Source organism: Salinivibrio sp. PR6 (assembly GCF_001995955.1).
Taxonomy (GTDB): Bacteria; Pseudomonadota; Gammaproteobacteria; order Enterobacterales; family Vibrionaceae; genus Salinivibrio; species Salinivibrio siamensis.
In genome coordinates this window covers 57,672-115,342 of the sequence record NZ_MUFA01000009.1, presented here as the reverse complement: position 1 = coordinate 115,342, position 57,671 = coordinate 57,672, and the positions used below count along the sequence as shown (strand labels likewise).

Annotated in this window: 55 protein-coding genes (1 of these 55 only partly in view); 19 read left to right on the top strand and 36 right to left on the bottom strand. The window is 50.3% G+C overall.

Annotated features, from left to right (window positions below; genetic code table 11):
- On the top strand, positions 1-431 hold the 3' portion of the coding sequence (locus tag BZG72_RS09870) for an RES family NAD+ phosphorylase (RefSeq protein WP_241832539.1). 292 nt of this gene lie to the left of the window's left edge; 431 of the gene's 723 nt are visible here — the last part of the coding sequence; its start codon lies off the left edge, out of view; the stop codon is at positions 429-431.
- 436 nt (positions 432-867) lie between these two features.
- Here BZG72_RS09870 and BZG72_RS09865 read toward each other — a convergent pair whose 3' ends face one another.
- Together BZG72_RS09865 and BZG72_RS09860 are read right to left on the bottom strand one after the other, a co-directional pair.
- Positions 868-1,407 carry an RES family NAD+ phosphorylase gene (locus tag BZG72_RS09865; RefSeq protein ID WP_077666678.1) on the bottom strand — a complete coding sequence of 180 codons (540 nt, stop codon included), beginning with the start codon at positions 1,405-1,407 and terminating at the stop codon, positions 868-870.
- Positions 1,400-1,762, bottom strand: a complete 363-nt coding sequence (locus tag BZG72_RS09860) for a hypothetical protein (RefSeq protein ID WP_077458299.1) — start codon at positions 1,760-1,762, stop codon at positions 1,400-1,402. The genes BZG72_RS09865 and BZG72_RS09860 overlap by 8 nt, the downstream gene beginning before the upstream one ends.
- Positions 1,763-1,994: 232 nt before the next feature.
- Between BZG72_RS09860 and BZG72_RS09855 the strand changes: the two genes are divergently transcribed.
- On the top strand, positions 1,995-2,885 hold the full coding sequence (locus tag BZG72_RS09855; RefSeq protein WP_077666677.1) for a TPR end-of-group domain-containing protein: 891 nt from the start codon (positions 1,995-1,997) through the stop codon (positions 2,883-2,885).
- 69 nt (positions 2,886-2,954) lie between these two features.
- Here BZG72_RS09855 and yciH read toward each other — a convergent pair whose 3' ends face one another.
- Both yciH and BZG72_RS09845 read right to left on the bottom strand, forming a co-directional pair.
- Entirely contained in the window at positions 2,955-3,278 is a 324-nt protein-coding gene (gene yciH / locus BZG72_RS09850) for a stress response translation initiation inhibitor YciH (protein ID WP_046075840.1), read from the bottom strand.
- Positions 3,279-3,372: 94 nt separating this feature from the next.
- Positions 3,373-3,741, bottom strand: coding sequence for a DUF3319 domain-containing protein (locus BZG72_RS09845; RefSeq protein WP_077666676.1), 369 nt, complete (start codon positions 3,739-3,741; stop codon positions 3,373-3,375).
- Positions 3,742-3,954: 213 nt separating this feature from the next.
- Between BZG72_RS09845 and BZG72_RS09840 the strand changes: the two genes are divergently transcribed.
- Entirely contained in the window at positions 3,955-4,908 is a 954-nt protein-coding gene (locus tag BZG72_RS09840) for a tyrosine-type recombinase/integrase (protein ID WP_077666675.1), read from the top strand.
- Here the strand turns inward: BZG72_RS09840 and BZG72_RS09835 are convergent, their stop codons facing one another.
- Together BZG72_RS09835 and BZG72_RS09830 are read right to left on the bottom strand one after the other, a co-directional pair.
- Positions 4,909-5,913, bottom strand: a complete 1,005-nt coding sequence (locus BZG72_RS09835; protein ID WP_077606604.1) for a D-alanine--D-alanine ligase — start codon at positions 5,911-5,913, stop codon at positions 4,909-4,911. It lies immediately after the preceding gene.
- 229 nt (positions 5,914-6,142) lie between these two features.
- A complete protein-coding gene (locus BZG72_RS09830; protein WP_198930062.1) occupies positions 6,143-6,628 on the bottom strand; it encodes an SPOR domain-containing protein in 486 nt (161 codons plus the stop codon).
- Between the two features lie 283 nt (positions 6,629-6,911).
- Here BZG72_RS09830 and BZG72_RS09825 point away from each other — a divergent pair, with 283 nt between their 5' ends.
- Positions 6,912-9,617 (top strand): bifunctional acetate--CoA ligase family protein/GNAT family N-acetyltransferase, encoded by a 2,706-nt coding sequence (locus BZG72_RS09825; protein WP_077666674.1) that lies wholly within the window; start codon positions 6,912-6,914, stop codon positions 9,615-9,617.
- A gap of 83 nt (positions 9,618-9,700) precedes the next feature.
- Here the strand turns inward: BZG72_RS09825 and BZG72_RS09820 are convergent, their stop codons facing one another.
- Entirely contained in the window at positions 9,701-10,621 is a 921-nt protein-coding gene (locus tag BZG72_RS09820; protein WP_046075835.1) for a LysR family transcriptional regulator, read from the bottom strand.
- Between the two features lie 200 nt (positions 10,622-10,821).
- Here BZG72_RS09820 and BZG72_RS09815 point away from each other — a divergent pair, with 200 nt between their 5' ends.
- The gene (locus tag BZG72_RS09815) at positions 10,822-12,453 is read left to right on the top strand and encodes a DUF2813 domain-containing protein (protein ID WP_077606602.1); all 1,632 of its coding nucleotides are present in this window, start codon (positions 10,822-10,824) and stop codon (positions 12,451-12,453) included.
- Between the two features lie 26 nt (positions 12,454-12,479).
- Here the strand turns inward: BZG72_RS09815 and BZG72_RS09810 are convergent, their stop codons facing one another.
- From BZG72_RS09810 to BZG72_RS09760, 11 genes are read right to left on the bottom strand one after another with little or no spacing between them, the layout of a single operon-like run.
- Complete coding sequence (locus BZG72_RS09810; RefSeq protein ID WP_108743044.1) at positions 12,480-13,028, bottom strand: DUF3833 domain-containing protein; 549 nt, start codon at positions 13,026-13,028, stop codon at positions 12,480-12,482.
- The gene (locus BZG72_RS09805; RefSeq protein ID WP_077579131.1) at positions 13,025-13,558 is read right to left on the bottom strand and encodes a hypothetical protein; all 534 of its coding nucleotides are present in this window, start codon (positions 13,556-13,558) and stop codon (positions 13,025-13,027) included. Before BZG72_RS09805 ends, BZG72_RS09810 begins: the two co-directional genes overlap by 4 nt.
- The gene (locus tag BZG72_RS09800) at positions 13,555-14,073 is read right to left on the bottom strand and encodes a DUF2878 family protein (protein WP_046075833.1); all 519 of its coding nucleotides are present in this window, start codon (positions 14,071-14,073) and stop codon (positions 13,555-13,557) included. The genes BZG72_RS09805 and BZG72_RS09800 overlap by 4 nt, the downstream gene beginning before the upstream one ends.
- A 3-nt stretch (positions 14,074-14,076) precedes the next feature.
- Entirely contained in the window at positions 14,077-15,318 is a 1,242-nt protein-coding gene (locus BZG72_RS09795) for an SAM-dependent methyltransferase (protein ID WP_077666673.1), read from the bottom strand.
- A gap of 2 nt (positions 15,319-15,320) precedes the next feature.
- On the bottom strand, positions 15,321-16,067 hold the full coding sequence (locus BZG72_RS09790; RefSeq protein WP_046075831.1) for a DUF1365 domain-containing protein: 747 nt from the start codon (positions 16,065-16,067) through the stop codon (positions 15,321-15,323).
- Entirely contained in the window at positions 16,064-17,323 is a 1,260-nt protein-coding gene (locus BZG72_RS09785) for an NAD(P)/FAD-dependent oxidoreductase (protein WP_077666672.1), read from the bottom strand. The genes BZG72_RS09790 and BZG72_RS09785 overlap by 4 nt, the downstream gene beginning before the upstream one ends.
- A gap of 3 nt (positions 17,324-17,326) precedes the next feature.
- Entirely contained in the window at positions 17,327-18,052 is a 726-nt protein-coding gene (locus BZG72_RS09780) for an SDR family NAD(P)-dependent oxidoreductase (RefSeq protein WP_077666671.1), read from the bottom strand.
- A complete protein-coding gene (locus tag BZG72_RS09775; RefSeq protein WP_077666670.1) occupies positions 18,049-18,489 on the bottom strand; it encodes a nuclear transport factor 2 family protein in 441 nt (146 codons plus the stop codon). Before BZG72_RS09775 ends, BZG72_RS09780 begins: the two co-directional genes overlap by 4 nt.
- Positions 18,486-19,928 carry a deoxyribodipyrimidine photo-lyase gene (phrB, locus tag BZG72_RS09770; protein ID WP_077666669.1) on the bottom strand — a complete coding sequence of 481 codons (1,443 nt, stop codon included), beginning with the start codon at positions 19,926-19,928 and terminating at the stop codon, positions 18,486-18,488. Before phrB ends, BZG72_RS09775 begins: the two co-directional genes overlap by 4 nt.
- Complete coding sequence (locus BZG72_RS09765; protein ID WP_077606598.1) at positions 19,919-20,749, bottom strand: MerR family transcriptional regulator; 831 nt, start codon at positions 20,747-20,749, stop codon at positions 19,919-19,921. Before BZG72_RS09765 ends, phrB begins: the two co-directional genes overlap by 10 nt.
- The gene (locus tag BZG72_RS09760) at positions 20,739-21,692 is read right to left on the bottom strand and encodes a YbgA family protein (protein WP_077666668.1); all 954 of its coding nucleotides are present in this window, start codon (positions 21,690-21,692) and stop codon (positions 20,739-20,741) included. Before BZG72_RS09760 ends, BZG72_RS09765 begins: the two co-directional genes overlap by 11 nt.
- 278 nt (positions 21,693-21,970) lie before the next feature.
- On the opposite strand from BZG72_RS09760, the gene BZG72_RS09755 reads away from it, so the two are divergent.
- Positions 21,971-24,214 carry a putative bifunctional diguanylate cyclase/phosphodiesterase gene (locus BZG72_RS09755; protein WP_077666667.1) on the top strand — a complete coding sequence of 748 codons (2,244 nt, stop codon included), beginning with the start codon at positions 21,971-21,973 and terminating at the stop codon, positions 24,212-24,214.
- Here BZG72_RS09755 and BZG72_RS09750 read toward each other — a convergent pair.
- Complete coding sequence (locus tag BZG72_RS09750) at positions 24,211-24,489, bottom strand: GIY-YIG nuclease family protein (protein WP_077579121.1); 279 nt, start codon at positions 24,487-24,489, stop codon at positions 24,211-24,213. The genes BZG72_RS09755 and BZG72_RS09750 overlap by 4 nt on opposite strands.
- Before the next feature lie 5 nt (positions 24,490-24,494).
- Positions 24,495-25,133: a YceH family protein gene (locus tag BZG72_RS09745; RefSeq protein ID WP_077579120.1), complete on the bottom strand. Its 639-nt coding sequence runs from the start codon at positions 25,131-25,133 to the stop codon at positions 24,495-24,497.
- Between the two features lie 219 nt (positions 25,134-25,352).
- On the opposite strand from BZG72_RS09745, the gene BZG72_RS09740 reads away from it, so the two are divergent.
- On the top strand, positions 25,353-25,793 hold the full coding sequence (locus BZG72_RS09740; protein WP_046075823.1) for a bactofilin family protein: 441 nt from the start codon (positions 25,353-25,355) through the stop codon (positions 25,791-25,793).
- Positions 25,794-25,805: 12 nt separating this feature from the next.
- Entirely contained in the window at positions 25,806-26,231 is a 426-nt protein-coding gene (locus BZG72_RS09735; protein WP_046075822.1) for a DUF3069 domain-containing protein, read from the top strand.
- A gap of 77 nt (positions 26,232-26,308) precedes the next feature.
- Here BZG72_RS09735 and aroG read toward each other — a convergent pair whose 3' ends face one another.
- A complete protein-coding gene (aroG, locus tag BZG72_RS09730; RefSeq protein WP_077666666.1) occupies positions 26,309-27,391 on the bottom strand; it encodes a 3-deoxy-7-phosphoheptulonate synthase AroG in 1,083 nt (360 codons plus the stop codon).
- 276 nt (positions 27,392-27,667) lie between these two features.
- Between aroG and BZG72_RS09725 the strand changes: the two genes are divergently transcribed.
- Positions 27,668-28,207 carry a hypothetical protein gene (locus tag BZG72_RS09725; protein WP_231637467.1) on the top strand — a complete coding sequence of 180 codons (540 nt, stop codon included), beginning with the start codon at positions 27,668-27,670 and terminating at the stop codon, positions 28,205-28,207.
- A 200-nt stretch (positions 28,208-28,407) separates the two neighbouring features.
- Positions 28,408-28,605: a hypothetical protein gene (locus BZG72_RS09720; protein WP_131828031.1), complete on the top strand. Its 198-nt coding sequence runs from the start codon at positions 28,408-28,410 to the stop codon at positions 28,603-28,605.
- 663 nt (positions 28,606-29,268) lie between these two features.
- On the opposite strand, the gene BZG72_RS09715 is transcribed toward BZG72_RS09720, so the two are convergent.
- Positions 29,269-30,588, bottom strand: a complete 1,320-nt coding sequence (locus tag BZG72_RS09715; RefSeq protein ID WP_077666690.1) for a DEAD/DEAH box helicase — start codon at positions 30,586-30,588, stop codon at positions 29,269-29,271.
- Between the two features lie 133 nt (positions 30,589-30,721).
- On the opposite strand from BZG72_RS09715, the gene BZG72_RS09710 reads away from it, so the two are divergent.
- Together BZG72_RS09710 and BZG72_RS09705 are read left to right on the top strand one after the other, a co-directional pair.
- Complete coding sequence (locus tag BZG72_RS09710; protein WP_158075463.1) at positions 30,722-31,252, top strand: NUDIX hydrolase; 531 nt, start codon at positions 30,722-30,724, stop codon at positions 31,250-31,252.
- 106 nt (positions 31,253-31,358) lie between these two features.
- The gene (locus tag BZG72_RS09705) at positions 31,359-31,841 is read left to right on the top strand and encodes a PaaI family thioesterase (RefSeq protein ID WP_077666662.1); all 483 of its coding nucleotides are present in this window, start codon (positions 31,359-31,361) and stop codon (positions 31,839-31,841) included.
- 310 nt (positions 31,842-32,151) lie between these two features.
- Here BZG72_RS09705 and BZG72_RS09700 read toward each other — a convergent pair whose 3' ends face one another.
- The 5 genes from BZG72_RS09700 to BZG72_RS09680 form a co-directional block, all read right to left on the bottom strand.
- Positions 32,152-35,217, bottom strand: a complete 3,066-nt coding sequence (locus tag BZG72_RS09700) for an efflux RND transporter permease subunit (RefSeq protein ID WP_077666661.1) — start codon at positions 35,215-35,217, stop codon at positions 32,152-32,154.
- Complete coding sequence (locus BZG72_RS09695) at positions 35,214-36,308, bottom strand: efflux RND transporter periplasmic adaptor subunit (RefSeq protein ID WP_077666660.1); 1,095 nt, start codon at positions 36,306-36,308, stop codon at positions 35,214-35,216. Before BZG72_RS09695 ends, BZG72_RS09700 begins: the two co-directional genes overlap by 4 nt.
- Entirely contained in the window at positions 36,305-37,342 is a 1,038-nt protein-coding gene (locus tag BZG72_RS09690) for an efflux RND transporter periplasmic adaptor subunit (protein WP_108743043.1), read from the bottom strand. The genes BZG72_RS09695 and BZG72_RS09690 overlap by 4 nt, the downstream gene beginning before the upstream one ends.
- A 123-nt stretch (positions 37,343-37,465) precedes the next feature.
- Positions 37,466-40,960 carry a hybrid sensor histidine kinase/response regulator gene (locus BZG72_RS09685; RefSeq protein WP_077666659.1) on the bottom strand — a complete coding sequence of 1,165 codons (3,495 nt, stop codon included), beginning with the start codon at positions 40,958-40,960 and terminating at the stop codon, positions 37,466-37,468.
- Positions 40,961-40,962: 2 nt separating this feature from the next.
- Positions 40,963-42,171, bottom strand: a complete 1,209-nt coding sequence (locus BZG72_RS09680; protein ID WP_077666658.1) for an EAL and HDOD domain-containing protein — start codon at positions 42,169-42,171, stop codon at positions 40,963-40,965.
- A 182-nt stretch (positions 42,172-42,353) separates the two neighbouring features.
- Between BZG72_RS09680 and BZG72_RS09675 the strand changes: the two genes are divergently transcribed.
- Positions 42,354-42,542 (top strand): ATPase, encoded by a 189-nt coding sequence (locus tag BZG72_RS09675; RefSeq protein WP_046075812.1) that lies wholly within the window; start codon positions 42,354-42,356, stop codon positions 42,540-42,542.
- A gap of 178 nt (positions 42,543-42,720) precedes the next feature.
- On the opposite strand, the gene BZG72_RS09670 is transcribed toward BZG72_RS09675, so the two are convergent.
- On the bottom strand, positions 42,721-43,062 hold the full coding sequence (locus BZG72_RS09670) for a 4a-hydroxytetrahydrobiopterin dehydratase (protein WP_046075811.1): 342 nt from the start codon (positions 43,060-43,062) through the stop codon (positions 42,721-42,723).
- Positions 43,055-43,927: a phenylalanine 4-monooxygenase gene (phhA, locus tag BZG72_RS09665; RefSeq protein ID WP_077579115.1), complete on the bottom strand. Its 873-nt coding sequence runs from the start codon at positions 43,925-43,927 to the stop codon at positions 43,055-43,057. The genes BZG72_RS09670 and phhA overlap by 8 nt, the downstream gene beginning before the upstream one ends.
- A 221-nt stretch (positions 43,928-44,148) precedes the next feature.
- On the opposite strand from phhA, the gene BZG72_RS09660 reads away from it, so the two are divergent.
- Positions 44,149-44,454: a DUF6482 family protein gene (locus tag BZG72_RS09660; RefSeq protein WP_077666657.1), complete on the top strand. Its 306-nt coding sequence runs from the start codon at positions 44,149-44,151 to the stop codon at positions 44,452-44,454.
- Positions 44,455-44,472: 18 nt separating this feature from the next.
- On the opposite strand, the gene BZG72_RS09655 is transcribed toward BZG72_RS09660, so the two are convergent.
- From BZG72_RS09655 to BZG72_RS09640, 4 genes are all read right to left on the bottom strand, one after another.
- Positions 44,473-45,207, bottom strand: coding sequence for an SDR family NAD(P)-dependent oxidoreductase (locus tag BZG72_RS09655; protein ID WP_077666656.1), 735 nt, complete (start codon positions 45,205-45,207; stop codon positions 44,473-44,475).
- Positions 45,208-45,294: 87 nt separating this feature from the next.
- On the bottom strand, positions 45,295-47,262 hold the full coding sequence (gene fhuB / locus BZG72_RS09650; protein WP_077666655.1) for a Fe(3+)-hydroxamate ABC transporter permease FhuB: 1,968 nt from the start codon (positions 47,260-47,262) through the stop codon (positions 45,295-45,297).
- Entirely contained in the window at positions 47,259-48,122 is an 864-nt protein-coding gene (locus BZG72_RS09645) for an iron-siderophore ABC transporter substrate-binding protein (protein WP_077666654.1), read from the bottom strand. The genes fhuB and BZG72_RS09645 overlap by 4 nt, the downstream gene beginning before the upstream one ends.
- Positions 48,119-48,898 (bottom strand): ABC transporter ATP-binding protein, encoded by a 780-nt coding sequence (locus BZG72_RS09640; protein ID WP_077666653.1) that lies wholly within the window; start codon positions 48,896-48,898, stop codon positions 48,119-48,121. The genes BZG72_RS09645 and BZG72_RS09640 overlap by 4 nt, the downstream gene beginning before the upstream one ends.
- Before the next feature lie 239 nt (positions 48,899-49,137).
- Between BZG72_RS09640 and BZG72_RS09635 the strand changes: the two genes are divergently transcribed.
- Both BZG72_RS09635 and BZG72_RS09630 read left to right on the top strand, forming a co-directional pair.
- Positions 49,138-50,712: an FAD-binding domain-containing protein gene (locus BZG72_RS09635; protein WP_077666652.1), complete on the top strand. Its 1,575-nt coding sequence runs from the start codon at positions 49,138-49,140 to the stop codon at positions 50,710-50,712.
- Positions 50,702-50,863, top strand: a complete 162-nt coding sequence (locus tag BZG72_RS09630; protein WP_074214700.1) for a DUF2256 domain-containing protein — start codon at positions 50,702-50,704, stop codon at positions 50,861-50,863. The genes BZG72_RS09635 and BZG72_RS09630 overlap by 11 nt, the downstream gene beginning before the upstream one ends.
- Here the strand turns inward: BZG72_RS09630 and BZG72_RS09625 are convergent.
- Positions 50,799-51,731 (bottom strand): LysR family transcriptional regulator, encoded by a 933-nt coding sequence (locus tag BZG72_RS09625; RefSeq protein WP_046075806.1) that lies wholly within the window; start codon positions 51,729-51,731, stop codon positions 50,799-50,801. The two genes, BZG72_RS09630 and BZG72_RS09625, sit on opposite strands and share 65 nt — an antisense overlap.
- Positions 51,732-51,830: 99 nt before the next feature.
- Here BZG72_RS09625 and BZG72_RS09620 point away from each other — a divergent pair, with 99 nt between their 5' ends.
- From BZG72_RS09620 to BZG72_RS09610, 3 genes are read left to right on the top strand one after another with little or no spacing between them, the layout of a single operon-like run.
- The gene (locus BZG72_RS09620; protein WP_077666651.1) at positions 51,831-53,198 is read left to right on the top strand and encodes an NADH-quinone oxidoreductase subunit L; all 1,368 of its coding nucleotides are present in this window, start codon (positions 51,831-51,833) and stop codon (positions 53,196-53,198) included.
- On the top strand, positions 53,198-55,645 hold the full coding sequence (locus tag BZG72_RS09615) for a DUF2309 domain-containing protein (RefSeq protein ID WP_077666650.1): 2,448 nt from the start codon (positions 53,198-53,200) through the stop codon (positions 55,643-55,645). The genes BZG72_RS09620 and BZG72_RS09615 overlap by 1 nt, the downstream gene beginning before the upstream one ends.
- Before the next feature lie 8 nt (positions 55,646-55,653).
- Positions 55,654-56,625, top strand: a complete 972-nt coding sequence (locus tag BZG72_RS09610; RefSeq protein ID WP_077666649.1) for an L-threonylcarbamoyladenylate synthase — start codon at positions 55,654-55,656, stop codon at positions 56,623-56,625.
- 10 nt (positions 56,626-56,635) lie between these two features.
- On the opposite strand, the gene BZG72_RS09605 is transcribed toward BZG72_RS09610, so the two are convergent.
- On the bottom strand, positions 56,636-57,046 hold the full coding sequence (locus BZG72_RS09605; protein WP_077666648.1) for a PaaI family thioesterase: 411 nt from the start codon (positions 57,044-57,046) through the stop codon (positions 56,636-56,638).
- Positions 57,039-57,551: a NifB/NifX family molybdenum-iron cluster-binding protein gene (locus BZG72_RS09600; RefSeq protein ID WP_158075462.1), complete on the bottom strand. Its 513-nt coding sequence runs from the start codon at positions 57,549-57,551 to the stop codon at positions 57,039-57,041. Before BZG72_RS09600 ends, BZG72_RS09605 begins: the two co-directional genes overlap by 8 nt.
- Positions 57,552-57,671 lie beyond the last annotated feature (120 nt).

The window sequence follows — 57,671 nt, the reverse complement described above, 5'->3', positions numbered from 1 at the left end:
CACGTTTCGCTGATGGCAGCTTTGGAATGCTGTATATCGGCGACACCGAACAAACCGCTTTAAAGGAAGTCATGTATCACCAGCGCAATTATTGGACTGATGTTAATGGGCTTCATTATGATCGCTTGGTGTTTAGGGCGCTTCGTTTCACATTTGATGACGATAAAGTGATTGATGTGCGCGATAAGCCAATGACCGATCCAATCTACGACCTTATTGATTACTCCGCGGCACAGGCGCTTGGTCGTCAGGTTCGGCAAGATGATACGTTAACAGGGATCCGCTACAACTCAGTACGAAATGAAAAAGGGAGCTGTTGGGCGATGTCTACGCCACAAGTCGTTAGCGACGTCATACAATGCTTCCATGCAGAAATGATTTGGAACGGAAAAGAAATCAGTCAGGTCGAGAAGATTTACTCAATGGCGTAATCGACACAATTGCATGTTAACAAATCAACCTTTAGTGCGCATTATGTATGTTATGTTAAATAAAGTATTTAACAGGTGAATATTGGCATTGATAAGACAAGCGCCTTGACTCCTCACCTCCATTTTTCTCCCTCTTGAGTATTCTGACGCGACGATTCAACATAAGTGCCCATTTACCATAAAATAGCTAATCACCACTTTCTTTAATCAACTCAGCTCAAATGCTCCGCTTGATCTGAGATGCTTCAAGCGCGCGGTGATGAGCCAAAAAGATCTGCGTTATCTTATACTTTTACCGCATTGAAGCGTCAGCTCGTCAAAGTCACGGCAATTGCTGTCGTGACCAGCCTATTCCCCGTATTTTAGGTAGTCATCTGTCACACATCGTACTTCCGTATCAGTGCTCTAGGCTTGTGGGATGTCTTGGCGGGCGGCGCTAGTAAGGTGATGGCGGTAGCCGTTCAAAGTCATCGATCACTTTAATCATGTTGGGTGGCGTATCACTCCATCGCCAAAATACGATGTTTTTCATCCCTCGGGGGGCGCCACGCGCAAAACTGGGCACAATAATGGCGTTGACCTTTGCACTGATAAGCTGTTTCGATAAGTGCCAACTATCGGGAGTTTGGCTCTGGGTCACTTGATCTAACCAAGCACAGCTTAGCGTCGAGGGCTTGATGCCACAGTTTAGCAGCACTGTCTCATCGGTCAGGTCGAGTACATTGTCACAGTCGACATCATACTGACATATTGTCAAAGGCTGAGCTTTAAAACGAAACCCCTGCTGAGCCTCTACCCATGCACCCGATTGAGACAATGAGGTGTACAGAGTGGCAACGCCTTTGGGGTTAAAGCGTCCACCATTGCGTCTTGCTCCTTCCCCACTGTTAGGCGCGTATGACCAGCGAGGGTTATGGCCACGAAATACCGCACCTTCAAAGCGAAATAGGTATTCCTGTAGCTTTTCTTTACGCATAACCGCCTTCGCTCGTATGGTTAAGGTAGGCTCTCAGCGCGTCCATTCGATCGTGTTTAACCAGTTGCTCGGCGGTTAATCCGCCAAACTCTGGTAGCCCTTCGCTCCGATACCATGCGTAGGCATGAAATTCATTTCCCGTCCACGGAAGGATTCGGTTGATCACTTCTGTGCAGTTACGCAGTTGTTGCTGTGCCTTGATCGTTGAGTATCGCTCTGTGCGGCTTAACGTGGAATAAGGTAATCCAGACAACGACGCAATTTCTTTCAAGTTGGTATGAAAGAACGCGGCCATTTTGCTTGGTTCAACGATACCTTCTGCGTTCATGACTGCATCTAAAATAGATCGGTTCATTGCGCTCACCATGTCAACAATATTTGACTTATATACATCCAATATGATTGTCGTTATAGTGATTGTCAAGGCGTTCGCTCACGGTGCCCGACGCTCCAATCACGGATCGTATCGGGCGTTAGGTATTGAAAAGTCATCTTATCAGCGAATTCCATCTGTTAACCTTTTTAGTCTGCAGAAGGTTTGCTAAAGTCTCGCTAGTTCTCAACTGATTCGTTACATAAGGATAACCATGAAAGCGCACATTTGGGCTTGTTTGCTCGTGGCGTTAGCAAGCTTCAGTGCTAGTGCTGAAGATGAAAACGATGTCAAGCATATCAAAGCGGCGAAAGAGCCGACCTCGTATGCAGAGCAAAGTATTTACGATAAACCCCTGATGGAAAGGTACGTTTTGGATGAAATCCGAAACTTAAGAACCGATTTCCAAGCGCTAGAAAAGCGAATGGTGACCGAGATTACCGATCGTGAGCTGGACGTAGCGGATAAATCACTGAACTATGCCAATGTAACAGTGACCTACTTCTTTTATCTGATTGCCGGTGCGGCATCATTGATTGCGTTGGTGGGTTGGCAGTCTTTGCGCGATATAAAAACCAATACCAAAGAGTTGGCCGATCAACAGCTGTCAGAGATTGCAGAGCAATATGAACGCAAGTTCCAAGCCTTGGAGCGGGACTTGAAGCGTAAAACACGCATTATTGCAGAAAACAATAAAGAGATTGAGCGTATCAACGAGATCCATAACTTATGGCTACGCGCTCAACACTCGCAGACGCCTGAGCAGCGGATGGAAATTTACAATGAAATCCTCAAAATTCGCCCAGGTGACCTCGAGGCGCTCACCCATAAGGCGGATGCGGCAATGGAAATGGGCGAATACCATTGGGCGCTGAGCATCAGTAACCGCGTACTGGAAGTGGATGAACGTAATGCCAACGCCCTCTTCCAGCGTGCGTGCGCCTATGCGCGATTGGGGGCTGAAGATCAGGCAGTGTCTGACTTAGAACTGGCGGTTGCAGAAAGTGCGTCGCTGCGCGAAGCCGCCCGTGAAGAAGCGGACTTTGAATCATTGCATGGTAATGAGCGCTTTGATGCCTTGATTGATGCTGAAGGCCAAGTTTAAATAAGGCGGAATACAAAAAGGCAGCGTGGGCTGCCTTTTTTACTGCTATTAGGATGTTGTTTTTAACACCTAGCCACCTGCCAGTTTCACCGTATGGCCTTTCTTTTCTAGGTGCGCCTTGAGGGTGTCTCGTTTATCCCCTTGGATTTCAATGACGCCCTCTTTGACTGCGCCACCACACCCGCACACTTTTTTGAGCTCGGCGGCCAGCAGTTTCAGCGCGCCATCATCAAGATCCAACCCGGTTACCAGGCTGACGCCTTTGCCTTTGCGCCCTTTTGTTTGTCGCTGAATACGAACGATGCCATCACCTTTAGGTCGGCTCGGTTTTTCTGGCTCGGCTTTAATTCTGCCCGTTTCGGTCGAGTAAACTAAATGATTATTGTCAGACATAACTCTGTCTCGTTGAAGCGTTTGACCTCACTATATCAAAGCTGAATCAACTTAGCAGCCAGTGACAGAATGAGCAACTCGGTGACTATCCGTGTTAAGCACGGAGTTGCTCTGCATTTTTATCAATAAAGTGTTTGAGTGCGGGCAGCGAGCCTTTCATCAAGTTACCGCGCACAATCATGTACCAGCCCTTTTCGTCTTTTTCTGGGTCGTCGTTCATGATACGAAAACCTTTATATTCTTCTACCTGCTTTTTGGACGATACGTGATCCTCTTCATCATCAAAATCAGCGGGCTCCACGAATGTGTTTGTGTCAGCCCACCACTCGATTGACTTTTTTATATTCTGCAAACTGCCAGAGATCGATTTACCTGCGACTCTAGCCCGGTAAACCTCCGTGGTATCTTGACCACCTTCTGTCTTTTCAATCGTATAACCGCGATGAAAAAGGCGTCGAGTCATGGCTCTCTCCTTTCGCGAACAATAATCCGATACCTAGGTATGCAATGGATTACGAACATTCTTCATTTTTAGACTATTATCACGTGTTGTTCGAGCAATTTCATCAAGCCTAAGCCGCTGATAGACGAGTAATAGGCAAATTGAGATATATTTCAAACAATTTGCACTGATGTCTGATATATTAGCGCTAGCAATAAAAAGTTATAGTGCATTATGAAGAAGTTATTACCATTAGACCCAAGTGACATTGAAACAAGTCAAACTCGCTTTAACACCGGTGCATTAAGCATTGAAGAATGGTCGTCCATCACACAAAACGCCTACAGCAAAAACTCGCTATTGAGTTATCGCAACGACTGGCGCGTTTTCGTTGCTTTCTGTCAAGAACAAAACGTGACGCCCCTTCCTTGTGCCGTCACCACACTGCGCCGTTTTGCTGAAATAACGGCGAACCAGCGCAAGATTTCTGCAGTGCGGCGAATGGTTATCACCGTCGGTTTGGTGCACAAGCTTCACCAATTAAAAGACCCGAGCAAGCATCGAGAAGTGAAGTACGCAATGGCTCGCCTTCTGCAAGAGAAATTACCGGAAAGCCGCGAAGCCACACCTTTTCAAGCCTATCACTTAGCTAGCTTAAATCAGCAGCTTGCAAACTCTAAGCGCCTAAAGGATATTCGAGACCGCTTGGTTTGGTCGCTTTGTTATGAAGGATTATTAAAGCGAAGTGAATTAGCCGCCCTGTCGGTGGAGGACCTTGTCACCGCTGAAGGCCAAGCATTCATTTTGGTGAAAGAGCAACGCGTGCCGCTGTCTGAATCAGTCGCAACGCTGCTCATGGACTGGCTCGAAAAAACAGGGATCAGCCAAGGTCCCCTACTGCGTCGAATCAACAAACATGGTCACTTAGGAGAAGCGCCTCTCGACCCTTCCTCTATCTATCGCGTGTTCCGCCGAGCCAGTACACTTTTAGACGAGTCGGTCACTTTCTCTGGCCAGTCACCGCGTGTGGGAGCGAGCCGATCGCTGGCGAAACAGGGAATGTCCATTAAACAAATTCAGTATATGGGACGTTGGAAAAGCCCAGCCATGCCAGCGCAATATGTCGGTAACACGGTAGCTAGTGAGCAAGCCAAGTCGCGTTACCGACGCAAAAAGCTCACCGATTAATCAATTAACCCGCCGCCCCGTGGCCGTGCTAATACAGGATGCCAAATATTCATGGAATGCCAAGCCATGGTGCTCCACCAGTTTGGGGAACATAGAAATAGGTGTCATGCCAGGAAACGTATTGATTTCATTAACTAAGATTTCGTTGTCTTCCGTTAAGAAGAAATCGATACGCGACATATCTTTTAAACGTAGTTGCTTGAATGCTTGATGTGCGTATGAACGAATTGCCTCGACCTGGTCTTCGGTCAGATCTTCTGCCTCAATGTAGGTATTACTGTGGCTACCCTCGCTATACTTTTCTTCGTAAGTGTAAAAGCTCCCTTCAGGGCAACGGATTTCCCCAGGGCGCGTCACTATGATCTCATCGCCGACTTGAAACGCCGCCACTTCTAATTCACGCGGCTTGATGGCTTTTTCGATCAATACTTGGTCCGAGAAGGTGAATGCATCGGCAATCCGCGCTTGTAGCTGCGCTGCATCCGTTACGTGGTAACAACCGACACTGGAGCCTTGGCTCGCCGCTTTCACAAACACCGCCTGATGGTCGGCTAAAAACGCGGAGGCACGTGCTTGACTCTGCTCGCCTTGGTCGGTGATAAACACATAGGGAGTATTGGGGATGCCCAGTGCATCAAACCATAGCTTTGACGTTATTTTATTAAAACAGATCTGGCTGCCTTCCGCGTCACACCCTAAATAAGGAAGGCCAGTGATCGTCAGTAATGACTGAATATCGCCTGTTTCGCCCGGGAAGCCATGAAGGCAAGGCACGACATAGTGAATTTGCGTGTGTTCTACTTTACTGCACAGGTTGCCATCTGTATCGAGGTGACAGCGCATGCCATCATCAAGGCGCCACCCGTCTTGGGTCATTTCAACTTTGTGCACCTTAATGCGCGGTAATTTAGCCAATTGTGATTCAATATACTGAGCAGACACGAGGGAAATATCATGTTCTGCCCCGCCGCCGCCGCATAACAAAAGCAGGTTGAGTTTGGTCATTTTCTTCTCTCATCACGCGTCGAAACGCGCTATTCGGACATTAACGCCATAGTAGACAAATGCCGTTTCGCTTTCATCTATCAGAGACGTTTTATTGGTTGATTAGAGCCCATTTGCTGCAGGTTTGTTCAATCTGTGCTGCCAATGCGTCTCCACAATACAGGGATAAACGCCACGCAACAAAAAAGCTGGCATTCGCCAGCTCTTTTCAACCACACCAATTTGCGAATTAATTTATACGGATCATCTCAGGTGTTGAAGACCGTTTTATTTTACCAATATCGCGTACAAAAGGACCATATTGCTGAATCGTTTGTGGCAGCGCTTTAATCGCACGCTTGGCCGCATCACGGTTTGGGTACTCACCATACAACAAGGTGTACCAAGGCAAACCATCTACCATTTTTTTGTTGCTCCACAATGGCTGGTCGCTCGGAAGCCGTTTGGCATAATCACTGAACCCTCTATCATGGCTAAGGGCAACGACTTGGATGGTATACCCAGCGCCTTGCGTCGCTGATTTCACCGTTTGCTTTTTCGGTGCCGGCTTCGGCTCAGGCTTGGCCGTGTTCATCATTGGCTCGGCGTCTGCCGTTTGCGCGGTATCGCGCTTGTCAGTTGATTCAATTGTCTGACTGTAGATTTCAGTGGTAACGCCACCGCTACTGCACCCAGTTAGCAGTATCGCGATGGCCAGTAAGCCCAATTTTTTCATTGTGATTCTGTCAGTTATCCAAGTTTGTTTCATTGTGCCCCCGACCCAGTAGCCATTCAACCAAAAGTTATCCTCTTGCACGAGGTTTCCGGCTACAGCTCACAGATAGTCATGTTAAACGTCGTTTTTTAGTCTATCTCACGGTTCACTTTCTGCCATGCCGAGATCACATTGCGTTAAAAAAAACCGTTGAATTCAAGCGCGAACCGATAAACTGGCTTGTGAACACGCTTGCGCCATTGCGCACCACAAGCAAGCACTCGTCAAACCAACGGAGGGCATCATGGCCGGTATCGATCAACTCCTCAAGCCAAAGTCCATCGCGGTGGTGGGCGCCTCTGATCACAGTGGTCGTGCAGGCTACGTTGTTACACGCAATTTGCAATCCGGCGGCTTCCAAGGCCCTATCATGCCCGTGACACCCAAGTACCAAGCGGTCGCCGGTATCTTGGCCTACAAAACAGTGGCAGATCTCCCCTTGGTGCCTGATTTGGCCATCCTCTGTACGCGTGGCGAGATCACGCCTCCTCTTATTGAGCAGCTTGGCGAGCGCGGAGTAAAGCTCGTGATTGTGCTAGCAGCGGGAATGCGGGGGCAATTAAATGCTGAGGGGGTAAGTCAGTATGACGCTATGCAACAGATTGCGGCGAAATATACCATGCGGGTGCTCGGTCCCAATAGCCTTGGCATGATCTTACCTTGGCTCAATCTCAATGCGTCTTTTGCGCCAGTACCCGCCAATAAAGGCAATATTGCCTTTGTGTCTCAATCAGCCGCCGTTTGTACCACCATCTTAGATTGGGCGCGGAACAAACGCATCGGCTTTTCCACCTTTATCTCGCTCGGTGAAGCGAGCGATATCGACTTCCCAGAGTTACTCGATTTTCTTTGTCGCGACAGTAAAACCGACGCCATTTTGCTGTATGTCGACTCTATACGCGACGCGCGCCGATTTATATCAGCTGCTCGTGCCGCAGCCCGTAATCGACGAATTCTCGTGCTTAAAAGTGGCCGCACACGAGGTGGCTCTGTTGCACTCGAGCAGCTCAGTCATACCAACATTGGCTTAGATGCCGCTTATGATGCGGCTATTCGCCGCTCTGGGATGCTACGTGTCAACAATACCCACGAGCTTTTTGCCGCTGTTGAAACGCTTTCTCACTCGGTACCACTTCGCGGAGAACGCCTTGCGATTATTACCAATGGGGGTGGGCCGGCGGTGATGGCCGTCGATACGCTCATGGATGCCGGTGGCAAACTGGCCACGCTCAGCGAGCAGACGCTCGACGCATTGCACCAGGTCCTTCCCAAAAGTTGGTCGCAAACTAACCCCATTGACATTGTTGGTGACGCCGACATGCAAAGATATCAAGCGGTGATTGATATCGTACTAAACAGTGACGATGCCGATGCCGTACTCATCATGCACTCTCCTTCTGTCACGGCACCAGGACTAGCGACCGCTAAGGCCATAATCCATTCACTCAAAGAAAACCCGCGCGCGCGTCGATTCAATATTCTGACCAACTGGCAAGGCGAAGGCGATGATGCCACGGTCGCGCGTCTCGCTTTTACCCACGCCGGGTTCCCGACCTATCGCACACCCGAAAGCGCCGTCACCGCCTACATGCACCTTGTAGAATACAGACGCAATCAAAAGCAATTAATGGAAACGCCCACCTCAACCGGGAGTATGGACTACGACTTGCCCGCCGCTCGCGCCTTTATCGATCAAGCAGAAGATATCGAGCATTTGACCTTAACCACCCATGAAGTCCGTCCCTTGCTCGAAGCCTATGGCATGCAAGTGATATCGACATGGCTCGCCACCGATTCCGTCGAGGCGGCACAAATTGCCGAGCAAGTCGGCTATCCCGTGGCGGTAAAACTCCGCTCCCCAGATATTCGCCATAAATCCGATGTACAAGGCGTGATGCTCAATCTACGCACCGGCGCCGAAGTCGCAAATGCCGCCCAAGCAATTGTTGATCGCGTCGCGGTCACATTTCCAGAGGCTCGAATTCAAGGCTTACTTGTTCAATCCATGGCTTCCCGTGCTGGCGCGCAAGAATTGCGGGTCACCATCAGCAACGATCCCGTATTTGGTACCATTATTCTGCTGGGTGAGGGAGGCTCGGATTGGGATGTGACCAAAGATGCCGCCGTTGCGATCCCGCCATTAAACATGGCATTGGCACGTTATCTGGTCATTGGCGCGATAAAGAGCGGCAAAATCAAACAACGTGGTTTTCCGATCTCCATTGATATTGCCAGTTTGTGTCGCTTTTTAGTGACCCTGTCACAGATGATCATTGATTGCCCCGAAATTGATGAACTCGATATTCATCCTTTATTGGTGTCTGGCAATGAGCTGACTATTTTGGATGCATCCCTACGATTGCGCGATTACGCAGGTAGTCAACAAAAGCGGTTAGCGATACGCCCCTACCCGAAAGAGCTTGAGCAGTCTATCCAGCTCAAAAACGGGCAGACCATTCTGCTGCGCCCCATCCTCCCCGAAGACGAGCCGACGCACAAAGCCTTCGTAGAAAAAGTGTCCGAAGAAGATTTGTATCGTCGATTTTTTTCTGACGTCGGCGAGCTCAACCATGAAGCGCTCGCTAATTTAACCCAAATTGATTATGACCGTGAAATGGCACTCGTGGCTACTTGTCATCTTGCGTCTGGCGAAGAAGAGATTTGGGGGGTAGCACGCTTGCTGGCTGACCCACAAAACACCGACGCTGAGTTTGCCGTGCTCGTGCGCTCCGACCTAAAAGGAGTGGGGTTAGGTCGCGTGCTCATGCAAGCCATCATCGATTATGGTCGTCAAGCGGGGTTGTCGCGGATCACCGGGATGACCATGCCCAATAACCGTGGGATGATCGCATTGGCACAAAAGTGTGGTTTTAGTATTGATGTGCAAATGGAAGATGGCATTGTCGATATGCAACTGTCTTTGCACCCAAACCCGCCGATTAACGATTAAGAGCGTCTCGGCGGTCTTCGACTGTGTTCGTACGCCGTGCGATCGGACTCACTGATCGCGGCTAAAGACGAGCGAGCGTCCCCCTATTTCATCGACTTGTCAGCAATAGGCATATCCCCAGCTTGTAAGTAGGGTTCAAGTAGCTTGGGAAGCTGGCGTACTAACCATGACTTAGCATTGCCCATTCGGTTGCGTTTCCACGCCAGCCCGAGCGTTAACTCGAATGGCTCTCCGCCTTTTAAACGTTTCAAACGACCCGTATTAAGGTCATCTTGTATCCAGAACCAAGGTAAGGTACCGATCCCTTGTCCGTTTAAGATGGCTGCGTACTTATCGTGCATTGAGCTGACAGTAAGCCGTGGTTGGTCTTCTAACACATTGAAGGTTTTAGGTTGCATACCTCGCGCGGTATCCGCCACCGCCACCCCGCGATATTTGGCTCGTACATCAGGCTCTACGGGACGCGCTTCTTTGTGAATAGGATGGTCGGGCGCTGCCACCCAGTAGGCACTCATATCGCCCAAAGGCTGAACTTTGATGCCCTGCGGCACTGTGTCGGGAATGGGTGCCACCAACACATCGGTGCGGTCTTGAGCCAGCGCTTCCCAACATCCTGCTAATATTTGTTCCGACAGCTTAAGGCGTGTATTACTTTTTTTCGCCAAGCGCTCAATCAAGGGAAAGAAGAAATGGCTTTTAAATAACCCGTCATACGCTAAGCAAATTTCTAATTCCCAACCATGCGCCAGAGAAGCGGCGTCGGCCACCATTTCATCTGCTGCGTTCAACAGCATGCGCCCGCGTTCAACTAATAAATACCCGGCATCGGTGAAGGTTGCACGATGCCCTGAACGGTCAAAGATGACTAAACCGAGCTCGTCTTCCAACTTCTGAACCTGATAGCTCAGCGATGATGGCGCACGATTCAATGATTCAGCTGCCGCGGCAAAACTTCCTTTTCTCTCAATGGCATCAAGCACTTGCAAAGCTTCAAATGATAGCATGACGGTCTCTTAGTCGTTGCCCATTCGGGGCGAGATAACTCATGTTAAACACTATATCAGGGTTTGGCTCACCGCCATATCGCAAATCTGGCGCTAACATGCGCTCGCTTAAATGCAATAAATCAGGCATATAGCACAAAACCATCACGGGTTTGGTTTCCTTTTTAGTGAAGGTGTCATACTGTAAAACAGAGGTGACGATGAGACTAGACCGAATTGAAATAGCAGGCTTTCGTGGTATCAATCGCCTGTCACTGCAAGTAGATGAGCTGACCGTTTTAATCGGTGAAAACGCATGGGGAAAATCGTCTCTGCTTGATGCGCTAGAAATTGCATTGCACCCAAGTGGCGATAAACCCCAGTTTAAACGGTCGGACTTTCACGTTGACCATGTCTTAGGTGTCTTGCCTGAACAACAGTTTCAAATCATCCTTCGCTGGCAAGAGAGCTTTCCCGGTGAGCATAAAGCGCGCCGCTATCGTCGTTTTAAACCCGTTTGGAATGGGAGCAACGCGGGGTGTCGAACCCTTGATTATTGCTTAAGCGCCACCATCCAAGAAAGTAAAGTCGCGGTACGGAGAGAGTTTTTATCCTCACAAGGCGATATTATTGAGCAAGCAGACAGCGACGCGCTCGCCAGCCACCTAATGCAAATTCACCCAGTCGTTCGTGTGCGTGATGCCAGACGCATGCGCGTGCCAGGGCAAGCAGTGACAAAAGATAACACCCGCCTTGAGCAGCGGTTAGACAACACCTATCGCCGCCTGTTGATGATGCCCGGCCATGTGAATAAAGGCGAGATAAAAAGTGGCCTGCATGCCATGCGTCAATTACTCGATCACTATTTTGCCGCCTACGAGCATGACCGCGATCCTTATCCCATTCATGCCCCGGGCGCATTAGCCATCACTCATAACCAAATGCACCCGCTCGAAGCGGTGGCCGCCAATACCTCTAATCAAAGTCGGCTCGTGCTCATGGGCTTATTGAGTGCATTTGTCCGGGCGCGCGGGCCAAAACAGCTCAAACGGAATGCGCGGCCAGTGATGTTATTTGAAGATCCAGAAGGGCGACTTCATCCAACCTTACTGAATCAAGCGTGGCGCTTGATTCAGTTGATGCCGATGCAAAAGTTGCTCACCACAAACAGCGGTGACTTGCTCGCAGGCGTACAACTGGATCATATTCGCCGACTGGTGCGACACCCCACTGAAACGCATAGCCACCAAGTACCGCCTCACCTTCTTAGCAAAGACGAGCGCCGCCGCGTGACCTTCCATGTCCGTTTTCACCGACCCAGTGCACTATTTGCACGCTGCTGGTTGCTAGTGGAAGGAGAAACGGAGATATGGCTGTTTAACGAGCTAGCGCGATTGCAAGGTTATGACTTAGCTGCAGAGGGTGTACACCTTATCGAGTTTGCCCAAAGTGGATTACGCCCGCTTATCAAGGCTGCAAAAGCATTAGGTATTGAATGGCATTTGGTGGCGGATGGTGATATGGCTGGTAAAAAGTACGCTGCGACGGCGCGCGGGCAAATAGAGCATCAACCAGAGGGCGCGCGTTTAACCGTGCTGCCTGATAGAGATATTGAGCACTACTTGTACAACAACGGTTATGAGCCTTTGTTTCGCGACATGGCCGGCGTCACCAGTCAACAGCCCCACATGAATGACAAACGTATTATCGCCAAAGCCTTAAAACGCTATGCCAAGCCTGACGCCGCGTTGGCGATCATCGCCTATACCGAGAATGAGTTAAAAGCACCCATTCCCAAGCTGCTGCGCTGGATTATTCAACGCGCAATCGGTTTGGCCAGAGGTGTTGGTTAACGCCTCTGACTCGTCCTATTCGCGAACTATTGCTCCACCCGCTCAAAAAACAGCGTGACTTTGCCTACTTCAATCCCCCACTTGCGCATTGAGGTAACGTTAAAAAGGCGATCTTGGTCTTGCCGAAACATCCAGTCATCAAAGTGAAGCTGATATTCGCTATCGCCGACGGGAACCACTAAATCATAACGCCAATTAAGCGCATTGCCCGCCACAACACCTGTTGCTGTCCCGACGATATCGCCCGCCGTCCCCGTGTAAGTCCCATCAGAGTGACGTTTAATCGTCCAAACCCGGGTTTGCGTTTCGCCATCAGCATACACAAAGGATTCATCCAGTGTCAGTGTGTCGCCTTCTACCACACCGTCGATATCGACAACGAAGCGTCGGGTTTGCTCGCCGGTAAAATCTTGTACCATGCCCCACGCTTTTGTTTGTCCCTCAAAGTACTCAAACAAGTTAAAGTCTGGCTTGCGCCCTTGGTAGTCTTCAATGTCGGCAGAGCACGCCGCCAATAGCACAGCACTCACCAATACCGTCAGAATTTTGCCTATCGTCTGCGTCACTTTTCTCATGGCGTTTCTCCTAATAATGCTCGACGATGATCTGGATAGTCAGTGTCTTCTGATAACCAGATTGCGAGAAAGGCATCTGCCAACTCGATGTCCTTGACCGTCAAGGTCTCTTCCCAGTCTTTCCCTTTTGGCTGAGCGTAAAAAACGCCCTTTTGCGCGTGGCGAACAAACGCAAGACGATCGCCCTCTGTTATCTCTCCCCATGCGTTGTCCAGCGCTTGTTGCCAACGCGTTCGTTGTGCTTCCGAAAAGCCCAAGTGCTCCCATTGATCGTTTGTTGCTTTCATCAGTCGTTGGTCACTGATATCGCGCGCGTAGGTAATCACTAAAGCATGAGGCGTTTGCGCTTGATAACGCCCGGTCGGTGAGCGCAGTGATGACTGATATATCGTCCACCAGCCCCAAGTTAGCGTCGCTTCGCCAACTTGTGGCCAGCTTTGCCATGTCATTGAAGACGAGGTCGCCCCCATGGTGGCGTAAGGCGTTGCGAGCGCGAGCATTAATACAAGGTGTTTCACCCACTTATTCATGGCTCTCTCCTTGTCGCGGCAGAACGGACATCTAACTGGTGTTGCAGCCATTGCATCAGATTAATCAGGATGATGCTGTAGACTAACCAAGTGCCAATCAGCACCGCGCCAGTGACCCATATGGACTCTGGGAAGCTTAAAACCCCTAAACGCTCTCCTGCCCAGTAACTGCTTGCGCCACCCAAACTGCCCAGCGCCGCCATAAACCAAAATGCGCGTGCGAGGATAAGCTCACGCATTAACCACGCAAAGCTGCAAAACCCTAGCCAGAGTAATAGTAGCCACAGCGGCATCACAACGTACTCGGCCTCAACAGCCAACCACTGTGTGTGGAGTAATAAGCTATCTCCAATCAACCCAACAGGCGTAAGCACGGCAATGGCCCACATCACGCTGCGGTCATAAAAGATCGCGCCCAGTAGCATCGCGACCATTAACCACTGAAAGCTCGGCGGGCCAAGCGCCGCCGAAAACCAGTAAACATTGAACAATAAAGAGATAACGACAAAGCGCACAGATTATGCCTCTCGCCAAGCAGGACGGCTTAGGAGTAGCTGGACCGCACTGATCGTACGTTCCTTAAAGCCGCCCTCACAATAACAAAAGTAATAGCGCCACAAACGTGCAAAACGATCGTCATAGCCGTAATCGCGCAGTACCTCCGTCTGCTGATTGAAGCGTGTGTGCCAATCAGCCAAGGTTTGTGCGTAATCCAAGCCGATGTCTTTTAGATCTCTGATCACAAAATCGGTTTGAGCGGTGAGGTGAGACAACAATACGCTCACTGAGGGTAAAAACCCTCCGGGGAAAATATGCTTTTGAATAAAGTCGACGTTACGGCTGTAATGCTCGTAGCGCTGATCAGCAATGGTGATCGCTTGGATGGCCATTAAACCACTGGGCTTAAGCAATGACTGGCATTGACGGACAAAGGTATCTAGATACTCTTTCCCCACCGCTTCAATCATTTCAATCGAAACCAGTTTATCGTATTCACCGGTCAGATCACGGTAGTCTTTTTGTAGCAGCGTGATCTTATCTTCCAGCCCTTCTCGCTCGACACAGGCTTTTGCCCAAGCATATTGCTCTTGTGAAATCGTGGTGGTGGTCACGCGGCAGCCGTAATGCTTAGCCGCGTAGACCGCCATTCCTCCCCAGCCAGTGCCAATCTCGAGCAAATGATCGTTAGAGGTCAGCGCCAGCTGTCGGCAGAGCCGGTCCATCTTTTCCACTTGGGCCTGCTCTAGGGTCATTTCTTTGTCAGTGTAAATAGCACTGGAATACAGCATTTGCTCATCAAGAAAATGACGGTACAAGTCGTTGCCGAGGTCATAATGTGCTGCGATATTGCGGCGCGCGGTCTCTTTTTCATTGCGATTGCGCCAGTGAGCCAGCTTGTTCCCTAGTCCCACCAGCCAGCCAGTGTGCTTTTCAATTCTGTCGATAGCAGGAAGGTTGCGAGCAAATACGCGAATAACGTCGGTCAAGTTCGGTGATTCCCACCAACCATCGATGTAAGCCTCGGCCGCCGCAATGCTACCGCCGGTTAAAATCCGGGTGTAAAAACGTGGGTCGTGTACCAGCACGGATGCATGTAATTGTGCCTGAGGATCACCACACTGTAAGGTTTGGCCCTGCTCATCAACCAGCGAAACACACGCTTCATCAACATGTGCTAGCAGGGTATAAACCAACTGTTTAGCGTAGTGCTCTTTACGTGTCAGTGTGCGTTGACTCTGAGGTACGTCCGTTGCAGACATAATTACTCCTTCTTCGCACTCGGGTGCGGATAAAACGGTGCGCCCTTTATCCAAAGTTTGAGCGCTTGCCAATAAATACCAATGACAACTTTTACTGTTTCCATCGGCGTCCGGATCAATAACTTACTCAGTGTTTTTGATGTAAATGGACGTCGCTGCAGTCCAAGTGTGGCGTCGAATTCTTTCTGTTGTCGGTGAGCCTCGAGGTGCAAGTGAACCCGCGTACCTAAAGGGCGAAGACGCCAGTGATAACGTTGCTTAATGGGATTAAACGGAGAGACATGAAACGCTTTGTCATGCTCATACCGCTGACCCGCAGGCACGGCATAATAATGCCGCTCTCCCCACGGGGTATTACTCACTTCGGCTAATAAATAACGCCAGTTATGGGCTTGGTCATAGAGGTAATAAAAGTTGGCCGGACTGAAATACACGCCCAAATAACGTAGCTGGCACAACGCATACACTTTCCCCTCAATGCGCTCGCCCGTCAGTTCCTGAACCTTATCGATGCATGCCGCTTTGGTGTCGGCTTGTCCATTCAAATAATCGCGGTGATCAAAGGCGGCTAACCCCCACTTACCCAAGCGAAACCCTTTGACCTGCGATGCCAGCAAACTAAGCTCATCAAGATCAATCACAGGCATAAACACCGAGTAATTGAACGTGTGTTTTATCGGGCTAAAACGCCGATGCCGCACTTGCCCGACATACAAACCGCTATTTAGTGCTGAAACCGACTCACTCACGAATTGATCCCCTCCACGACATCAAGCGCACTCCGCACACCATCCTCGTGAAAGCCGTTATACCAATAGGCGCCACAGAACCAGCTGCGTTGCTGGCCATTAACTCGATGGCGCTGCTGCTGTGCGGCAACACTGTCGGTATTAAACACGGGGTGAGCATAGACAAATTGCTTAAGAATTTTACTCGGCTCGATCCTGTCGGTTTGATTTAACGTCACGCAAAATGTCTCAGGCGCCTGAATTGACTGCAATATATTCATATTGTAGGTCAAAGCTGCTGGTTCTGTGTCTATTTTGTCTGACAAAGGTAAATGATAATTCCAACTCGCCCACGCGCCTTGACGCTTAGGCAACAGCGACGTATCAGTGTGAAGCACAACCTCATTGTCTTGATAGGGAATCGCCCCAAGCACCTGTTGTTCCGCTTCACTGGGATCAGCCAGCATGGCCAAGGCTTGGTCACTGTGACACGCAAAAATCACCTGCTCAAACGCCTGCTCACCGGCTTCTGTCATCACCCACACCGCATCAGGGGTGCGGCGGACCTTTGTCACGGGTGAATTCAGATGGATCTTATCCTCAAAGGCAGGCGTGAGCTTTTTAACGTACTCGCGTGAGCCTCCGGGGATCACATACCATTGCGGCCGATTCGCGATATCCAACAAGCCGTGGTTTTGGAAAAAACGCAAAAAGAACGCCAAGGGGAAGCCACGCATATCCGACAAGGTAGATGACCAGATAGCCGCGCCCATGGGGAGAATATAATTTTGACAAAAATAATCACTGAACCCATGTTGATTGAGAAAATCGCCTAGGGTATTGAGTGTGCCTTGCCGCTCCGCTTCACCCGTCTCATGTGCGTCGCGCGCGAGGCGATTGAATCGCATGATCTCCGCCAAAAAGCGGTAGAAGCGTACATTGATGACATTACGCTTCTGCGCAAATAACGAGGACAGGCTATGCCCGTTATACTCCAGTCCATTCGCATCATTGCGAACACTAAAGCTCATCTGAGAAGGTTGGCGACCCACACCAATTTCATTGAGTAAACGTTCATAATTTGGGTATGTGCGATCGTTAAAAACGATAAACCCGGTATCAATCGCGTACTGTCCACTGGCGACGTCGACATCGACCGTGGCCGTGTGCCCCCCCAAATAATCATTCGCTTCAAACAAGGTGATGTCATGCTGTTTATTAAGATAATGAGCACACGTCAAACCGGCAATGCCTGAGCCGATGATGGCAATTTTCATGATTTAGTTCCTTGTCATACGTCGTGCGAGAGCTCGCTGCCAGGACATAGGCAATAGCGCGAGAAACTTGAGAATAAAGGTAAATTTTCGCGGAAAATGTATTTCCGTTTTTCCTTTTGCTAATCCTTGTTGAATCGCCGCCGATGCTTGCTCCACCGTGATGCGCATTGGCATCGCAAAGTCGTTTTGGTCTGTCAGTGGTGTCTTTACAAACCCTGGCGAAATAAGTGACACCGTCACTCCTTGTTGCGCCAGATCTGCCGATAAGGTGTTGGCTATGTAGCTAATCGCCGCCTTCGATCCGCCGTATGCCTCCGCACGTGGCAGCGGCATGTAACTGGCCGACGAGCCGACAATGGCAAGATGCGTACTGTGGGTGAACCGACTCTGTAGCGCTTCAATACAGTGGAGGACGCCGAAGACATTGATCTCAAAAACGCGTTTAAACAGCGCCACATCGACTTTGCCATGGTCGATATATTCACACGTCCCAGCATTTAGAATAATTAAATCGGGAAAGACGCTTAGGTTACTCAGCGCTTGATGCGTTTGTTCGCCATCCGTGGCATCAAACGCCAATGCGTCTAATGATGCGTGATCGCGAGCCATGGTGTTGAGCTTGTCTTGGTTTCGCCCACAGGCCGTTACCTGCCAACCTTGACGTGCATAGTCTCTTGCCAATTGCTCACCAATTCCCGACGTGGCGCCGGTGATCAATACGTGTTTCATTGTCCTAGCCTCGTTTTGATATGTTTGAGCAGGCGACCTATCACAGGCAGCGCCTCGTACAGCATTTCACCTAAGTCGAAGTAATCACGATGGCGAATGATTTTGCCGTCATAAAAACGTAAGTGAGAGCAGCCCTGAACTTGTCGCGTTTTCCCCCTATGCAACTTGGGATGCGATAACATCATGGTCCAGGTCACAAAGGCATCGTCTCCGTCTACCGCGGTCGTGTGTATATGAAATTGACAATCGGTCACGTTTTCGTACAGCAGAGAAAAATACTGGATAAACGCTTCTAAGCCGGTTATCTCATGCGCTGGGTCGACAAACACAATCTTGGGGTGATAAATCGTCGCCAGTGATGACAAGTTATCTTTATTAAGCGCTTGATAGGTCGTCACAAATTGCGACACACCGACATGGGTTGGGGAGCGAGTCATGGTGTTTGCTCCTGAGGCTGATTCTTCGCCGCTTCAAAAATAGCCAGCGCCTTTTTGCGCTGAGTGGCGTGATCCACCACCGGACGCGGATAATCTAGCGTCTGGGCGTAGTGATCTGCCCATTGCCAAGGCTGGTGAATATGCTTGCCCGGCACCTGTTTAAGCGCCGGTAGCCAGCGACGAATAAAGCGCCCATCGCTATCAAAGCGCTCTCCCTGTGTGGTTGGATTAAAGATCCGAAAGTAAGGTTGAGCATCGGTCCCTACCGACGCAGACCATTGCCAGCCCCCGTTGTTGGAGGCAAAATCGCCATCAATCAGCTTGGACATGAAGTAGTCTTCTCCCCAGCGCCAATCGATAAGCAGATCTTTGGTCAAAAAGCTGGCCACAATCATTCTCAATCGGTTGTGCATCCAGCCCGTTTGATTAAGCTGGTGCATGGCCGCATCAACAATGGGAAAGCCCGTTTTGCCCGCCTTCCACGCCTCAAACAAGGTAAGGTCGTTATCCCATACCACTGACTCGCCCCAAACTAAAAAGCTATACTTTTTGCTGATTGCCGGATTTTGCGCACTCACTTCCTGATAGAAATCACGCCAAATAAGTTCCGAAAGCCAGGTGGCTGCCCCTGTATCGGGCTCGCGCCAATCGGCATGCTCTTCTTGTAAACGTGCCAAGCATTGACGTGGGGATAACGCGCCAATGGCTAAATAAGGAGAAAGTTGACTGGTGGCATCAACAGCGGGAAAGTCACGCTGTCTTTTATAATCAGCCACTTGCTCGCGGCAGTAACGACGCATGTGCGCGAGGATCCCTTTCTCATCAGACGCCCAGTCGGAGACATCCTCTGTCGGATAATCAAAGTGAATCGGTTTAAGCTGTGAAAAGATCGCGTCGACGGCCGAATTTATCTCGCGTTTAGGTGGCTTTTGGCGCGGTGAGGCATCCATGCCGTCTAAGGCACGTAAGCAAGCCTTTTTAAAGGGAGTAAACACCTTATACGGTTCACCTTTTCCCGATTTTATGGTGTCCGGTGCAAACAAATTGCGGTCATCATAGGCATACCATGCGATGCCTTTGTCCGCTAACGCCGCGCGCGCCTGTTCATCACGCTTGCTTTCATTGAGCTCGTACTCCTTGTTGGCAAATACCGCTGCTGCACCAATGCGGTGGGCATAGTCAGCCACTTTTTCCGCCGATTGAGAAAAATCAGCCGCACGTTCAACCACCAACGGAATGTTTTGCGCGCGAAGCTCTTCACGTAACGCCTCTAGCCGTGCTTTGATAAGGCCCGCTTGTTTGGGGGCAAGATGGTGCGATGCCCACTGTTCCGGTGTCTCAATAAATATCCCGACCACGGGAACGGACGCTTCGCTGGCTGCGCTCAACGCACGGTTATCCAGCCCACGTAAATCGCGCCGAAACCAGACTAGATGCATAACGTTTTGTTCTCCTTAAGTTCTTCGAGCTCGTCACCGTGTACGGAGCAGATAAAAGCTTGGCTCACAACGTCAATGTCATTTTGAGCAAGACAAAGGCGTACTTGATTGATTTGGGCGCGATCGAGACGACGATTAGCCATTAAGGCCAATGTTGTCACCCCCTGCTCGCGCATCACCTCAACGACCAAATTCAATTGTTGATGCGGAGTGGATAATATTGTGACGCTGTAACCCTTCTCGTTGAGTGCCATCGCCATAAGCACGCGTTGGTATTCGCTGGTTACCGTTAATGAGACAAGCCAGCATCGAGACTGGGCATGTCGCTTGGCATTCGCCGCCAGCGCCGTTCTGCATCGGTCAATCACGGCGCTTTGCCACAGATCGCGCTGCAATACACGAACCGCTTCATCCTCGTCACCTAACCATTGGTCGACCGGTGTAAAGGCATGTTCAACTAACCAATAAAAGGGGTACTCTTTTAAAATCATATCCAGGGCTTTCCCAAGCCGTTTGACTGAGAATGTATGAATACAGTCAATCAGCTCTTGTGCCACGCTGTCGTCTTCGGCGTCGGCCGACGTGGGACTGTGAGCCAGCAGAGGTTTGACCTTGCTAATCGGCACGCCTTTGTCTAACCACTGGAGAATATGAGCGATAGTCTCTACATCTTCTTGGCGATAAAGCCGATGCCCCTTAGCCGTTCGCTCAGGCGCAAGCAATCCATAACGTCTCTGCCAAGCACGCAATGTCACGGGATTAACCCCTGTTTGATCCGCTACCTGACTGATAGTTAGAGTGTGAGGCGTCTTATAGGCCATAGCGAAGCCTCAGCGCATCAGGATAAGGCTTGAGATAAGCTTGGTTAGCTAAGTACGCATCAGGGTGATTATGAAGATGATGCGAAATCAACGTCAGCGGTGCCAATAAGGGCATCGTGCCCTGACGATACGCATGGATAAGATTCGCTAACTCAGCTTTCTGGCGTTTATCGAGGTTGTTTTTAAAATAGCCTTGCAGGTGCATTAACACGTTGGTGTGTTTTTTACGCGTCGCACGAATGGCAATGGCTTGCATAAACGCGGTGCGGTACTGTTCGAAAAAACGATCAAGGTCATAATGGCCGATGTTGGCCATAAATCGCCCCAGTTCACGGTATTTTTCGGGCGAATGCGCCATCAGTACCAACTTATAGCGCGAGTGGAAATCAACGAGGGCTTTCTTGGTCACCCCTTGCTCGACACTCTTGTAAAGATCATCAAGCGCAAATAGCCGAAAAACAAAGTTCTCTTTGAGAATAGGATCGTTAAGCCGGCCGTCTTCTTCAACAGGCAACCAAGGCATGCGCGCCATCAGTGCCTGAGTGTAAAGCCCTACCCCGGAAATATCTGAGGCGTAACCATTCTCGCGGTAGACTTTCACCCGCTCCATGCCACAGGTCGGTGACTTGGCACAGACAATGTAGCCACGCAGTGCTTTGTGAGCGAGCTCTTCCGCTTTCTGTTCACTGAACGCTGTCATTTTCTCGGTGTAGTCTTTTTGCTGATCTTTGGTTTCCACCAACCTCACTGATAGATCGCCTTTGTCGACTAACCGAATAGCGGGGCGCGGCACGGGGAGTCCAATCCCGACTTCAGGGCACACTGGCACGAATTCGACATACGGTGCCAACTCTTTGGTGACAAATGGGCTACGCTTATGACCACTGTCAAATCGTACTTTTTCGCCAATAACACAGGCGCTAACACCTACAGGGAATGACATGTCTCACCTCTACACTGACCGCGCAGCATTGGCTGCGGAGTTGTACATTTATAATATGTTGTACAACTAAGAGTAGAAGATAGATCAAAATTGTACAAAAAAAATTATTTGTACAAGTAAGTGCCCTGTCGCATCCACGTCAGTTACTGGGTTAACCCCGATATTTTGTTGGCAGCAAGCGGCCGATCACTGTCTCAGTATTGATACGCGCAATCCCCCATTCTTAGCACTACACTGTAACTATCTGGTTGTCACCATAAGCCTTACGCGCAGGCCCTATGCCTTTATCAACATTCAATGATCACAACGAGGATCCACTCACACTTGCCAGGCGGTCGGCACAGCCTCGTGGCCGTGCTATCATTTTCATCGCGCTCGTCTGTTTTGGTGTGCTCGTCGCGACGTTTTTGTTGTATCAGGCTGCCCAGTCACAACAAGCGCAACGCACTGAAAAGCTTCTCAATGTGGAAGTTCAAGCCTTGTCCAGCGCCGTCGAACGCAGCATTAATACCCAACTCACACGGCTTAGTTCATTAGCCAGTAACATCGAGTTGGATGTGCCCTCGACCTTCTCGACATGGCAAGCTTTGGTGCAACAAACCCAACAAGACAGTGCCTATATTTCATCATTGTTTTGGGCGGACAGCCGAAAGGAAATAAGTTGGCAAACACACGCAGATACCAGCCATAATAAACCGCGTTTTTCATTTGACGTAGTGGGCGAGCCAGAGGGTCAGCTTGAAACGGATCAGCCCGATCTCACCCGTTGGCGAATTGCTTACCCGATTTACAGTCATAGCCGCGCCGCGCCAAGTTACTATCTTGGCGCAGTCGTTAATCTTGACGCGCTTGTTGGCGAGGTTGCGTCCGACTATCTCAACAAACATCAACACCTCACCATGACCCGCTGGGCAAACGACACCGTGTTGTTTGGTGACACCATCTCGCCGTTTGCCGCGGTTGGGTCGGCACCTTTAACCTTAGCAGGCACGCAACCCGCTATGCAGCTCGCGCTTTGGCAAGAGCCAGGCGCCAGTCAATTTATCTCATTACCCATTCTGATTTATATCGCCGGCATGCTTGTGGCTCTTTTATTGGGCGTCGCGTTGTATTTGGCTGAGGTGAATTTGATGTCTCGCCGGGCGGCGCAGACCACGATTGACTATTTAAAAAATGAAATTGAGCAACGCAAAGACGTCGAGCAGCAGCTACATTTTATCGCGAATCACGACGCCTTGACGTACCTGCCCAACCGTCATGCCCTCACTCGCTATATTCAGCAGCGTGTACATGAATCTAACGCGCACCCCCACGATCTGGCGTTAATCTGTGTGGACATTGATAATTTGAAAGAGATCAATGATTTGTACGGGCAAGCGGTGCATGACCAGCTTTTAGTTGAATTGGCACAACGTCTACAACGCGTGAGGCAAACCGATGACTATATTGCCAAAATCAGCGACGACCAATTCGCGATTGTCGGCAGCGAGCTTTCACCGCTAAAAGCGGAGATTTACGCGAAACAGATCCGAAAAGCCATTGAGCAGCCCTTCTTCCACGACGCAGAGGAGATTATTGTGACCTGTGCCGTCGGCATTAGTTATCGCTACGATGCCTCCATGCCCGCTCAGGAACTGTTGCGTCACGCAGACACCGCGGCGCATCGCGCTCGTCAACTCTCTCATCATAGAGTCGTGGTGTTCCAAATGGCAATGCGAGACCACCTGCATCAGAAAAAGGATACCGAGTACGCCATCCGCAAAGCGATTCAAGGTAACGAGTTGAGCTTACATTTTCAGCCGCAAATCGATCTAAAAGATCACAGCATTGCGGGGATTGAAGCCCTGGTACGCTGGCAAGATACAGAGGGCGCGGTGATTTCGCCTGATACCATCGTCCGCACCGCAGAAGACACTGGGCTTATGCGGCAATTAGGCACTTGGGTGGTCAATGAGGCATTAGAGACCTATGCAACCTTGCTGGCGCAGCACTGTGCCCCCCCATTTATCGCGATAAATATCTCTGGGCATGAATTTCAAGACAGCTTCCTTGCTGATACCATTCTGCGCGCCATTGAACGCCATCAAGTCCCGCCCGAACGTGTGCAAATTGAACTGACAGAACAAGTTTTCATTGAGAACCTTAGCCAAAACCAACATACCTTACACACACTCGCGGCAGCAGGTGTTTCTTTGGCGATTGACGATTTTGGCACCGGATACTCATCTCTGGCCTATCTTAAGCATTTCCCGGTGGACACCGTCAAAATCGATCGCAGTTTTGTCGCCGATCTGCCTCACTGCAAAGACGACATCGTGATTTGCCAAGCCGTCATTAACATGGCGCAATTGCTGAAATTAAAAGTGGTCGCAGAAGGTGTGGAACGTGAAGATCAACGTGACTTTTTGTTTGACCTGGGGTGCCGCTATGCGCAGGGGCACCTTTATTACCCCTCAATGAATATCCATCAGTTGACTGCGCTCCTCACGCAATCACAACCCATCACTCGTTTATTTAATTAATCAACACCATTGTCACGCACACAACAAAAGCGTGCACATAGCGCTTCCTTACGCTGCTTCGGCCATTGCTTTATTTGCCATTCGCGCTGCATCGCCGTTCGCTTTTCCATCGGTTGCGATTGCCACGCCAGTGACAGCGGTCCTTTCCCTCGTAGCGCACGTGCACCTTTACCTTGGCGATGTTGTATCAACCGGCGGCTAACATCCGTTGTTACGCCACAGTAAAGCTGCCCTTGGCGCGTTCGAATCAAATAAACAAACCAAGGCGTATCCATAGGTGTTATCGCTCCAAAACAGCCTCTAACATCTGACGTAATTCCGCCACTTCTTGCTCCAACGCACTCACTCGCGTCACCAAAGAGGCATCGGTGGTCGGTTCTGGTTCCGCTTGCGGTGCTGAGTTCGTCGGCATATTAACGCCGTCAGTAAATAGGTGTTGATAGCGCGACTCGCGCTTCCCAGCCTCACGCGGCAATTTTTTTACCCAGTTTGACGTAATCATGTCAGCCAATGTGCGCTCGACATCTTCGACACGATTAAAGGCATAGAGGCGCTGTGTACGGGTTCTCAACTCCCCGGGCGTCTGAGCGCCTCGCAATAACATGACACAAAGGATCGCTTTCTGTGGCTCACTGAGGGTTAGGTCGCCAAATTGTGTATTACAGAAACGATGTTGATACTTGGCAACACGCCCACCGCTGCCCTCTTGCGGGCTAACCAGACGCATCTCAATCAAGGTCTCTACGATATCTAATACCTCTGAATCGGCCATCTCATAGACAGGATCACGGTTGCTTTTTTGATTCACGGCGGTGGTCAGCGCATTGAGTGTGAGCGGGTAATGATCCGGGGTGGTGACTTCTTTCTCAAGTAAACAACCGATGACACGTTGCTGATACGGTGAGAGTGTCCTTGACATAGCGATGATCCCATTTAGTCGATTTCATCGAGTTATATCAACTGAATGTCGTGCAAGCAATCACTGCGCCGATAACCGCGCAATAATCCACCCGAGGCGACGATCACCAATACTGGTAGCAGGATCACATCTTACGCATCGGGTTGTACACCAGAGCGCCACCATCTGTGCACAGCTAATGATATACTTGACCAAAATGATGTATGTGGAGTGCACGACATGGGTCTGTTTAGTTCAAAGTCTACCCCGAATCATGGCTTATCGATCGTCGCCAGAAACTGTAAAGTGGTCGGTGATATTGATCTTGAGGGTGATATTCAAATTGATGGATTTGGGGAAGGCAATATAACCCAGGCTAACGCCGTTGTTATCTCAGCATCTGGCCACTTTCGCGGTACCATCAACGCTAAGCATATCACCATCAATGGCTTGGTAGAGGGGCAATGTGATGCAGACGCTATCGATATTCTCTCGCAGGGAAAGATGAAAGGCGTGCTGAATACTGAGCAACTGACCATTGAAAAAGGTGGGCTTCTTGCTGGTGAGAACCGTGCCACTCTATCAACAGACACAGTGGTACCCTTAGCGGAACAAGCAAGATCAGACGATAAAGCAAGCAAAGACAAAAAAGCTCATCCACCCTCCTCGAAACAGTCGTAAGGAAGCCTGTGAATGTCCGACTCTAATCAATCCCCCGTCAGCTTTGATAGCTTTTCTCCTGAGCTACAATGCGTGATTCGTTATGAACAAGCCCCTGAAGCCATGTACACGATGATCGCCTCGGTACATGATGCGTCCAGTGCCAGTGTCAAAGAAGCGTGGGAAAAACTGCCTGCCAGTGCGCAAAACATTCTCGACAACTATGATCAATTTCACGCACTCGTCGCCATAAGTCAAAGCTATGCGGGTATCGATGCGCTGAGCGAGCTCGAAAAGGTTGACTTAAGTGATATGTCTGATGAAGGGCGCGACAACTACAAAGCGCAAATTCTTGATGATGTGCTCAGCTCTTGTGTCAAAGATTTATCGAAGCAACTGAAACAAGCACGTTTAAAGCCTGGATTAAAACGCGAGTTTCAAGCTATTTTCCAAAAATAAGAAAGGCCAGTGCCATGCACTGACCCCTGTGATTCGCCCCCACCGGTTGGGGGCTTCTTGTGACTAAACAGACGCAATTAAGCGGATTCACTGAGCGGCGTCGTCTTTTCACGACGTGCACGCACAGAGGCGGCCAATTGATGGAGCACTCTCTCAGTATCTTCCCAACCAATACAACCATCCGTAATGCTTTGACCATAGGTAAGCGACTGACCGTCCGTTAAATCTTGGCGACCTTCGACGAGATGACTTTCGATCATCACACCAAAGATGGCTTTGTTGCCTGCTGCAATTTGCCCCGCCACATCTTCGCTGACGTCTTTCTGCTTTTGATATTGTTTGCTGCTATTGGCATGGCTCAAATCAATCATCAATTTTTGCCGTAACCCAGCATCAGCCAGCGCCCCACAGATCTGATCGACATCACCCGCGTAATAATTAGGCGTTTTGCCTCCACGTAGAATCAGATGACAATCCTCATTACCTGCGGTTGCGACGATCGCAGAGTGTCCATACTTGGTCACTGATAAAAACTGGTGCGGTGAACTCGCTGAGCGAATGGCATCCGTGGCAATTTTGATATTCCCATCTGTGCCATTTTTAAATCCAACAGGACACGATAGCCCAGAGGCAAGTTCGCGATGCACCTGAGACTCTGTAGTCCGTGCCCCAATCGCGCCCCAACTAATTAAATCGGCCATATACTGTGGCGTGATCATGTCAAGAAATTCACCCGCCGCAGGCAAACCAGAATCCGCAATATCTAGCAGTAAGTTACGCCCTAGTCGCAGCCCATCATTAATTTTGAAACTGTTGTCTAAATACGGGTCATTAATTAGGCCTTTCCAACCAACCGTCGTGCGCGGCTTTTCAAAATAAACCCGCATCACCACTTCCAAATCGGCACTTAATGTCTCACGCAGCTGTTTAAGTTTTTTGGCGTAGTCGCGCGCAGCATTAGGGTCGTGAATAGAACAAGGCCCTACAACGACAACCAAACGGTCGTCTTGGTCGTTTAAGATCTGATGGATCGCCTGACGTGCATTAAATACGGTGTGTTCCGCCGCGTCGGTCGCTGGAAACTTTTCCAGTACAGCGATAGGTGGAAGGAGTTCTTTTATTTGGTCAATTCTAACGTCATCGGTTGGGTGTACACTCATGGGCTAATCCTGTGTTTGCGTGTCGCTGACTCACGTAGCTGATTGCCACGTTTTCGTTATTCGACTCCTACGCTAACCTGCCACATTCTTTTGTGCAAATATTTTTTTACGCAATAGTAAAACCCTAAATCAAACAAAACATTGACACATCAATCCTCGTGAATTAGCGACGCAATGTGCGCTGTGGTTTAAATATGGGCGCAAGATCGGCTAAGTTATTGCACTGACTACGTTGAAGCTATTACACTGATGTTAAATACAAATGGAGTAAATGCTGTGATCACACGCCTCAGTAAAGCGGCACTATTGGCCATGACCCTGTCCGTACCCGCTGCACATGCGACCAATTTTGATTACAACCATATTCAGGTCAACGTCCTTGCAAATCCTAGTGGAATTGGCGGGTTGGGACGTTTTGCATTTACGGAAGGCGCACACTTCGTCGCTAAAGGGGATACGCAATTCGAAGGTGACTGGTATACCTCGGGCGGTGTTGGCTTTCATGCCCCAATTAACCAGTTTGTCGATGTGTATGGCGAGCTGGAAGGTGCATGGTTTCGGCGGCCAGACGACGACAAGCACGATACCGGTGATTTTGCCACTGTGATTGGTGCCGGATTGCGCGGCTGGGTAGCCCCACCGATTGAGGCCAATTTGTATGTCGGTTCTATCATTTTTGATCAAGACGACACCACCAGCTTAGTGGAAATTGGCGGGCGCTTTCACTCCACTGAAACCTTGTCGTTAGGCGCAACGTGGCGTGCCAATGGCTTGGAACAAAATCGCTTGATTTTTTCTGTCAGATACCTGTATTAATAGCAAACGGTAACCATCTCACTCCCTTGTGTTGCCGTCCAGTGTGACCTCTCTCACTGGTTATATTGTCAATCTAAACTAAGTTTAAGGTATGGACGTAATCGCTGTTACAAGGCGGGCGTCTTAGTGCGTGGTGCAACTCCCACAGCGATGCTCGTTGTGATTGTGCGTGGGAACTGTCGGAGGGTATAACGATGGTGATGACTCAACGTATTGATGAATTTGAAAGAAAAATCCAAGAGGCCTATCAAGAAGGCAACATTGAAACCGCTCATCGCTTGGAAGAGCAAGTAACGATGTTACGGCGACGTCAACTCAGGCCTGCTGCTGACTTCCAAGCCGCCAGCCAAGTAGAAGACTTTCATGAAGTGTCAGACGGCGACTATTACGACAACTGACGCCCGAGCATCGAAACACGTAAGCATAAAAAAGCCTTCTCCATGGAGAAGGCTTTTCATTTTTGCTGAATAAAACGAGTGTGTATAAAAGGGCTCAATCAGCAGATTATTGTGCAGCACGTTCACGGCGAACAATCCACGCCGCAGCAGTGATAAAAGCAACGACCAGTGCAGTTTCCACAGCAATTTTCCCAGTTTAAAAATGATAGACAGAGTGATACGCGTTTCCAGCAGCTCAAGCTGTTCAAAGGATGAGCGCTTTCCAACAGATGGACGTAGTTTACGGATAAATCACTGTAAAATCAGCCGTAGAATCGATCTCACGCAAAGAAAAGTGAGTTTTTTGGCCAACTAGACAGTTGAACGCATAAAGTTTCATCACTTAACACCTTGTGGTGCGACAAAGCGCAGCTTTCACTGTTAGCGATACATCACATTTAACCAATGACGCCTTTAGTTAGGGAAGTTGCCACGATATTGAGGCAAAGGCAGAGATAAATCGTGGAGAGAGGTTTGATACTCGGCCTATGTCTTAAAAGTAACAGTAAAGTGGCAGAGCAATCGTTATATTGTGTAGTCGAGAGGTTCCGCTACACCATTTGGTATAGCGGAAACGTCAGTGTTTAATGGTCAGCGCCAACACGCTCAGCCATTACAGCTCGATTAAGACTCAGGTTTGGACTTCTTTTTTACCAAAGGCGCATCACCAACCGGCACGTTGGTATAAAAGCTTCTATCTCGCTTTTTTGGCGCCTTTTTCTTGTTCTTAACGGGGGCTTTTTTGGGTTTAGCTGATCTTGAAGGTTTTGCTTTTTCAGCTTTTTTCTCTTTAAAGCCTTTGAACTTTCCTTCAAAGCCTTCAATCTTAGTAAAGTCGAGTTTTTGCTGTAAAAAACCTTCGATATTTTTAAAACTACGCCAATCTTTAGGCCCTACCAGTGAGTAAGCCAATCCTTGCTGCCCAGCACGACCGGTACGCCCTACTCGATGAATGTATTCTTCCGCATGCTTTGGCATATCAAAGTTGATCACCAAAGACACATTCATTAAATCCAAACCTCGCGATGCCACGTCCGTGGTCACCAAAACCTTATGAAATCCACGCTCAAACTCGTTCATGATCCGGCTGCGTGTGGCTTGGTTCAATTCACCACTGAGTGCAATCGCTTGGTAGCCAGCCTGAGAAAAACGTTCAGCTAAACGCTCTGTGTCAGCGCGTGTCGCGGTAAAAATCATGACTTGCTTATGCGCATTAGCTTTTACCAGTTCCTCAAGCAGCGCATGTTTATGGTCGAGGTGATCACTCAGCACAAAGTGTTGCTCAATATCGCTATGTAGCGCTTCAATTTCCCCTACGGCAATACGTTTAGGAGACTTGAGCATCCCCGCGGCGATGTCTGTCACTTGCTGATGATCCAAAGTGGCAGAAAACATCAGTGTCTGCCTTAAACGGTGATCCGCATGTTGGTTAACCGCGTCGAGCTGCGCTTTAAAGCCCAAGTCAAGCATACGATCCGCTTCGTCCAAAATCAGCATTTCCAATCCCGACAAAGACAAGTGGCGTTGTTCAAGATGATCAGCTAATCGACCTGGCGTCGCGACCACAAAGGTTGGCGACTGGCGAAACACCTTCGCTTGCTCGTTAAAATTCTCGCCACCGAGTACCAAGGCCGGTTTGTGGCTGGTGCCGCTGGTCAACATACGCAGCTGACCATACACCTGTTTTGCTAGCTCACGGGTCGGCGCCAAGATCAAGACACGCGGATCGCGACGACTGAGGGGCTTAGAACGCAACACACGCTGCATAGCTGGCAACAAAAACGCCAGCGTTTTCCCCGATCCTGTTTTTGAAGAGGCCAGTAAGTCTTTGCCTGCCATTACAACGGGGATGGCTTGACGTTGAATGTCTGTTGGCTGTTCAAATCCACGGTGGGCAATAAGCGATAGTAAGCGTCTATCGAGTCCCAGATCGTCAAATTGCAAGGTATCACTCCAAAGGTCAATCAAAAGCAAAAGGCGTGCACACGCCAATTAAGGCGGCGAATGCTATCATACTTTAGCAAAAAACACCGCACCAAAAATATTGATTACGCCACGAATGGAGAGCCACGCTAACATGAATGACACACTACGCTACCAGTGGAAAAAGCTCAGCTTGGTGGAAACCCATACACAGACACCTGATGGTCTGCACCACGTACACCACGTCATACGCCACCCTGGTGCCGCCGTGATATTACCTCTGTCAGAAGATGGCAATATACTGCTGCTCAAGCAATTTCGTCCTGCCATCAATCAATGGATTATCGAAGCGCCTGCGGGCACACTGGAAGCGAAGGAGCCACCGCTAGAAGCCGCCAAAAGAGAGTTAGAAGAAGAGGCCGGTTATGTGGCGACTCGCTGGCATTTTCTCGGCATCGCTCACCCTGTGCCCGGGTTTTGCGATGAAGTGCAGTATTTTTATATTGCCCAAGCGCTCACTCCCAGCCAAACGCAATTAGATGACGATGAGTTTATTGCGCCTTATTGGGTGAGCCCTTCCCAGTTACAGGCGCTCGTTGCAAATGGACAAATCACAGACACCAAAACTTGCGCCATTATTCTCCGTGCCCTATTTGATGGGTTGATCCCGACAATGGGCGTCTAACCTCTGAAAAATAAAGCACTAGGCCACAACTTTGTTAACAAGATGTTGACGGCAAATTGAGCACCAAGGTAGCGTAACAGGTACGACCAGATAACAAGGAGTGTCTATGTTCTCGTCTCCGTTAGCACGCGCTAATCAACATTTGTCGTTGTTTGGCTTTTTAAAAGTACCCATGATCGGTTGGTGTCGGCCCAAGATCCTCTCCATCGACGATAAGCATGTCACGATGCGAATCCCGCTGGGGCGACGTACCAAAAACCACCTCAACAGTATGTATTTCGGCGCGTTGGCAGTTGGCGCTGATGTCGCGGGTGGCTTTCTTGCCATGGCCATGGCCGAGCAACGCGGGGTTAAAATTAGCTTAGCGTTTAAATCCGTCAACGCTGATTTTCATAAACGACCAGAGGATGACGTGGTGTTTACGTGTCTTGATGGAGACAAGATTAACCAGTTGATCAGTGAATCAATCGAAACGGGTCATCGCGTTAATCAGCCTGTCACCATTGTGGCCACATGCCCAAGCTTACACGGGGATGAGCCTATGGCGACCTTTGAATTGACGCTATCGGTCAAAAAAATCGGCGAATAATCCCCCATCACCGCACTTGTCTCTTTTTATTGTTTGTCACGCCTTCAGCCAGTCTGTCTCGTCAATAGACTGGCTTGGTTATCACTACACTATAATCAACCAGTTACATAATACCTAGCATCATTGTGACTTTGGTTCTGAATTCTCCGTTATATTATTGACTTTACACAACGCCGATAAAATCGCGAGATTGCGGTGAAATTCACCGAGTTATCAACCGTTTTTGTGGATGAAATTCAAGTTATACACAGGCGCTTTTGTCTTAAGATTGAAACAAAAAAGCACCGTCAAAACGGTGCTTAAGGTGGGATTATTCAGGGTGATAGCGAATTTGGTAGAAGATACGATATAGCACAGGCACCACAATCAACGTCAGCACGGTGGCAAACCCGAGCCCAAACATAATCGTCACCGCCATCGGCCGGAAGAAAACATCCGGCAATAAAGGAAGCATCCCTAAAATAGTGGTAATGGCCGTCATGCACACTGGGCGTACCCGGCTCACCGCCGCATCGACGACGGCTTGATAGCGCTGCTTACCACTGGCCACTTCGATATTGATCTGATCGATCAATACAATACCGTTTTTGAGCAGCATCCCACTCAAGCTTAAAAAGCCCAAGAGCGCCATAAAACCAAACGGGGTATCCAACAACAGCAATCCTGTGGTGACCCCAACCACCGCTAAGGGAACCGTCAGCCAAATGATCAATGACTCTTTCACCGAATTAAACAACAATATGGTGACCAGGAACATAAACAAATAACCAAGCGGCATAATGCTAAATAAGCCTTCTTTTGCCTCTTGGGAAGATTCATGCTCCCCACCCCACTCGATACTGTAACCTTCAGGCAGAGGAATCGACTCAATATCCGCACGCACTCGGCTTAGCAAAGTCGCCGCGGTGGTTTCCCGTAACGGATCGGGGTCGGCCAACACGGTGAGCATTCTTTTGCGGTTTTTGCGCATGATAATCGGATCTTCCCAACGCATGTCGTAATCGAGAATGACTTGCTGTAAAGGAATGTAGTCTTTCAATACCGGGCTCCATATTTTCATCCCTTCTAAGGTATTGATATTCACGCGCTCCTCATCGGGCAATCGAGCAACAATCGGCATAAGGTTGGTCCCATCCCGATAAACACCAATTCGTTTGCCGCTGAATGTCATTGTCAGCAACTCGTCGACATCTTTTTTGGTGATGCCATAGCGCCGTGCCTGACTTTCATTAAACGCAGGCTCAAGAACTTTGGTGCGATTACGCCAATCATGGCGGATATTCACCGCATCAGGATCCTGATGCAATCGCGCTTCTACTTGTTTAGCAATTGCGCGTAACTTAGTGGGATCTGAACCAAAAATACGCGCCTCAATTTTCGAGCCGGTAGCAGGGCCTAAGGAAATAGGCTTCAGTTTAAGCTGCGCATCTGGGTACTGGCTACGAACATGCTCTCGCACCATGCCCATAGTGGGTTTAACATGATCGTATTGATCAACGCGGACGATCAGCTCGCCATAAGCGGCGTATGTTTTCTCCGGTGAATAGGTCAACATAAAACGTTGCGAACCTTGTCCGGCACTGGTAGAGACATAGTTGACGCCTTGTTGTTTACTCAGCCAGCTCGACACCTCATCCAGTGTACTTTGTGTGGCACGAATATCGGTGCCCTCTGGCAACCAAACGTCGACCATAAACATGGGCGTGGTGGAGTCAGGGAAAAACGACTGCTTGAGGTGACCAAAGCCATAAATACTGGCCCCCAGTGCCACTACCATCACCAACAAGGTGATATAGGCGTGATGCATGCAGGCGGTAAGAAAACGTTTATACACCACAAACAGGATCCCGTTGTAGGGATCACTGCCCTCATCCCCTTCTTCAAGCGGTGTTTCTTTGAAGAACACGCTGGCAAAGAAAGGCGTTAACGTGATAGCGGTAAACCAACTTAACAGTAAGGAGATTAATAACACTGTAAATAAGGTGCCGCAGTATTCGCCCGTTGCATCCTCTGACAAGCCAATCGGGGCAAAAGCCGTTACCGCGATCACCGTCGCTCCAAGCAAAGGCCACTTGGTTTGCGTCACTATGTCGTGAGCCGCCTGTAGACGGGTTCGTCCTCGCTTTAAGCCCACGAGTATCCCTTCGACGACCACGATGGCATTATCCACCAACATCCCTAGGGCAATGACTAACGCCCCGAGAGAGACGCGTTGCAGGTTAATCTCGAAGTAGTACATGAATACAAACGTACCCAGTACCGTCAGCAATAACACCAAACCAATGAGTAGTCCTGAGCGCAGGCCCATAAAGAAGAGCAGCACGATAATCACAATCGCCACCGCTTGGCCTAAACTGGAGACAAATCCGCTGACTGAGCTATCGACCTCATTGGGTTGGTTATAGACATGATGAACATTGATTCCCACGGGCTGATCACTGTTCAACGCCGCGAGACGCTTATCCACACTGTCGCCGACCTCTACCACATTCACACCATCAGCAAACGATATTCCTACCTGTAGCGCTTGTTTGCCGTTGTACGAAATGATCTGCCGCGGTACCTCTTGATATCCACGTTTTACCTCGGCAACGTCACGTAAGTAAATCAGCCCCTGTGACCCAGCTTCGGTCAGGATCAAGTTGCCCAACTCATCCACGGAGGAAAACTCCCCAGTTGGGTGAATGCGAATGTATTCATCGCCCACACGCAATGCCCCTGCGTTGCTCACGAGGTTTTGCGTCGCCAATAGATTAAACAAGGTGTCCGGTGAGATCCCTAGGCTACTTAACCGTTGAATCGAGACCTCAATGAAGACTTGCTCTTGCTGCGTGCCACTGACTTGTACCTTGCCTACGCCATCAACAAGCTCAAGCTCGCGGCGCAAAAAGTCAACATAGTCTTTTAGTTCGCTGTAGCCGTACCCTTCGCCAGTGACGGCTAGCATGATCCCAAACACATCACCAAAATCATCTTTCACCTGTGGCGGATTGACACCGGGAGGAAGCGACCCACGCGCATCATGGACTTTTCGTCGCAACTCATCCCAAATTTGTGGCAAATCATCGGCGCGGTATTTGGGTTTCATTTTGACCGTGATTTGGGACAGGCCACGACTGGAGATCGAACGCACTTCATCCACATAGGTCAGCTGCTGAACCGCTTTCTCCAGCGGATAAGTGACTTCTTCTTCCACCTGTTGGGGGGTGGCACCTGGATAACTGGTCACCACCATCGCATCTTTGATGGTGAAAGCAGGGTCTTCCAACCGCCCTAACTCCAAAAATGCAAGGGTGCCACCAATCAGGAAAATCAACGTGATCATCCAGCTAATCACTTTATTTTGAATAAAATATCCCGCTACACCCTGCTTCATGATGCATTTTCCTCTTTCGATGCCAGCGTCACTTTTTGCCCCTCAGACAGGTGATTGGTTCCTCCCACCACGATACGATCCCCTTTAGACACACCCTGGGTTATTTCTAGCCGCTGACCATGAATGCGCCCCATCGTTACCCGCTGTTTCGCCACGGTTTGTGTGGTGCTGTCGTAAATCCATACATAACTGTGGTCTCGATCCAGTGGATCCCCGTCTTGGTTAAACACCGCTTCGATGGGCACGGAAAGTCCGGTGCGTGTCAGTTGTAACCCTTCCCTCGCAATACTGACCTGTACGGGCATGCCATCTAAAATAAACTGCTCCTTTGGCATGGGCATCGTTAGCGTCACCACAAAAGCACCACTGCTCGGATCCGGCTCTGCCGTGTATTCATCAATCGTGGCTGGGTAAGACTGCCCTTGCTGAGTTAAGACTTTCGGTTGTAGCCGATCTTGCACTTCTTCTGCACTCGCGCCCGTATTTTGGGTGAATAACACATCCGGCACTTGCACACGAATATCAGCACGCGAGGCGTCATGAATGTTCATGATCCCTTGTCCTGGCGCTATGGTTTCAAATGGCTCAACATTCAGCTTAGATATCACCCCGTCAGCTGGCGCTCTGAGCGCAACATAAGATAAACGAAGCTTGGCCAGTGCCAATTCCGCTTGCGCTATTTCGCGCTGCGCTTTTAACTCATCAAATTGCGACTGGGCAAGCATGCCTTTCTCTACCAAGGGGGCTGAACGCCGATACTGCGCATCGGCCACGTCAAAACGTGCACTGGCATTCTCTACCGCTAAGCGGTAATCCGTAGGCTCCAAACGTGCCAATACCTGTCCCTGCGTCACGCGATCGCCCGCTTTGACATTAATGGCTTGGATCTCACCTGGCACGCGAAAAGCAAGTGTCGCTTTATCAGCCGCTGCTGCCACCGCGGGAAAAGAGATTCGTTCATTCAGTTGCTGTTGGCTCACCGTAAATGTGGTTACCACAGGCAAAGGCACCGGTTGAGCATCGGTTGCGGGCTCACATCCAAACAGCGCATTAACTGCGAGCAGACCGAACATGGCTTTTATCGCTCTCATAATCCTCTCTCCTTCACCCACGCTTTCACACGGTCACCTTCTTTAAGCGCACTGACGCCAGTTGCGACAATGACATCGCCATTTTCAAGGCCTGAAAAAACCTTTCCTTCACGCAAGGCTACTGGGGTCAACTTAACGGTTCCTTGTCGACTGACACGCCACACGGCTTTCTCACCATTTGCGTCGAGCAAAGCAGAGTCCGGTATTTGCGTTTGTGACTCGGTAGGAATGGTGGCATGCACTTTTGCTGCCATGCCTGGCAATACATTGATGGCATCAGGCCGATTTAAACTCACCGTGACATGGTAAGAGGCGGTTTTGGGATCCGCCTCTGTGTCGATTTCTTTAAACTGTGCAGGAAACTGTCGCGATGGATGGGTATCAAATGACACCTTCGGCACGAGTGTGTCAACATGCTGAGCAAAATAGTGAAAGTAGCGCTCTGGTAATTGGAAACTGACATTAATAATATCTTTAGATTGAATGTGTAACACTGGCGCTTGCGCTTGAGCGAATTCATTACGCTCTTTCATTCGGAGTGAGACAGTTCCCGCATACGGCGCTTTTAGTTGCGTATAATTCACATTAGTCTGCGCTTGCTCTAGGCCAGCCGCCGCTTCACTGAGTGCCGAGCGGGCTTCATCAAACCTTTGTTCGGAAATCACTTTATCGTTATGCAGGCGTTCGGCACGATTAAATTGTACCTGAGCAAGCTGATATTGCGCACGCGCCTTATCTAATTGCAGCTGATACTGCTGGCTGTCTAACGCCGCCAGCACTTGCCCTTTCGCGACATCCATACCTGCTTTGATCGGCATTGACTCAATCACCCCTGACACTCGGAATGAGAGCAAAGCTTTATCATCCGCTTCAACTTGAGCTGGAAATTGGCGGGCAAGCCCATCTTCATTGGTGACTACGGTCAGTAACTTGGCGGGTCGAGGCGGTGTTTCAGACGGTGCTGACACCTGGGGTTCACCACAGCCAGCTAGGGCGAGAGCGAGGGAACCGCTCAATACAAAACGCTTTATCATCAGCTTTTCCTTACAATAAAACCCAGGATCCGACAGCGTTTGTCAGGCCCTAGGTCTTTGATGGGTCATTGTTTTTATCTTATTCCGCGCTAACCGCTATGCTAACCAGTGCCGAATAATGTATCAAGATGTTTCAGATAGATGCTCTGCCTGTTGAATCACGCGTGTTGTCTGATCCTCTATCGGCTGGAGGTAGGGGTGTAGCGCCTCCAACTCATCATGAGGTGATTTCTCCAACTCAAGACATGTTTGTGATAGCTCTTTGGCTCCAATCATTGCCGCTGCCCCCTTCATTTTGTGGGCAAGCTTTTTGATCTTGCCGATATCTTGCTCTGCAAACGCGGCCTTCAACGCCTCTAAATCATTCGTTTGGTTTTTTACATACTTATCAAGCAGCATTTTTACCAAGTCCATGCTATCACCGATCTGGTCTTTGACATGCTGGATATCAATTGGGGGTGAGGTATCGCTCATTGTGCTCCCTCCGGATGACTGCTCTGGTTCTGGTTCTGGTTCTGGTTCTGGTTCTGGTTCTGGTTCTGGTTCTGGTTCTGGTTCTGGTTCTGGTTCTGGTTCTGGTTCTGGTTCTGGTTCTGGTTCTGGTTCTGGTTCTGGTAAGGAGTTTGTATCTATGGATGCATCTGTAAAGTGCTCACTGGCCAAATCATCCAACCTTGTTTCCTCTTCGTCAGTATTCTTATCACCATAACTGACCGCATCTGGATTCGCATATAGGAGCAACAATTCAATGAGTTGATCTTTACTGAATGGCTTAGCGAGATGCCCATTCATTCCCGCCTCCACACAACGCTCTGCATCGCCTGAGAGCGCGTTAGCTGTCACAGCCAAAATGGGCGTGGTTTTGTCGAATTTTCGGATCTCTCGTGTCGCCTCAAAACCATCCATTTCTGGCATCTGACAATCCATTAAAATGATGTCGAATGGCGAAGACTTGTGAAGTTCTAACGCTTCTTTACCATTGACGGCAAGCGCGCGCTGACAGCCCAGTTTGGACAAAATAATGTCAATCAATTCTTGGTTAACCAAGTGATCTTCGGCCACTAGAACGTTGAGATTGAATTGAATATCATCATACTGCCCAGCCACGGGTCCAGGCTCTGTCAATGCATTCTCATCCTCGTTCAATACACGATACAATTCAACGTGATAAATCGGACAGGTCAGCGTCGCCATGCCAGTGTCATGATGGCCATCATGGCTGATAGCAATCGATTTATGTGCTTGACCGATCAAACGCTGACAGCTTTGCATTTTGTCCTGATCGATCATCAACACTGATTGGCTCGAGTTATCAAAAGCTATCTCACTGCCATCCGAATAGTTGATTAAATCTAACTTTAGACGCTCTAAATAGGTCGATAGTATTTCTATCAAAATGGCGTCTTCAGACACGAGGTAAACCTTGCTATCTGTCATGCTCTCGTCAGGCTCGTAGCTTGACATCAATGTCGAGTCAGTATTCGCCACCGTCACGGGTACTTCTGCAGTGAAAGTCGTGCCTTGGTTTTCTCGACTGCGGATAGAGATATCACCATCCATTAGGCGTAAAAGCTTACGACAGACAGGCAAGCCTAGTCCTGTGCCTTGATAAGAACGTGAATACGAATTATCGACTTGCGTAAAGTTCTCAAAAATAGCTTCGTGGCGGTCTTCCGGGATCCCAATCCCTGTATCTTCTACTTCCATGACCAATGTGACCGAACCATCGCCTGCTTGCCGTTGGAATAAGCGCACGGCAATGTGCCCCTGCTTTGTAAACTTAACGGCGTTGCCGACCAAGTTTATGATCACCTGCTTATAGCGCATGGCATCTAATTCAATGTCACAGGGCATATCAGGATCGATATAACAATGTAAGCGCAACTGTTTTTCCGCCGCTTTTGCGGTAAAAATACTTAAGGATTCGTGAACAAGCTCCGCCAGATCTAATGACTGTTTGGTGAGCGTCATCTTGCCGGCTTCAATCTTGGTTAAGTCGAGTACATCGTTAATGATATTCAACAGTGCAGTCGAAGAGTGCTGTAAGGTATCAACAAAATAGCGTTGCTGCTGATTGAGCGAGGTCTCCATCAAAAGATTAGACATGCCAACAATGCCATTCATCGGTGTACGGATCTCATGGCTCATCATCGCCAGGAAATTGGTCTTCGATTCATTTGCTCGCTCGGCTTGTTCTTTAGCCCGTGCCATTTCCCGTGAAATCATGTCATTAAGCGCCTTCTGCTGCACAAAGTGCACCATAGCGCTCAAACTTGATAGTATCGGCTCAATCCACCCCTGAAGCTCTTCATTATAAGTGGTCGACTCGTCAAACAAGCACACCACCCCTACCATCTGGCTAGACATATATAGAGGCGTACCGTAGACGTTAATAATCATTTTCTGATTATTCCCCGCCACACTCGCCATTTGCAGACTACGTTTGCTTTGCTTGGTCTCGATAATTTCCTCAATGAGCCCTCGCACAAACTCTTCACCAATAAACTCATTTTTCACCAATCGCGTTTGTGCCAGCACTTTATAAGGCAAGTTGTTCTTTATTGCTTCTTCGTCGTTATGGCCTACCTCAACAATAATGCCATGATTACTTTCGCCTATCCTTAGCAGTATCTGCAAGACATCCTGAAAGCTCTTACCAAAGTCTTCCCTGATAAGAAACTTATCTTGTAAGCTTTTCATTGCAGAAAAAAGCTCGGCCCCTTTAGATACTTTCTGTTTATCCAGGTGTTGTTCTGTGATATCGCGAATAATCGCTACGTTCAGCGCTCTAGGATCTTCATCTTTGATGGGGGTTGATTTGACCTGCACAATACGGACACCTTGATCCGTATCTATCTCGTACGACCGCTGTAACTGTCCACCGAGGCCATAAAGCGCTTGTGAAAAATAGCCGCGCGAATTAGGGCTTACGCGAGAGATAATCGTCGATAGGCTGATCGCTTCATCGGGCACAGATTCTAATTCGAATAGCTTCTTAGCCGAATCATTAATGGTAATAATACTGTGTTTATCACCGAGCACTAATAACGCGTCAGTATAACTATGAATTACCGTATTTAAATACGCACGGCTTTGTTCCGCTCGATTAATTTGCTTGGCGTATTTCCAAATAAAAAAACCAACCAACAAGTTCAGTAGAATGATTTGCGTCGCAGTGCGAAGTATTTCTGTGTTAAGCTCTTTATCGATATATCGACTGTCTTGATAAATGATCAGTCGACCCACATCCACAGATTGCTCTCCCTGATCATAGACCAAGGGAACGTTGATTTCTTTTAGCTCATCACTTGACCGCATGCCTTTAGAGTCAGTCACATAACGAAATTGCTCATTGGTATCCGTCAGCTCAAGGCGGTGGACATAACGAGAGCCCATTTCACTGTCTAAGTCATTTTGAACATTATTAAAATCATAATTCCACATCAAAGTAGGAAGTCGTTGCTTTAGGCGTTGAGTGATAGAATTAATGTCTTGGTTCATATCAGACTCAAGCCGACCTTTAGCAACATGATAATTGTAATAACCAAACACACCCAACAGTAAGGTTGCTAGTACAATTAAAATGACAGCGAGCCGCATACCTACTTTATTCATCATTATCACACCTGCATTGTCGCCGCCAGGGTTTGGGTTTGGTATCGGGCTTTATCAAACGCTTTTAAAACCGCGCGCTCTCTTAGCGACATTTTTTCACACAGTGACCCAACCCAATCCCAATTCGCATGCTCAATATGTTTACATAGTTCCAAAAGGTCACCATAAGGACCTGCACGTGATAGTAATGCTTGTTTTGCCTGTTGGTTTAGGGCAAGTTGCTCTACGACATCCTCCATTGGAACACCTAACATCGCGTCCAGGAGTGAAAAAGCGCCCACCAAGAAAGCTTCATCAGGGTCCAAGTCGTTCATTAATGGGGCTGCTTGCTGCATAAAAATGGCCCGAAGAATGGCCGCATTCTGCAAGTGTGAGCATTCTTGGTGATTCATGTTAGACATAATCAGCAGAGAAATCAGTCGCCGCAATGACTCTAACCCCAAGTACACCACCGCTTGTTTGGGATTAGTGATCGCTTTCTTTTTTGACTTCGCTAAGATATTGGCACTTGTGACGACTTTGTAGAGCAACGAGACATCGCGAGAGATAACCTCTGTGATTTCATCTATATCATGAGGGCTGCGATTAATCACGATACACGCATCCAGTAAACTGATTACTGAGGGTGCCACATCGCTATGACTTTTAATTTGAGGTTGTTCGAAAAAGTATCCTTGAAACAAGCTAAACCCAAGCTGTTTAGCCAAAACAAACTCTTCGTTGCTCTCCACTTTACTTGCCATAAAACGCGTCTGGGCATAGTCCGAAATCGCTGCGGTCCACTCGTTCAAGCTTTCTGTTGCCATACTGACCCGCACCACATCGAATAAGTCCAGATGCCTTTGCCAGCGGCTCGAGAAGACATCACTCTCTCCTAAAATGGTAAAGCCTGCTTTCCGGTAAGACTCCAGTTGCTTCACTAGCATTGGCGTCGCATTGCACTTTGCAGTGACACAGATCACCAAAGATTTTACTGGAATAGAAAAGGGGATCTCATCAAGCAGTGCCGCCTCCGAAAAGCTCACCACGTATCGCAAGCTATCATCGAGTTCTTTCCCTGATAGAAAATTGGCGCTGAGAATGCGCGATGTCGCCGTATCTTCATCAATTGAAGGAAACTTGTTTTCTTGACCTTCCCTAAACAGAAGCTCATTGCCCCATTGGTTCTGCGCTTCGTCAAAGATGGGCTGGCACGAAAAAAAAATTTCACTCACAACTCACTCTCCTTAAAACAATCCCTTACTACAAACGTAGACCAAAGGTATGACTTATGGCGCCTTTTTTTTGATATAACTGAGTGTGTTAAGTCCAACTACTTGGGACGTGCTCGTCTTTTGCTTGGGCAAAATCACGATTTTTGCTAGGCTCTGCGCTAAGCATATCACGAGGTATATTTATGGATGTTTTGAATCAACTTGCCGATGACGCGCCCGAGCATGAGCCGGACACCTTGCCATCACTCGACGAACAAAAAGCGATTGTGGCAAAACTCAAAGCCCTTGAGGAGAAAGGTGAGCTCACTGACGAAATTCTCGCGCAGTATTTTGCCGTTAAGCAAAAAGACACAAGCGACGAAGAAGAGTAAGAACAACACGAAAACGTGACCGCGTCACCTTTTAAATCTATCTTATTCTACGTAGAGATGCCGAGAGATGATAATGAAAGGCATGAGCGGCGCAGGGTTGACACTTGCGTGGCTAGGATAGACAGAAGATTATCGACACTGATCCGCCCCGAGCTCAAACTCGGGGCTTTTTTTTGGTTTACTCAGGGGCAATGCCGTCGGTTTTCGCCGCACAAATAAAATCATTTTTGTGCAGGCCTTTAATCTTATGCGACCACCACGTCACGGTCACTTTACCCCACTCTAGTAAGATAGCGGGATGGTGTCCTTCTTGCTCAGCCAGCTCAGCCACTTGGTTGGCAAATGCCCACGCCAACTTAAAGTTGCGGAAGGTGAACTCACGTTCGAGCTGATCAATCCCATCTCGTGTTACTTTGCGCCACTGCGGAATGTCTTTAAGCAGCGCTGGCATTTCCTCAGCACTGACCAAAGGGGCATCAATATCGCAGGCTTCACATTTCAACTCAGTTAGTTCAGACATGTTGCGTTTCCTTTTGCTGTTCTGTCTTTTTCGGTTTGGGCGGAAATAAAGGCGCATGAAGGCCCAGTTCCATCGCTTGATGCACATCAGCAATCAAATCACGTTGACTGATGGCAAATAAATCGTCAATCGACTCAATGGTAAAGTAAATGGGTTGCATGATGTCAATCCGGTATGGCGTGCGCATGACATCTATCACTTCTAAAGGCTTACGCACCGCTTTGTCGCTATTAAAGGCGTACTCAGTCTCCGCCGGCGAAGACAAGATCCCGCCGCCATAAATACTGCGATTGCCTTGCGAGTCACTGAGCAAACCAAACTCGACCGTAAACCAATATAAGCGTGCAAGATAAACGCGCTCTTTAGGCGTGGCTTGCTTACCGAGCTGGCCGTACATATGGGTAAACTCCGCGAACGCTGGGTGAGTCAGCATCGCACAGTGACCAAAAATCTCGTGAAAGTAATCCGGCTCTTGCAAGTAATCGAAATCGTCTTTGGTGCGCAAAAAGGTCGCCGCAGGGAATTTCTTATCCGCCAGCAAGGCGAAAAAATGGTCGAAATCAATCAATGCAGGCACAGGGGCCACTTGCCAGCCCGTTTCTCGCATTAACACGGCATTCACATCTGGGATCTGTGGTACCGTGTCATGCGGCAAATCCAGCATCCTCAACCCGTCGAGATACTCCTGACACGCTTTATCTTTGATACATGCAAGCTGCCGTGTAACTAGCTGGCGCCATACATCGTTTTCTTGTGCCGACCAGGCTACACGACCCAGCTCATCAACTGGTTTGGATTCGTATTTACTCTGTTTCACGTTCACCGCCTTGTGTCGTTGTCTGGCGTAAAAATCGCGCGTAAACAGCGGCCCTTAGCCTTACGCAATGTCTCCGTTACTCACAGGTTACGTCGACTTTGCAGAGAAAATCATCTCCTCACCGCGGTTTTAATTTTACCTTTGCGTAACATTTATTTTACATTGCATATCCGAAAGGCTGTCACTACGGGCAATGCTTCACCTTTGAGGGATCCGCGCGCTTGCATGGCTCGTAGTATCTTGAAAAGACCTGACTGCAAGGACGAGTGATGAATTTACAACTGAGCGAACTGATAAATTACGACAACATTGACAAGATTCAGATCCGTGGCATTGATGGCATGCTATATCAAGCCATTGCGTTTTTGCGTCACGGCGATACGGTAGAGCAAAAGCTTATTTATCAAGGCGATAAACCCTATTTATCTCGCAGCTTGCTGGCGGTGAAAGATGATTTTGAATGGGTTGACGCCGCGCAGTACGTGCTAGTCACTGACACGGCATATGATGAAATGATAGGGCTTGGCACGGAAAAGCCTTTGTCGACTCTAGAGCAGCCATTGCATTGGAAATAACCCAACAATGCCCCCAACCTACGGGGCAATTTCTTCCCCGTCCCACGCAAACAATCGACCCGTATGACGACTGTCGAGGCCATCCAACACCGACAACAAATAGCCAGCCGATTGGGCTGGGCTGAATAACTTACCGGGCTTAACATTGGCTTGGAATGGCGCGGATAAATGGCTATCGACCGTCCCCGGATGCAGACCGACCACGGTTAATGACTTGTCTTGACGGCCAAGCTCAATGCTCATGCATTTGATCAGCATGTTCACCGCCGCTTTACTTGCACGATAGGCGTACCAACCGCCCGCACGGTTATCACTGATACTGCCCACGCGCGCCGACAAAATGGCAAGCTTCGCCTCGGCGTTGCGTTTCAATTTGGGCGCGAGGTGCTTGCTCAATAGCAGCGGCGCGACGGCGTTGACGTCAAAGAGCTGATGCATGGCCTCACTGCTGCACGCCGCGAGCCGCTTTTCTGGGCTGAGCGCATCATCATGCAACACTCCCGAGGCAATGATCACCGCATCTAAGCTGTTGTCGTCGATGTGCTCGGCCGCTGCTTGGATTGATGCTTCATCGCAAATGTTTACCGCCACAGGCACCACCTTTTCACTTATTTCGGCAAGTGGCTCGGGGTGACGCCCTAGGGCGAAGACTTGCTGAATGGATGGCTTGTCGAGCAACGCGCGGCAAAAGGCTTCACCAATCGCGCCACCTGCGCCGACAACCGCCACACGCTGCATGGAATCACTGTTCATTCTCTTGGCTCCTCAAACAAAAAGAGATGCAAACTGCATCTCTTTAGTTAGGGATGAGGCGATCCTGTCGATCACCGTGTGTTAAAACTATAGCTTACGTAGCACAACCATTAGGTAGAGCCCGCCAATCAAGGAAGCAATGATCCCAGCTGGCATTTCTTGCGGATATAACCATTGTCGTCCGAGCCAATCAGCAAACAGCATCAATCCCATGCCAATCAATCCGGCGGTGATCATATGCGCCCGAGCATTTTTCGCTCCCCAGCTACGCGCAATATGTGGCGCCATCAAGCCGACAAAACTGAGCGGCCCCACCACCAAAGTAGCACTGACGGTCATGACCGCGACGAGGGCCAGCAACAGCATGCGGGCACGCCCTACCTTAACCCCCAGTGATTGAGCAGTTTCGCCACCGAGCGGCAAAATATCGAGCCACCGCTGGCACATTAATCCCAGCGCCACCAGTAGCGCGGCAACCAAGGCCAGTGTGGTCACCGTACTGTCAGTCACATAGTAGGTTGAGCCTGAAATCCACGCGAGCACTTGATACGCGCGAGGGTCGCCACCCGCCATCAAAAAGCTTTGTACCGCTTGCATCAGAGCGGCTATGGCCCCCCCTGTGAGCAACACCTTTTCTGGCTGGAAGCCGGTTTTGCGATTAAGCAGCACAATCAACGCCAAGGTCGCACCAGCACCGATTAAACCGCCGACATATAAGCTCAGCATAGATGTGCCCATGCCAGCAAAAATGGTGACAATCAGTCCCAGCGCCGTACCAGCACTGATCCCCATCACTTCAGGGCTCGCCATCGGGTTGGCACTCAAACGCTGAAGCACGGCACCCGCAACAGCAATCACACCACCCGCCAATGCCGCGGCCAGCAACCTTGGCAAGCGCCATTCCAACAAAGACCAATCGCCGCTGAGCGCCAGCCACTGCCAGCCCTCACTTTGACGCGATACAGTGGCAAAAATCACCACACCCAACACCAGTAACATCAACGTTCGGCCTAGTGGCCAATCCTGACGCGGTGCGGGCGATCCCGATTGCATCTGTTGGCGTTGACGATTGCCCAGCGATACACGTGGCAACAGCCACAATAATAGCGGCGCACCCAACGCTGCCGTGGCGGCGCCCGTGGGCACCATCATTGCCCGGCGGCCCGGTAACAGTTGGACAGCCAAATCGGTGGCTGCCAACATCAAGGCGCCTAAAATCATCGCTAGGCTCAATCGGGTGATGAGCTTGCGAGCGCCACATAAGCGCGCAATCGCGGGCGCGGCTAGACCGACAAAGCCAATCACGCCAATTAAGCTAACTACCCATGCGGTCAGAAGTACCGATAGTCCCAGTGCAATCACACGGATTTTAGCCAGTGATACGCCTAAGCTTTTTGCTCCTTCATCTGAAAGGCTCAGGACGTTGAGCGGTTTTAATAGAGCAAGGATCAACACGACCGCCAATCCAACACGTGGCAATAAGGCTTGCACACTGTGCCAGTCGGTTTGCACCATCGAGCCCGCGCCCCACACCATCATGCCGTGTAGCGCTTCTTGATTCATCAACAGCAGCACAGTGCTGAGCGCGCCGCAGTAGAGGTTTAAAATCAAACCCGCGATCACCACCACGGTGGGCGATAGACCGCGTCGCCATGCCAGCGCAAACACCACCAGCATGGTCAGCACTCCGCCAGACATCGCCACCATCGCGCTCGACCAAGTCAGTAGCCAAGGGGCATAAAGCGTAGCTAGCATCAGCGCCAAGCTGGCACCATTCGCCACCCCCAGCGTCGAGGGCGAGGCCAAGGGGTTGCGCAACACTTGTTGCATCAAGGTACCGGCCAGCCCCAAACACGCCCCTGCCAACAATGCGGTGACCAAGCGTGGCCACCAGGTTAAATGCATCACCACCCCAATCGACGCGCTGTCATCCAGCGACCACAGCGACTGCCAGAGCATGGATGCATTCACATTCCACTGCCCCAACTGAGTGGAGGCGAGGCTCAACAATGCCGCCAGTAACGCCAAAGGCACCCATAACAGGTTCAGTTTCATGCCTGCCCTCCTTGCTCGATCAATGCTGCGGTCACAAGGCGGGCAAAACGTAACGCCGACGGAATCGCGCCAAAGCTCCATACCGGATCAATCATCAATGGCGTATGCCCCGTGCGTTTAACCAAATATTGCCAAAACATATTGGTCTGAAGAGTTTGCTCGACGCCCGCAGGGAGCGGGCGCACAATCACCAGCTGCGCATCAAGGTCAAGCAGCTCGCGGGTGGAGACCATGCTAAACCCCCAACTGTTAGTGGTGTTTTGCCACGCGTTGTTGAGCCCCAATTCACTGATGGCTGCGTGATACAAGCTGTTCGTCCCAAACACCCGCACATGGTTGGCGTCAAGAAATTGAATCATCAGAAGCGGTGGCTGTTCGCCGGGAATGGTATCGCGCAAGCTCGCTAATTGCTGTTTCGCGTTGGCAATCAAGGTTTCACCGGCCTCCGGACGGTTAGCCTCGCGCGCAATTTGCCGCGTCACAGTTTTGAGCGACGTCCAGCTTAAGCCACTTTCATACAGAGGAATCGAGCTCACCGGCGCAATGGTGCTTAGCTTGGGCTTCATCGCCTTAAAAATGGGTGAAATTAGAATTTTATCGGGGTGAAGCTCGGCCAAACGCTCCATGTTCGGCTGGGTGCGAAGCCCAATATCGACGGTGTTTTCTGGAATGGGCGGGGCTTTCACCCACGAATTGTAATCTGCCTTTTGCGCGACCGCGACTGGAGTAATGCCTAGCGCCAACAAGGTTTCAGTTTGGGTCCAATCCAGCGAGAGAATACGAGGTGACGCGCTGACGCTCGCTGACATCATGGCCGCAGTCAGCCAGACCACAAGCGTCAGAAAAGAGGACTTGATCATACCGGCGATAACTCCCCCGGCATAGCAACCGCATAGCCGGCGGTATGATCGGCAATCGGCATTTCAATGCCATAAATCGATTTGAGGGCCGACTCTTGAAACACATCGCTGACCGCGCCTTGAGTCAGGACTTGTCCGCTGTGCAGCGCGACAATTTCATCACAAAAACGTGCCGCCATATTAATGTCGTGCACCACGATAATGATGGACTTATCCAACTCTCGACTGAGTTTGCGCACCAAGGTCATCACTTCGACTTGGTGGGCGACATCCAGTGCAGATAGCGGCTCATCGAGCAGTAAGTAACGCGTTTGCTGTGCCAGCAGCATCGCAATCCACAACCGTTGGCGCTCGCCCCCCGATAAGGTATCGACCAAGCGATCGGCATAATCTTGGGTGCCAGTGAGCGCCATTGCCTCGTTAATCGCTTGGTGATCGGCTTTGGTCAACCGCCCCAGCAAGCCATGCCAAGGATAGCGACCAAAACTGACCAACTCATACCCAGTTAAGTTATCGGTTGCCGGTAAATGCTGTGGCAAATACGCCACCTCGCGCGCAAAGGCTTTTTCCGACCATTTTGATAAGGGCTTTTGGTCTAATGCGATCTGCCCGCTGCTGGTTGCTTGTTGCTGCGCTAACAGCTTTATCAACGTCGACTTACCCGAGCCATTATGCCCGACCAACGCACAGATTTTTCCGGGCGTAAACGACAAGCTCACCTTATCGAGTAACACTTTTCCGTTGACGGCAAACGCAACGTCCTTTGCCTCTAACATATCTCGATCCTACTATTGCAAACACAAGCGCGTAGCACTTGCCCGTTATCTCTAAGAGCGGTAATTTTCCGATGCTTAAAAGGCAAATGCAAACCATTTTGATTTCGCTTTGTGTGCTTAGCGCTTGTTAATGAGAGAAATTAGACCTCAACCAAGCCACCATCAGGGATCCAAGCGTCATTCAGCCTCGTATCGCCCATGGGTAAATATAAATTGTTGTAACAACTGTCGAGAGCCCTATGTCCGCGCCCATCAGCCTTGTGTGGCTAAAACGCGATTTACGCCTGCGGGATCATGCCCCATTACAAGCCGCCATTGCAGCGGGGCGCCCCTTGGTGATCCTGTACCTGTTTGAGCCACTGCTGCTTAACGATCCGCACCATAGTGAGCGCCATTGGCGATTTGTCTGGCAATCGCTGTACGATCTTAATCAACAGCTCGCACCACTGGGCGGTCACGTCACCATTTGCCAAGGAGAGGCGCTCTCAGTATTCGACGCTATCCACCGACAACAGACCATTGGTGCGGTGTACAGCCATCAAGAAATTGGCGTCGACGCGACGTTTTCTCGTGATAAAGCGGTGGCGAAATGGCTGGAGACCCATCAGATCCCGTGGCATGAATCCCCCACTGGAGCCGTGATCCGCGGCGCTAAAAATCGGGTTGATTGGGACGCTGAATGGCAAAAGGTGATGCGCGCTCCCCTTGCCGAACCGGATTGGCAACAAGCGCGCTGGCTAAACGCATCACTCACGCTACCTTCGCTCGGTCACCATAACTGGGATTCGCCCGCGCCACGCTTTCAACCCGGCGGGCCGAGTTGGGCGTATAAAACCTTGCAATCTTTTTTCCGCGAGCGCGGGCAAACCTATCAGCGCCACATCTCTAAACCACTCGCCAGCCGCAAAAGCTGTACGCGACTGTCGCCCTATCTTGCATGGGGTAATATCAGCTTGCGCGAGATGTATCAAATCACCCTCCTTCATTGGCAAAAAAAGGGTTGGCGGCGTGCGCTGGTAGCCATGGTGTCGCGTTTGCATTGGCACTGTCATTTTATGCAGAAATTTGAAAGCGAGCACCACATGGAGCATCGGCCCGTCAATCGAGGCTACTTACATTTTGAGTACGCAAACGGTCCGCAGAGCGATGCGCACCTGCGCGCATGGCAACAAGGTCATACCGGTTATCCGCTCGTCGATGCTTGTATGCGTTGCTTACACGCCACTGGCTATATCAACTTTCGTATGCGGGCGATGCTGGTCAGCTTTTTAACCCACCATTTGTTGATTGATTGGCGCCGCGGTGTGCATCACCTCGCGCAGTTATTTCTCGATTTTGAGCCCGGTATTCATTACCCCCAATTTCAAATGCAAGCGGGCGTGACAGGCGCCAATACCTTGCGTATTTATAACCCGGTGAAACAATCGCAGGAGCAAGATCCCGAGGGAGCATTTATTCGTGAATGGTTACCCGAGCTTTCTCCCTTGCCCGACAGTTTGATCCACACCCCATGGCAAATGACCGACATGGAAGCGATGATGTACGGTGTGGTGCTTGGCGAAGACTACCCGAAACCCATTGTCGATATCGAACAAACCGGCAAACGTGCGCGAGATATTTTATGGTCGTTTCGTCAACAAGACGCCGTTCGTATCGAGAAAGCACGGATCCTCGCCACCCATGTGCGTCCAAGCAGCCCTGAGCCAACTAATAGCCCTGAGCGAACAAATAGCCCTGAGCACGCAGACAAGCGCACTCAAAAATCACGTTCACCTGCCACTCAGTCTACTGGAGGCAACCAAGATGGCGCATAAAAAGCCACATCTTCCCAGCAAGGTATGTTTGACGTGCGAACGCCCGTTTACGTGGCGTAAAAAGTGGGCGCGCTGTTGGGACGAAGTTAGGTATTGCTCTGACCGTTGCCGTCGCGAAGGTCGTCGCCATGCGCGAGCGGCGAAGATCTAAACGCTTCTAGCAACGAGCTAAGTTGCGGATGCACCCACTGACGTTTAATCGATACCGCATAAAACGGCTCATACACACTCGGCAGTAAAGCATAGCGGGTGAGCATGCCACTATCTAGCTCATCGCGAACCACCACTTCGGGCATTACCGCCAACGCGTCATTGTCTCGGGTTAACAGGCGTAGCATCGCCATATCATTGGCTTCTGCCATGATGTAAGGCTTGAGTTGATACTGCGCAGAGATGGCATCAAACCCCGAGCGAATCGGGTTATCGCCATAAGGTAACACCCACGCTTGGTGCTGGTAGCTGGCGTCTAAGGTCGGCGACAAGGCTTTACCCGGCCAGCCAATCACGGCTACCGGCTGGCGAGCCAATTGCTGATACTGCCAAATTTGTTTATTGGTGCCCCGCACCGCAATATTGGTTAGCGCCAAATCTAACTGGTGATCAGACAGCGCATGGAGCAAGCCGGTTTGATCCATCGACTGCAACACATAACGGCACTCCCGTTGATTGACCAAAGGCTGAATGAACTGCTCGATAAAATTTCGCGACATGGTGGATAAGGTGCCAATGCGAATCGTGGCACTGGACAGCGCCCCGCCGCTGGATAGCAACTGCTCAAGCTCTTCCCCCTGTCGGAATATCTCTTCGGCATAGTTCATCGCTTGATAGCCACTTTCGGTCAACGTCAATGTACGACCTTGGCGCTCAAACAATTGCACCTGCATCGCCTGTTCAAGCTGCTTGATTTGCGACGACAGCGCCGACTGCGAAATATGCAGCTGACGGGCGGTCTGGGTCAGGTTGCCGTGACGCGCCACCTGCCAGAAATAATACAAATGATGGTAGTTAAGTCGGCTCATCGTTCTCTAAAACAGAATGAAAAATGATTTATTATGTATTTTACTTAACTGTAGTAAGTTTTCACAATGTATCTCATAACTATTGCTGTGAGGTAAGTCATGTTATCCCTATTTCTCGTCACCCCGCTCAAACTGGTGCTGCTCGCACTGGTTGCTCTTCTTGGCGGTGTTATCTGGCGATACAGTGCCACTGCGTTTGCAGGTGAAGCCGACAAACACCGTTTTCTTTCCTCTTTACTGCTCACCTTGTCGGCAGTCTTGTTGGTTTTAGTCAGCAATCACCTGTTGCTGTTTTGGCTCGCCTGGGTGGCGGTTAGCCTCTCATTGGGTCGCTTAATTCTTTTCTATCCGCATCGGCCTCGCGCCCAACTCGCGGCTCACAAAAAAATGCTGCTCGCCCGCTTTAGCGAATTGCTACTCGGTGGCGCATTTTTACTGTTGTTTTTCCACTACCAAACCGCGCAGATTGACCAATTGATGTTTCAAGTCAGCCAGCAACCTCATACGCTGACTGTAGGCATTGCCGCCTTTATGTTGGTGGGCGTGGCGATTATCAAGTGCGCTCAATTACCCTTGCACGGCTGGCTCATTCAAGTGGTGGAAGCGCCAACACCTGTCTCTGCCTTGTTGCATGCTGGCATTGTGAACCTTGGCGGGATCTTATTGATGCTGTTCGCGCCAGTGCTCGCGGCGAGCCCCAGTGCCAGCTTGGCACTGCTGGTTATCGCGGGCGTCAGTACACTGGTGGCTGGGCTGGTGAGCCTGACACGCGTGAGCATCAAGGTAAAACTGGCGTGGTCGACCGTCGCACAAATGGGGCTGATGTTAGTCGAAATCGCCCTAGGTCTTTACGAGTTGGCACTGCTGCACCTACTGGCGCACTCTTTCTACAAGGCATTCTCTTTCCTCAACAGCGGCAATGGCGTGAATCATTGGCTTGCCACCCAACTGGCTGATGCCTCAATCCCGCGTCGCTGCCATTGGCTTGCCGCGATGGCCACCGCAGGCGGTTTGATTGTCGCCGTGCATCTAAGTGTCGGTATTTTAAATAGCTTGGCCGCCGGCTGGTTGCTGTGGATGGCGATGACCATGCTGCTATTACCAGCCTTTACGCGCCCAGGCGCTGCCCGCCCGACACGCGTGCTGCTCAGTAGCGTGTTTGCGCTTGGCCTGCTCGGACTCTACGCCGCCATTAAACATAGCTTGATTGTGTTTGTCGCGGGCGGTAATGCCACCTACTTATTTGCCGATGCCTTTGCGCTGGTGCTGTTTATCGCGCTGTTTGCTCTGTCACTGGCGGTCCAATACTGGCCTCACAAAGCGTGGGTGAATCGCCTATTTATTTGGCTGAACGCCGGCGCTTACCTTGATGAATGGGCGACGCGCCTAACACTCAAATGGTGGCCAAGTGCTTCTTTAATCCAACTACAAACGACCCACTGGCAACCGCATAAGGAGACGCGTTAATGATTGCGAAAACGCCCAATGTATCTGCATACCCTGAGTCCCTCGATGTGAGCGATTTTCGCGATGCCACACAGCAAGCGGTCGCCGCGATTGCGCCAAGCTGGCCGTTGGATCAAATGATTGCGGTGAACCCATGGTGGCCGCAACGCTTTACCCCCATTGAGCAAGTTTTTGCCGAACAAGCAGTGTTAAGCGGCCATTGTCCGTTAATGTCGTCGGCGTACTATCTGTCACATTGGCAATCGCCCATTAGTGAGGCACACCTTGCCGAGGCCATTTCAACCTCTGGCAGCGCATTGACGGTAAGTGATTGCCTGCGTGCGCTGCGTAGTCATAGCAGTGACCTCCCGCGTTGGAAACCACTGGCTGAGTTGTGTGACCGCACTCGAGAAGCACAAGAAGGCTTATCGTGGCAGCAAGAAATCCAGCAGCAAGTGAGCCAGTTTCTCGCGCTCTATCACCAATACCCACAGCGCTTTGATGCTCAAGGCCAAGGCGGTGAGCACCTTTATCAATGCTGGTTGGATGTGGTGAGCCAAGATAAAGGCATTAAAACCCTCACTGGCGTGGATTTACTTGCCGATTTCGCCGCACTACCCACCCAAATCGGAGCATTGATCGCTGAAGTGGCCGACTTTTGGCAACCGACTCTTCACGACCAAGACGGTAACTTGGCCTATTGCCACGCGCTTATGCACGGTTTATCGGGTTGGGCAAGCTGGCAGGCTTGGTTAGATTGGCAGCAACAGCTCAGTGACAGTGAACAACAAGATCATGGCATGGGCCTATTCGCGATTTTACTCGCGTGGGATACAGTGCTGGCACGCTGGCTTGCTAAACATCGTGACGCAGCGTGGGCAAGCATTCGTCAGTCCATGCACCATCAAGCGGTGAATGTGCGCCATTGGTATCACCAAGCACAGCAACAGCTCGCGCCCCTGTGGATTTGGCAACAAGCGCTGGAAATCAGTCAGCAGCGCCCTTGGGCACACGCCCTATCTGCGCAGGCCAGTGTCGACACGCTCGACACCTCCCCCACGCTTCAGGCTGTATTTTGTATCGATGTGCGCTCTGAGCCGATGCGTCGCGCGTTAGAAGCGCAATCTGAACGGATTCAAACCCTTGGCTTTGCTGGCTTTTTTGGCTTGCCGATTGCCTATCAGCCCACTGATAGCCATATTCATCGCCCACAACTGCCCGGCTTACTGGCGCCAGCGGTCACCGCCTCACAAACTCATGCTACCCCCGAACGCTGGTTGCGAATGACCAAGCTCGGCTGGCAGCGCAGCCTTGATGCGCCCGCTGCCAATTTAGGCATGGTCGAAGCCGGTGGCATGTTAAAGCTAGTGAGCTTGCTAAAACGCGCATTGCGCATTTCTGGCACCGAGAACCCGTTAAATCGACTCAGCCATACTGACAGTGATTGGGCGCTCACCCGTGACAATACACCGTTAAGCGCAAAAGAAAAGGCGGAGCTAGGCGCTGGTATCTTGCGGGCAATGGGCATTGCTGATCAACTGGCCGATGCCGTCTTGTTGGTGGGTCATGGCAGTGAAACCTGTAACAACCCTCATGCAGCAGGGCTTGACTGTGGTGCCTGCGGCGGACAAACCGGCGAGGTAAATGTCCGCGTACTTGCACAGCTTCTTAACGATGCCGACGTACGTGATGCCATGGCACAGCAAGGCGTGACGATTCCCGTCAGTACCCGTTTTTATGCCGCCATGCACAACACCACCACCGACGCACTGGATGTCTTTCACGCCCCCGAGCATACCGAGTGGCAAACTTGGCTAGCCGACGCAAGCGAGCAAGCACGTGCAACCCGCGCCAACCAGTTTGATCAAACACCAACCCAGCCATCTAAGCTCAAACGATTCTTTGCTACACGGGCCAAAGACTGGGCACAAATGCGTCCTGAGTGGGGACTGTGTGACAACGCGGCGTTAATCGTGGGCCCGCGCACCCTGTCTCGACAGGTTAATTTGCAAGGTCGCAGCTTTTTACACGACTACGACATGCACAAAGACCGTGACTTTAGCCAGCTTGAAACCATACTCACCGCGCCCATGGTGGTGACCAATTGGATCAATCTGCAGTACTTTGCTTCTGTCACCGCACCGGAAAAATTCGGCAGCGGAAACAAGCTGCTCCACAACATCGTGGGTGGGCACATTGGGGTGTTTGAAGGGAATGGTGGCGACTTACGAATTGGCTTATCGCATCAATCCGTGCACGATGGTCGTCGATATCGCCACCAGCCAGTGCGATTAAGCGTATTTATCGCTGCCCCTCGGGAGGCAATTGATAGTATACTTGCACGCCATGACGATATAGCCGCGCTGGCGAATCACGGCTGGCTGTACTTGATGCAAATTGATGCGCAGGGTGCAGTATGGCAACGCGATCGCTCGGGTCAGTGGTATCACCTGAACGTAGCAAAATAAAACGGAGCATGTCGTTGAAAACGCAACTTCTCTCAGCGCAGTGTTCAACGGATCTAACACAAGCCGCCGAGCTGCTGAAAGCCGGCGAACAAGTCGCGGTGCCCACAGAAACCGTGTACGGTTTGGCAGCGGATGCCAGCAATCCAGACGCCGTCGCGGGTATTTTTACCGCCAAGGGTCGACCCGCGAACCACCCTTTGATTGTGCATCTCGGTGACGTCGCATCGATTACCGAGTGGGCAACGCAAATTCCGGATGAAGCATATAAGCTGGCGAATGCCTTCTGGCCAGGGCCGATGACACTGCTGTTGCCACGTGCCGAGCATATTTCACCAGTGGTCACGGGTGGATTGGATACCATTGGACTTCGCGTGCCCGCGCAACCTGTGTTGTTAGACTTGCTCGCCACCCATCAGCTTGCTGTTGCCGCCCCGTCTGCGAACCCGTATAAAAAGCTCAGCCCCACCACGGCGGAGCAAGTGATGCATGGTTTAGGCGGAAAGATCGCTGCGGTGATTGATGGCGGCCCTTGCCAACATGGGCTGGAGTCGACCATTGTCGATCTTACTAAGCGTCCATTCCGCGTACTTCGCGCCGGTCCAATCACCGCCAGCGAGCTGAGCGCCGTGCTGGGTGAAACAGTCGAAGCCCCTGAGCAGCACGACACCGTGGTGCCCGGCAATGTGGGAAGCCATTACCAACCCAACACCCGGTTACAGATGGTGGCGGCAGACTTGTCTGATCTCCCTGCGCCCCATCCTGAAAAACGAGCGGCCTTGCTTCACTTTGGCGATGCCCCAGCACGGGATGATCTGGTCTGTATTGCCATGCCGGATGACGCTGCACGCTACGGGCAAGCGTTATATCACCAACTTGCCCAAGCCGACCAACTCGGCGTCGATGAGATCTGGCTCGCCCAGCCTCCTCATGGTGAAGTGTGGCTTGCGGTGCATGATCGCCTACGCCGCGCCGTTAGCTAGTTTTTGACGCTTACGACGCGCGTGTTTGCATAAAGCTTGCCGTTGCACTGGCACACACAGTGCCAGCAACGGTCAGCGTTGCCTCCAACCGACTCATGCCGTGTTTCGTTTTCACACACCAGGCACGTACCTCAGCCTCAACCGCAACAGGCACCGGATGGTGGTAGCGAATATTAAGTGACGCTGTCACACTTTGCGGGGCAAACAAAAAGGTACAATGGGTCAACGCCGCATCTAAAAGCGTGGCAATCACCCCACCGTGCAGCTGATCTTGATACCCCTGCCAAGTGCTTTCTAACCATACTTTTGCGCTCACTGCAGTTTCATCGTCTTGGTAAAATCTAAGATTAAACAGCCCGTTGTCACTGCAAGCCACACACTGATGATGCGAGCGTGGCGGCATCACACGTAATTCACTCATGGCAACCGCAACCCTTTCCACTAGCGCGACCGCCTTTACCTTGCCCCTTACCACACCCTCGATGTTGATGACCTAAACTACGGCCTTGCGCGCCACAACCTTTCCCGCGCTCTGAGTGACAAGCGGCGTTCTGTTTTTGTGGTTTTTGCTGCTTCATTCGCTGCAACGCCGGCCGTCCTTGACTGGCATCCGTAAGCGGTTGCCAGTACGCAGGCGACAACCACTGGGTGGGATTTAGGCGACCATTAGTTAACTGATAAACATGTAAGCCAGCATCAAGTAATCCCGCTAACGCATGCTCGCCAATATGACGAGTCACCACACGTGTTACTTGGTTAGCTTTCAGCATCGCTATCAAGGCGTTTTTGGCACCGCAACCTTCTGTTACACGTGGGTTGGCGAACTGAACGAGTGCTTGGCCATCGTCGTCAAACAGCGCAAAGTGCTCGGCCTTCATAAAGTGTCCCGCAGGGCAGTCTTGATTCATCGCAATGGCAATTGTCATCTTCCGTTTTCTCTTTATATAAATAGCATATGCTAAAATACACCTCATTTATTGCATATGCAACAAATGAGACTAAAAGAGGCAAAGAGTATTGCATATGCTTGACATATGCCGCACAAA

Coding starts and splice junctions, on each gene's coding strand:
- BZG72_RS09865 (WP_077666678.1), bottom strand. CDS start 1,407: ATGCGTAAAGAAAAGCTACAGGAATACCTATTTCGCTTTGAAGGTGCG.
- BZG72_RS09860 (WP_077458299.1), bottom strand. CDS start 1,762: ATGAACCGATCTATTTTAGATGCAGTCATGAACGCAGAAGGTATCGTT.
- BZG72_RS09855 (WP_077666677.1), top strand. CDS start 1,995: ATGAAAGCGCACATTTGGGCTTGTTTGCTCGTGGCGTTAGCAAGCTTC.
- yciH (WP_046075840.1), bottom strand. CDS start 3,278: ATGTCTGACAATAATCATTTAGTTTACTCGACCGAAACGGGCAGAATT.
- BZG72_RS09845 (WP_077666676.1), bottom strand. CDS start 3,741: ATGACTCGACGCCTTTTTCATCGCGGTTATACGATTGAAAAGACAGAA.
- BZG72_RS09840 (WP_077666675.1), top strand. CDS start 3,955: ATGAAGAAGTTATTACCATTAGACCCAAGTGACATTGAAACAAGTCAA.
- BZG72_RS09835 (WP_077606604.1), bottom strand. CDS start 5,913: ATGACCAAACTCAACCTGCTTTTGTTATGCGGCGGCGGCGGGGCAGAA.
- BZG72_RS09830 (WP_198930062.1), bottom strand. CDS start 6,628: ATGAAAAAATTGGGCTTACTGGCCATCGCGATACTGCTAACTGGGTGC.
- BZG72_RS09825 (WP_077666674.1), top strand. CDS start 6,912: ATGGCCGGTATCGATCAACTCCTCAAGCCAAAGTCCATCGCGGTGGTG.
- BZG72_RS09820 (WP_046075835.1), bottom strand. CDS start 10,621: ATGCTATCATTTGAAGCTTTGCAAGTGCTTGATGCCATTGAGAGAAAA.
- BZG72_RS09815 (WP_077606602.1), top strand. CDS start 10,822: ATGAGACTAGACCGAATTGAAATAGCAGGCTTTCGTGGTATCAATCGC.
- BZG72_RS09810 (WP_108743044.1), bottom strand. CDS start 13,028: ATGAGAAAAGTGACGCAGACGATAGGCAAAATTCTGACGGTATTGGTG.
- BZG72_RS09805 (WP_077579131.1), bottom strand. CDS start 13,558: ATGAATAAGTGGGTGAAACACCTTGTATTAATGCTCGCGCTCGCAACG.
- BZG72_RS09795 (WP_077666673.1), bottom strand. CDS start 15,318: ATGTCTGCAACGGACGTACCTCAGAGTCAACGCACACTGACACGTAAA.
- BZG72_RS09785 (WP_077666672.1), bottom strand. CDS start 17,323: ATGAAAATTGCCATCATCGGCTCAGGCATTGCCGGTTTGACGTGTGCT.
- BZG72_RS09780 (WP_077666671.1), bottom strand. CDS start 18,052: ATGAAACACGTATTGATCACCGGCGCCACGTCGGGAATTGGTGAGCAA.
- BZG72_RS09775 (WP_077666670.1), bottom strand. CDS start 18,489: ATGACTCGCTCCCCAACCCATGTCGGTGTGTCGCAATTTGTGACGACC.
- phrB (WP_077666669.1), bottom strand. CDS start 19,928: ATGCATCTAGTCTGGTTTCGGCGCGATTTACGTGGGCTGGATAACCGT.
- BZG72_RS09765 (WP_077606598.1), bottom strand. CDS start 20,749: ATGGCCTATAAGACGCCTCACACTCTAACTATCAGTCAGGTAGCGGAT.
- BZG72_RS09760 (WP_077666668.1), bottom strand. CDS start 21,692: ATGTCATTCCCTGTAGGTGTTAGCGCCTGTGTTATTGGCGAAAAAGTA.
- BZG72_RS09755 (WP_077666667.1), top strand. CDS start 21,971: ATGCCTTTATCAACATTCAATGATCACAACGAGGATCCACTCACACTT.
- BZG72_RS09750 (WP_077579121.1), bottom strand. CDS start 24,489: ATGGATACGCCTTGGTTTGTTTATTTGATTCGAACGCGCCAAGGGCAG.
- BZG72_RS09745 (WP_077579120.1), bottom strand. CDS start 25,133: ATGTCAAGGACACTCTCACCGTATCAGCAACGTGTCATCGGTTGTTTA.
- BZG72_RS09740 (WP_046075823.1), top strand. CDS start 25,353: ATGGGTCTGTTTAGTTCAAAGTCTACCCCGAATCATGGCTTATCGATC.
- BZG72_RS09735 (WP_046075822.1), top strand. CDS start 25,806: ATGTCCGACTCTAATCAATCCCCCGTCAGCTTTGATAGCTTTTCTCCT.
- aroG (WP_077666666.1), bottom strand. CDS start 27,391: ATGAGTGTACACCCAACCGATGACGTTAGAATTGACCAAATAAAAGAA.
- BZG72_RS09720 (WP_131828031.1), top strand. CDS start 28,408: ATGACTCAACGTATTGATGAATTTGAAAGAAAAATCCAAGAGGCCTAT.
- BZG72_RS09710 (WP_158075463.1), top strand. CDS start 30,722: ATGAATGACACACTACGCTACCAGTGGAAAAAGCTCAGCTTGGTGGAA.
- BZG72_RS09705 (WP_077666662.1), top strand. CDS start 31,359: ATGTTCTCGTCTCCGTTAGCACGCGCTAATCAACATTTGTCGTTGTTT.
- BZG72_RS09700 (WP_077666661.1), bottom strand. CDS start 35,217: ATGAAGCAGGGTGTAGCGGGATATTTTATTCAAAATAAAGTGATTAGC.
- BZG72_RS09695 (WP_077666660.1), bottom strand. CDS start 36,308: ATGAGAGCGATAAAAGCCATGTTCGGTCTGCTCGCAGTTAATGCGCTG.
- BZG72_RS09690 (WP_108743043.1), bottom strand. CDS start 37,342: ATGATAAAGCGTTTTGTATTGAGCGGTTCCCTCGCTCTCGCCCTAGCT.
- BZG72_RS09685 (WP_077666659.1), bottom strand. CDS start 40,960: ATGATGAATAAAGTAGGTATGCGGCTCGCTGTCATTTTAATTGTACTA.
- BZG72_RS09675 (WP_046075812.1), top strand. CDS start 42,354: ATGGATGTTTTGAATCAACTTGCCGATGACGCGCCCGAGCATGAGCCG.
- BZG72_RS09670 (WP_046075811.1), bottom strand. CDS start 43,062: ATGTCTGAACTAACTGAGTTGAAATGTGAAGCCTGCGATATTGATGCC.
- BZG72_RS09660 (WP_077666657.1), top strand. CDS start 44,149: ATGAATTTACAACTGAGCGAACTGATAAATTACGACAACATTGACAAG.
- BZG72_RS09655 (WP_077666656.1), bottom strand. CDS start 45,207: ATGAACAGTGATTCCATGCAGCGTGTGGCGGTTGTCGGCGCAGGTGGC.
- fhuB (WP_077666655.1), bottom strand. CDS start 47,262: ATGAAACTGAACCTGTTATGGGTGCCTTTGGCGTTACTGGCGGCATTG.
- BZG72_RS09645 (WP_077666654.1), bottom strand. CDS start 48,122: ATGATCAAGTCCTCTTTTCTGACGCTTGTGGTCTGGCTGACTGCGGCC.
- BZG72_RS09640 (WP_077666653.1), bottom strand. CDS start 48,898: ATGTTAGAGGCAAAGGACGTTGCGTTTGCCGTCAACGGAAAAGTGTTA.
- BZG72_RS09635 (WP_077666652.1), top strand. CDS start 49,138: ATGTCCGCGCCCATCAGCCTTGTGTGGCTAAAACGCGATTTACGCCTG.
- BZG72_RS09630 (WP_074214700.1), top strand. CDS start 50,702: ATGGCGCATAAAAAGCCACATCTTCCCAGCAAGGTATGTTTGACGTGC.
- BZG72_RS09625 (WP_046075806.1), bottom strand. CDS start 51,731: ATGAGCCGACTTAACTACCATCATTTGTATTATTTCTGGCAGGTGGCG.
- BZG72_RS09620 (WP_077666651.1), top strand. CDS start 51,831: ATGTTATCCCTATTTCTCGTCACCCCGCTCAAACTGGTGCTGCTCGCA.
- BZG72_RS09615 (WP_077666650.1), top strand. CDS start 53,198: ATGATTGCGAAAACGCCCAATGTATCTGCATACCCTGAGTCCCTCGAT.
- BZG72_RS09610 (WP_077666649.1), top strand. CDS start 55,654: ATGTCGTTGAAAACGCAACTTCTCTCAGCGCAGTGTTCAACGGATCTA.
- BZG72_RS09605 (WP_077666648.1), bottom strand. CDS start 57,046: ATGAGTGAATTACGTGTGATGCCGCCACGCTCGCATCATCAGTGTGTG.
- BZG72_RS09600 (WP_158075462.1), bottom strand. CDS start 57,551: ATGACAATTGCCATTGCGATGAATCAAGACTGCCCTGCGGGACACTTT.